General features: G+C 63.1%; 51 protein-coding genes (2 of these 51 cut by a window edge). 35 read left to right on the top strand and 16 right to left on the bottom strand.

Annotated elements, in window-relative coordinates:
- Positions 1-1,023 carry the 5' portion of a glucose-6-phosphate isomerase gene (gene pgi, locus H156_RS0114080; protein ID WP_017365829.1) on the bottom strand. Its footprint begins 618 nt before the window's first position, so the window shows 1,023 of its 1,641 coding nt (coding positions 1-1,023); its start codon is at positions 1,021-1,023; its stop codon lies off the left edge, out of view.
- Positions 1,024-1,163: 140 nt separating this feature from the next.
- Between pgi and argH the strand changes: the two genes are divergently transcribed.
- Entirely contained in the window at positions 1,164-2,561 is a 1,398-nt protein-coding gene (gene argH, locus H156_RS0114075; RefSeq protein WP_017365830.1) for an argininosuccinate lyase, read from the top strand.
- Entirely contained in the window at positions 2,561-3,184 is a 624-nt protein-coding gene (locus tag H156_RS0114070; RefSeq protein ID WP_010960532.1) for a histidine phosphatase family protein, read from the top strand. Before argH ends, H156_RS0114070 begins: the two co-directional genes overlap by 1 nt.
- A gap of 12 nt (positions 3,185-3,196) precedes the next feature.
- On the opposite strand, the gene H156_RS0114065 is transcribed toward H156_RS0114070, so the two are convergent.
- On the bottom strand, positions 3,197-4,495 hold the full coding sequence (locus H156_RS0114065; protein WP_010960533.1) for a hemolysin family protein: 1,299 nt from the start codon (positions 4,493-4,495) through the stop codon (positions 3,197-3,199).
- 410 nt (positions 4,496-4,905) lie between these two features.
- On the opposite strand from H156_RS0114065, the gene H156_RS0114060 reads away from it, so the two are divergent.
- From H156_RS0114060 to H156_RS0113990, 12 genes are all read left to right on the top strand, one after another.
- On the top strand, positions 4,906-6,168 hold the full coding sequence (locus H156_RS0114060) for a 6-phosphofructokinase (RefSeq protein WP_017365831.1): 1,263 nt from the start codon (positions 4,906-4,908) through the stop codon (positions 6,166-6,168).
- A gap of 51 nt (positions 6,169-6,219) precedes the next feature.
- Positions 6,220-8,352 carry a sodium-translocating pyrophosphatase gene (locus H156_RS0114055; RefSeq protein WP_017365832.1) on the top strand — a complete coding sequence of 711 codons (2,133 nt, stop codon included), beginning with the start codon at positions 6,220-6,222 and terminating at the stop codon, positions 8,350-8,352.
- A gap of 237 nt (positions 8,353-8,589) precedes the next feature.
- On the top strand, positions 8,590-10,638 hold the full coding sequence (prlC, locus tag H156_RS0114050) for an oligopeptidase A (RefSeq protein ID WP_017365833.1): 2,049 nt from the start codon (positions 8,590-8,592) through the stop codon (positions 10,636-10,638).
- A 33-nt stretch (positions 10,639-10,671) separates the two neighbouring features.
- The gene (locus H156_RS0114045; RefSeq protein ID WP_010960537.1) at positions 10,672-10,842 is read left to right on the top strand and encodes a rubredoxin; all 171 of its coding nucleotides are present in this window, start codon (positions 10,672-10,674) and stop codon (positions 10,840-10,842) included.
- A 157-nt stretch (positions 10,843-10,999) separates the two neighbouring features.
- The gene (locus H156_RS17800; protein ID WP_017365834.1) at positions 11,000-11,290 is read left to right on the top strand and encodes a hypothetical protein; all 291 of its coding nucleotides are present in this window, start codon (positions 11,000-11,002) and stop codon (positions 11,288-11,290) included.
- A gap of 428 nt (positions 11,291-11,718) precedes the next feature.
- Complete coding sequence (locus tag H156_RS0114020) at positions 11,719-12,645, top strand: Tim44 domain-containing protein (RefSeq protein WP_017365836.1); 927 nt, start codon at positions 11,719-11,721, stop codon at positions 12,643-12,645.
- A gap of 35 nt (positions 12,646-12,680) precedes the next feature.
- Positions 12,681-13,178, top strand: coding sequence for a TlpA disulfide reductase family protein (locus H156_RS0114015; protein WP_017365837.1), 498 nt, complete (start codon positions 12,681-12,683; stop codon positions 13,176-13,178).
- A gap of 4 nt (positions 13,179-13,182) precedes the next feature.
- On the top strand, positions 13,183-13,605 hold the full coding sequence (gene hemJ, locus H156_RS0114010) for a protoporphyrinogen oxidase HemJ (protein WP_010960541.1): 423 nt from the start codon (positions 13,183-13,185) through the stop codon (positions 13,603-13,605).
- Between the two features lie 14 nt (positions 13,606-13,619).
- Positions 13,620-13,832, top strand: a complete 213-nt coding sequence (locus tag H156_RS0114005) for an FmdB family zinc ribbon protein (protein ID WP_017365838.1) — start codon at positions 13,620-13,622, stop codon at positions 13,830-13,832.
- A gap of 66 nt (positions 13,833-13,898) precedes the next feature.
- Complete coding sequence (locus tag H156_RS0114000) at positions 13,899-14,666, top strand: helix-turn-helix domain-containing protein (protein ID WP_026046005.1); 768 nt, start codon at positions 13,899-13,901, stop codon at positions 14,664-14,666.
- A gap of 782 nt (positions 14,667-15,448) precedes the next feature.
- Positions 15,449-18,520 (top strand): hypothetical protein, encoded by a 3,072-nt coding sequence (locus H156_RS0113995; protein WP_036246527.1) that lies wholly within the window; start codon positions 15,449-15,451, stop codon positions 18,518-18,520.
- 161 nt (positions 18,521-18,681) lie between these two features.
- Complete coding sequence (locus tag H156_RS0113990; protein WP_010960545.1) at positions 18,682-19,095, top strand: hypothetical protein; 414 nt, start codon at positions 18,682-18,684, stop codon at positions 19,093-19,095.
- 662 nt (positions 19,096-19,757) lie between these two features.
- On the opposite strand, the gene H156_RS0113980 is transcribed toward H156_RS0113990, so the two are convergent.
- The gene (locus H156_RS0113980) at positions 19,758-20,540 is read right to left on the bottom strand and encodes an enoyl-ACP reductase FabI (RefSeq protein WP_010960546.1); all 783 of its coding nucleotides are present in this window, start codon (positions 20,538-20,540) and stop codon (positions 19,758-19,760) included.
- A gap of 131 nt (positions 20,541-20,671) precedes the next feature.
- Here H156_RS0113980 and H156_RS0113975 point away from each other — a divergent pair, with 131 nt between their 5' ends.
- Genes H156_RS0113975 through H156_RS0113950 form a run of 6 tightly spaced genes read left to right on the top strand, consistent with a single transcriptional unit; the run spans position 20,672 to position 28,086 of the window.
- The gene (locus H156_RS0113975; protein WP_010960547.1) at positions 20,672-22,837 is read left to right on the top strand and encodes an ABC transporter substrate-binding protein; all 2,166 of its coding nucleotides are present in this window, start codon (positions 20,672-20,674) and stop codon (positions 22,835-22,837) included.
- Positions 22,834-23,811: an ABC transporter permease gene (locus H156_RS0113970; protein ID WP_017365842.1), complete on the top strand. Its 978-nt coding sequence runs from the start codon at positions 22,834-22,836 to the stop codon at positions 23,809-23,811. The genes H156_RS0113975 and H156_RS0113970 overlap by 4 nt, the downstream gene beginning before the upstream one ends.
- Positions 23,811-25,199 carry an ABC transporter permease gene (locus H156_RS0113965; protein WP_017365843.1) on the top strand — a complete coding sequence of 463 codons (1,389 nt, stop codon included), beginning with the start codon at positions 23,811-23,813 and terminating at the stop codon, positions 25,197-25,199. The genes H156_RS0113970 and H156_RS0113965 overlap by 1 nt, the downstream gene beginning before the upstream one ends.
- Positions 25,200-25,211: 12 nt before the next feature.
- On the top strand, positions 25,212-26,054 hold the full coding sequence (gene serB, locus H156_RS0113960; protein WP_017365844.1) for a phosphoserine phosphatase SerB: 843 nt from the start codon (positions 25,212-25,214) through the stop codon (positions 26,052-26,054).
- Positions 26,051-27,673, top strand: a complete 1,623-nt coding sequence (locus tag H156_RS0113955) for an ABC transporter ATP-binding protein (RefSeq protein WP_017365845.1) — start codon at positions 26,051-26,053, stop codon at positions 27,671-27,673. Before serB ends, H156_RS0113955 begins: the two co-directional genes overlap by 4 nt.
- A gap of 14 nt (positions 27,674-27,687) precedes the next feature.
- Positions 27,688-28,086, top strand: a complete 399-nt coding sequence (locus tag H156_RS0113950) for a YkvA family protein (protein WP_017365846.1) — start codon at positions 27,688-27,690, stop codon at positions 28,084-28,086.
- 199 nt (positions 28,087-28,285) lie between these two features.
- Here H156_RS0113950 and sufT read toward each other — a convergent pair whose 3' ends face one another.
- Genes sufT through H156_RS0113930 form a run of 4 tightly spaced genes read right to left on the bottom strand, consistent with a single transcriptional unit; the run spans position 28,286 to position 31,628 of the window.
- On the bottom strand, positions 28,286-28,834 hold the full coding sequence (gene sufT, locus H156_RS0113945; RefSeq protein ID WP_017365847.1) for a putative Fe-S cluster assembly protein SufT: 549 nt from the start codon (positions 28,832-28,834) through the stop codon (positions 28,286-28,288).
- Positions 28,821-29,588, bottom strand: coding sequence for an SDR family NAD(P)-dependent oxidoreductase (locus H156_RS0113940; protein WP_026046006.1), 768 nt, complete (start codon positions 29,586-29,588; stop codon positions 28,821-28,823). Before H156_RS0113940 ends, sufT begins: the two co-directional genes overlap by 14 nt.
- A complete protein-coding gene (gene ubiG, locus H156_RS0113935) occupies positions 29,585-30,298 on the bottom strand; it encodes a bifunctional 2-polyprenyl-6-hydroxyphenol methylase/3-demethylubiquinol 3-O-methyltransferase UbiG (protein ID WP_017365849.1) in 714 nt (237 codons plus the stop codon). The genes H156_RS0113940 and ubiG overlap by 4 nt, the downstream gene beginning before the upstream one ends.
- A 13-nt stretch (positions 30,299-30,311) precedes the next feature.
- Positions 30,312-31,628, bottom strand: a complete 1,317-nt coding sequence (locus H156_RS0113930; protein WP_010960556.1) for a TRZ/ATZ family hydrolase — start codon at positions 31,626-31,628, stop codon at positions 30,312-30,314.
- A 159-nt stretch (positions 31,629-31,787) separates the two neighbouring features.
- Here H156_RS0113930 and H156_RS17100 point away from each other — a divergent pair, with 159 nt between their 5' ends.
- From H156_RS17100 to murI, 4 genes are all read left to right on the top strand, one after another.
- On the top strand, positions 31,788-32,009 hold the full coding sequence (locus H156_RS17100) for a hypothetical protein (protein ID WP_154656736.1): 222 nt from the start codon (positions 31,788-31,790) through the stop codon (positions 32,007-32,009).
- Between the two features lie 334 nt (positions 32,010-32,343).
- Complete coding sequence (locus H156_RS17095; RefSeq protein ID WP_154656735.1) at positions 32,344-32,535, top strand: hypothetical protein; 192 nt, start codon at positions 32,344-32,346, stop codon at positions 32,533-32,535.
- A 72-nt stretch (positions 32,536-32,607) separates the two neighbouring features.
- Positions 32,608-33,672, top strand: coding sequence for an AI-2E family transporter (locus H156_RS0113920; protein WP_017365850.1), 1,065 nt, complete (start codon positions 32,608-32,610; stop codon positions 33,670-33,672).
- A 2-nt stretch (positions 33,673-33,674) separates the two neighbouring features.
- Positions 33,675-34,508 (top strand): glutamate racemase, encoded by an 834-nt coding sequence (murI, locus tag H156_RS0113915; protein ID WP_238536886.1) that lies wholly within the window; start codon positions 33,675-33,677, stop codon positions 34,506-34,508.
- Positions 34,509-34,549: 41 nt separating this feature from the next.
- Here the strand turns inward: murI and H156_RS0113910 are convergent, their stop codons facing one another.
- A complete protein-coding gene (locus tag H156_RS0113910) occupies positions 34,550-35,989 on the bottom strand; it encodes a TolC family outer membrane protein (protein ID WP_026046008.1) in 1,440 nt (479 codons plus the stop codon).
- Positions 35,990-36,181: 192 nt separating this feature from the next.
- On the opposite strand from H156_RS0113910, the gene H156_RS0113905 reads away from it, so the two are divergent.
- The 9 genes from H156_RS0113905 to dnaE all read left to right on the top strand — a co-directional run bounded on the left by H156_RS0113905 (position 36,182) and on the right by dnaE (position 47,271).
- On the top strand, positions 36,182-37,444 hold the full coding sequence (locus tag H156_RS0113905; RefSeq protein ID WP_017365853.1) for an ABC transporter substrate-binding protein: 1,263 nt from the start codon (positions 36,182-36,184) through the stop codon (positions 37,442-37,444).
- Positions 37,410-38,399, top strand: coding sequence for a YVTN family beta-propeller repeat protein (locus tag H156_RS0113900; RefSeq protein ID WP_017365854.1), 990 nt, complete (start codon positions 37,410-37,412; stop codon positions 38,397-38,399). Before H156_RS0113905 ends, H156_RS0113900 begins: the two co-directional genes overlap by 35 nt.
- Entirely contained in the window at positions 38,396-39,139 is a 744-nt protein-coding gene (locus H156_RS0113895) for an ABC transporter ATP-binding protein (protein WP_017365855.1), read from the top strand. Before H156_RS0113900 ends, H156_RS0113895 begins: the two co-directional genes overlap by 4 nt.
- The gene (locus H156_RS0113890; RefSeq protein ID WP_017365856.1) at positions 39,136-39,939 is read left to right on the top strand and encodes an ABC transporter permease; all 804 of its coding nucleotides are present in this window, start codon (positions 39,136-39,138) and stop codon (positions 39,937-39,939) included. The genes H156_RS0113895 and H156_RS0113890 overlap by 4 nt, the downstream gene beginning before the upstream one ends.
- Before the next feature lie 5 nt (positions 39,940-39,944).
- The gene (gene rfbB / locus H156_RS0113885) at positions 39,945-41,018 is read left to right on the top strand and encodes a dTDP-glucose 4,6-dehydratase (RefSeq protein WP_017365857.1); all 1,074 of its coding nucleotides are present in this window, start codon (positions 39,945-39,947) and stop codon (positions 41,016-41,018) included.
- On the top strand, positions 41,015-41,902 hold the full coding sequence (rfbA, locus tag H156_RS0113880; protein WP_017365858.1) for a glucose-1-phosphate thymidylyltransferase RfbA: 888 nt from the start codon (positions 41,015-41,017) through the stop codon (positions 41,900-41,902). The genes rfbB and rfbA overlap by 4 nt, the downstream gene beginning before the upstream one ends.
- A complete protein-coding gene (gene rfbC / locus H156_RS0113875) occupies positions 41,899-42,456 on the top strand; it encodes a dTDP-4-dehydrorhamnose 3,5-epimerase (protein WP_017365859.1) in 558 nt (185 codons plus the stop codon). The genes rfbA and rfbC overlap by 4 nt, the downstream gene beginning before the upstream one ends.
- Positions 42,453-43,358, top strand: coding sequence for a dTDP-4-dehydrorhamnose reductase (gene rfbD, locus H156_RS0113870; protein WP_017365860.1), 906 nt, complete (start codon positions 42,453-42,455; stop codon positions 43,356-43,358). The genes rfbC and rfbD overlap by 4 nt, the downstream gene beginning before the upstream one ends.
- A gap of 415 nt (positions 43,359-43,773) precedes the next feature.
- Positions 43,774-47,271, top strand: a complete 3,498-nt coding sequence (gene dnaE / locus H156_RS0113865) for a DNA polymerase III subunit alpha (protein WP_017365861.1) — start codon at positions 43,774-43,776, stop codon at positions 47,269-47,271.
- Between the two features lie 624 nt (positions 47,272-47,895).
- Here dnaE and H156_RS0113860 read toward each other — a convergent pair.
- The 7 genes from H156_RS0113860 to H156_RS0113830 form a co-directional block, all read right to left on the bottom strand.
- Complete coding sequence (locus H156_RS0113860) at positions 47,896-49,749, bottom strand: peptidoglycan recognition protein family protein (protein ID WP_017365862.1); 1,854 nt, start codon at positions 49,747-49,749, stop codon at positions 47,896-47,898.
- Positions 49,750-49,760: 11 nt separating this feature from the next.
- Positions 49,761-51,008 carry a hypothetical protein gene (locus H156_RS0113855; RefSeq protein ID WP_017365863.1) on the bottom strand — a complete coding sequence of 416 codons (1,248 nt, stop codon included), beginning with the start codon at positions 51,006-51,008 and terminating at the stop codon, positions 49,761-49,763.
- 172 nt (positions 51,009-51,180) lie between these two features.
- A complete protein-coding gene (locus H156_RS0113850; protein WP_017365864.1) occupies positions 51,181-51,657 on the bottom strand; it encodes a hypothetical protein in 477 nt (158 codons plus the stop codon).
- Positions 51,658-51,725: 68 nt separating this feature from the next.
- Positions 51,726-52,235 carry a DUF1269 domain-containing protein gene (locus H156_RS0113845; protein WP_010960573.1) on the bottom strand — a complete coding sequence of 170 codons (510 nt, stop codon included), beginning with the start codon at positions 52,233-52,235 and terminating at the stop codon, positions 51,726-51,728.
- Positions 52,236-52,299: 64 nt separating this feature from the next.
- The gene (locus tag H156_RS0113840) at positions 52,300-52,695 is read right to left on the bottom strand and encodes a hypothetical protein (protein WP_017365865.1); all 396 of its coding nucleotides are present in this window, start codon (positions 52,693-52,695) and stop codon (positions 52,300-52,302) included.
- 1 nt (position 52,696) lies between these two features.
- Positions 52,697-53,710: a ribonuclease T2 family protein gene (locus tag H156_RS0113835; RefSeq protein ID WP_017365866.1), complete on the bottom strand. Its 1,014-nt coding sequence runs from the start codon at positions 53,708-53,710 to the stop codon at positions 52,697-52,699.
- A complete protein-coding gene (locus H156_RS0113830) occupies positions 53,707-55,056 on the bottom strand; it encodes a UDP-N-acetylmuramoyl-tripeptide--D-alanyl-D-alanine ligase (RefSeq protein WP_017365867.1) in 1,350 nt (449 codons plus the stop codon). Before H156_RS0113830 ends, H156_RS0113835 begins: the two co-directional genes overlap by 4 nt.
- A gap of 185 nt (positions 55,057-55,241) precedes the next feature.
- Between H156_RS0113830 and H156_RS0113825 the strand changes: the two genes are divergently transcribed.
- Positions 55,242-55,517, top strand: coding sequence for a hypothetical protein (locus tag H156_RS0113825; protein WP_017365868.1), 276 nt, complete (start codon positions 55,242-55,244; stop codon positions 55,515-55,517).
- 7 nt (positions 55,518-55,524) lie between these two features.
- Here H156_RS0113825 and H156_RS0113820 read toward each other — a convergent pair whose 3' ends face one another.
- A complete protein-coding gene (locus H156_RS0113820; protein WP_017365869.1) occupies positions 55,525-56,736 on the bottom strand; it encodes an N-acetylmuramoyl-L-alanine amidase family protein in 1,212 nt (403 codons plus the stop codon).
- 203 nt (positions 56,737-56,939) lie between these two features.
- On the opposite strand from H156_RS0113820, the gene H156_RS0113815 reads away from it, so the two are divergent.
- Positions 56,940-57,671, top strand: the 5' portion of a protein-coding gene (locus H156_RS0113815) for an efflux RND transporter periplasmic adaptor subunit (RefSeq protein ID WP_026046012.1). The gene runs 474 nt beyond the window's last position; 732 of the gene's 1,206 nt are visible here — the first part of the coding sequence; it begins with the start codon at positions 56,940-56,942; its stop codon lies off the right edge, out of view.

Below are 57,671 nucleotides of genomic sequence, written 5' to 3'. Positions count from 1 at the left end.
CTCCAGGTACTGATCATACGGCAGCACGGCATGGCTCTGGGCGCCGAAGAAATTGATGTACCAAATGCCCAGGAGGCCCATCAGCACCGGGATGTTGCGTTCGAACGGGGCGGTGCGGAAATGCTCATCGACGAAATGGGCGCCTTCGAGCAGTTCCTCGAAGCGGTCCATGCCAACGCTCAGTGCGATGGGGAGGCCGATGGCCGACCACAGCGAATAGCGCCCACCTACCCAGTCCCAGAATTCGAACATGTTGCGGGGATCGATGCCGAATTCGGCGACCTTGTTCCGGTTGGTCGAAATAGCGACGAAGTGACGGGCGATGGCGGATTCGTCCGAAATGCGTTCCAGGAACCAGGCGCGGGCCGAACGGCCGTTGGTCATGGTCTCCTGGGTCGTGAAAGTCTTGGAGGCGACGACGAACAGCGTGGTTTCCGGATTCAGCGGCCTGAGGATCTCGACCAGGTCGGATTCGTCGACGTTGGAGACGAAGTGTGCGCGCAGCCGCGGGTCTGCGTAAGGCTGCAGTGCCTTGACCACCATCTTCGGGCCCAGGTCGGACCCGCCGATGCCGATGTTGACCACATCGGTGATGGCCTTGCCGGTCGCGCCGCGCCATTCTCCCGTGCGGACCGACTGAGAGAAGCGGCGCATGCGGTCGAGAACGCGGTTGACCTCCGGCATGACGTCTTTGCCGTCGACCCGAATCGGACGGTTGGAGCGATTGCGCAGGGCGACATGAAGCACCGCACGGTTCTCCGTGACGTTGAGCCGTTCGCCCCGAAACATGGCATCGATCTTTTCACGCAGACCGGCCTCCTCGGCGAGCTGGATCAGCGTCGCGACGGTTTCCCGGGTGATCCGGTTCTTGGAGTAGTCGAACAGCAGATCGCCCAGCTGGACGGAAAAGGCCTCGAAACGCCCCGGATCGTCGGCGAACATGTCGCGCATATGGCGGGGGGCAATGGTCTTGAAGTGTTCGGAAAGAGTCCGCCAGGCGGGAAGGTCGGTCGATTGTGGCATGGTTTCCTTATTATGGTATCAGGCGAGCTCGTGGTTGCCGCTCATGGACATAAATGCTACTACAAGCGGCGGGGATGGGCGAAGCTCCGGCGGCGTTGGGTTTATAATGGGCTGCTTTGAACCTCGCAGTGGAAGATGCAATGAGTATCCAGCAAAAGCTTTGGGGTGGGCGATTCGAGGAGGCGACCGATGCCTTCGTCGAGGCCTTCACTGCATCGGTGGATTTCGACAAGCGGCTGGCTTCCCACGACATCCGGGGTTCGATCGCGCATGCTACGATGCTGGAGCGGCTGGGGCTTCTCACCCGTGAGGAACTGCAGGCGATCGTCAGTGGCCTTGAAGCCATCGGCGCGGAAATCGAGGCCGGCCAGTTTCCGTGGGAGGTGAGCCTGGAAGATGTGCACATGAACATCGAGGCCCGTCTGACCCAGCGGATCGGCGAGGCCGGCAAGAAGCTGCATACCGGGCGTTCCCGCAACGACCAGGTCGCCACCGACGTGCGCCTGTACTTGCGCACCGAGATCGACCGTATCTGCGGAATGATCCTGCGGCTGCAGACCGCGCTGGTGGATCTGGCCGAGCGCGAGGCCGCCACCATCATGCCGGGTTTCACTCATCTCCAGGTGGCGCAGCCGGTCACTTTCGGCCACCACATGATGGCGTGGTACGAAATGCTGTCGCGCGATTACGACCGCCTGCGCGATTGCCGCAAGCGGGTCAACGTCATGCCGCTGGGGGCCGCGGCCCTGGCTGGCTCCAGTTTCCCGCTGGACCGCGATTACACGGCGGCGCTGCTGGACTTCTCCGGGCCGGCGGCGAATTCGCTGGACGCCGTCAGCGATCGCGATTTCGCCATCGAGTTCGCGGCCTGTGCCAGTCTGGTGCTGATGCATCTCTCACGTTTTTCGGAGGAGCTGATCCTCTGGACCTCGGCTCAATTCGGTTTCATCGATCTGCCCGACGCTTTCTGCACCGGCTCCTCGATCATGCCGCAGAAGAAAAACCCCGACGTGCCCGAACTCATCCGCGGCAAGAGCGCACGGGTATTCGGCCATTTATTCGCGCTGCTGACCCTGATGAAGAGCCAGCCGCTCGCCTACAACAAGGACAACCAAGAGGACAAGGAGCCGCTGTTCGATACGGTCGACACCCTGTCCGGCTGCCTTCGCGCCTTTGCCGACATGATGCCGCACGTGCGGCCAAACCGGTCTGCCATGTACGCATCGGCCCGCAAGGGCTATGCGACCGCCACCGACCTGGCCGACTACCTGGTCCGGCGCGGGACGCCCTTCCGCGACGCCCATGAAATCGTGGGCAAGGCCGTCCGCTTGGGGATGGAGAGCAGCCGCGACCTGGCGGATATTCCGCTGGAAGAGCTTCGATCCCTGTCCAGCGTCATCGGGCCGGACGTTTACCAGGTCCTGACGCTGGAGGGTTCGGTGGCGGCGCGTTCGCACCCGGGCGGCACCGCACCGGACTGCGTGAAACGGGCCGTGGCCGAGGCGCGGGTTCGCCTGGCGGCTCTGCAGGGGAGCTGATGGCCGGCGAAAGCTGCAATACCCTGGTTGATCTGATGCGCCACGGCGAGCCGGCCGGCGGCAGCCGCTATCGGGGACAGATCGACGACCCGTTGAGCGCCGTGGGCTGGGAGCAGATGTGGCGAGCGGTGGGGCGGCATTGCCCGTGGGACGTGATCGTCACCTCCCCACTGTTGCGTTGCCAGGCGTTTGCGGAGGCATTCGCCGAACGCCATCGACGACCGCTGGAAATCGAGCCGCGCTTCAAGGAGCTCGGTTTCGGCGCTTGGCAAGGCAAGACCCGGGAAGAAATCACCACTGAATACGATCCCGGCGTGCTGCAGCGCTTTTATCGGGATCCCCTCAACCACCGTCCGGAAAATGCCGAAGGCCTGGGAGATTTCCGCAGCCGCGTCATCTCGGCCTGGAAGGAAATGCTGGAACGGCACCTCGGCAAGCACGTCCTGGTCGTCTGTCATGCCGGCACGATCCGCATGGTGATCGCGCACGTGCTCGACGTGCCGCTCGCCAACCTGTTCCACATCAAGGTGGCCAATGCGGGCATCACCCGCATCGAATGCATCGAACAGGGCGACGAATTCCTGTCGCAACTCGTGTTCCACGGCGGCACGCCGGCCGCCTGAGCGCTGATCGGACTATCCGGCCGCTGGCGGCAACCGCGTGACCAGGATCTTGTCGACCCGGTTGCGATCCATGTCCACGACCTCGAACCGTAGATCCTGGAATTCGAAGCTGTCGGTCACCTTCGGCACGTTGCCCAGTCTCAGCATGACGAAACCGGCCATGGTGTGGAAATTGCCGGTCTCTTCTTCTGGCAGGGCATCGAGGTCGAAGAGCTGTTTGAAGCGCTCGATGTCGAGCATGCCGTCGATCAGCCAGGAGCCGTCTTCGCGCTGCGAGACCTGCGGTTCTTCCTCGGCGGTTTCGGAAGCGATGGCGCCGACGATCGCTTCCAGCACGTCCGTCAGCGTCACCAGGCCGGTCAATTCGCCGTACTCGTCCACCACCAGCGCCGTCTGCAGGTGCGACCGCTTGAAATGTTCGAGCAGCTGCATCAGGGACAGTGAGTTGGGGACGAACAGCGCCCGGGTCACCAGTTCCGCCAGCTCCGGCTTTTCGCCGGCCAGCAGCCGGTTCAGGACGTCCTTGGTTTTCACGAAACCGAGGACATTGTCCACGCCACCCCGGCATAGCGGGATGATCCAGTGCGGATGGTCGGTCAGGATGCCGCGGTTCGCTTCGTAGGACTTGGTGACGTCCAGGTAGACCACGTCCTTGCGCGGGGTCATGATCGCGCCGACCTTGCGGCTGTCCAGTCGCAGAATGTTTTCCACCAGTTTCTGCTCGACTTCCTCGAACACTCCTTCCAGCGTGCCCTGCTGGAGCAGTAGCTTGATTTCCTCTTCCGTGACCGAGGGCTGTCGGACCGGCCGCGCGCCCAGCAGCCGCAGCACGATGTCGGTGGAGACGCTGAGGAGTTTGACCAGGGGGAGGGCGATGAGGGAGAGGAGATGCATAGGCCGTGCCACGGCCGCCGCAATGGCTTCGGCGTGGAGCAGAGCCAGCCGTTTGGGCACCAGTTCACCGATGATCAGGGACAGATAGGTGATTGCGAAAACGGTGACCGTGAGGCTGATCTCATGGGCGTAGGGTGCCAGTTCCGGCAGCGTGAGCAAGATCGGCTCGAGCTGGCTGGACACCGACGCCTCGCCCAGCGCGCCGTTGAGCACCCCGATCGTGGTGATACCGACCTGAACCGTGGAGAGGAACCGCGAGGGCTGCGCCGCCAGTTCGAGGGCCTGGAGTTCGCCGGTGCCTCCCTTGTCGGCTCGCTGCTGCAACCGGGAACGCCGGGCGGAGACGATGGCCATTTCGGACATCGCGAACAGACCGTTGACGAAGATGAGGAACAGGACCAATCCGATCTGGATCACTTTAGGGTAGCGGGTAGTGGAACAATGGCAGAGCCTCCCGGGCGGGTTGGAGAGGAGCGCCCGGGTGGCGCTCCCCGGCAGACCGGCGGAGTGCGTGCGAAGTGACTGGGCTGCGCGGGAGTGAGAAAAGTTCAGGCCAGAGGCATGAACCAGGATATTCGTCGGACACGAGTCAGTCCGTCAATCGGCCGTCCGGCAAAACCGGCGGTCAGGAAAGGTGGATGATTCGAACATGTTGATCGACAAGAGGCCGATATGCCCCAAGCGTTAGCGTAGCCGTGTCGTGGGTTCGATTCAACTGTTTTCGCGCGCATCCGGGCCGAGACGTGCGGGTCGAAACTTGTTGTAACGGAGGGGGCGTTTGTTCTAAGTTAGGCGCCAGCCAACGATACTCAAAGGGGAGGCGGTTCATGGCGGCGCGGAATGCTTTCTATGCCCAGTCCGGCGGTGTGACCGCCGTTATCAATGCATCGGCCTGCGGCGTGCTGGAGACCGCCCGGCAGTATCCCGACCGTATCGGCACGGTTTACGCCGGGCGTAACGGCATCGTCGGTGCACTGACCGAGGACCTGATCGATACCGGGCTGGAGAGCGCCGAAGCCATCGCCGCATTGCGCCATACTCCCTCCGGGGCGTTCGGTTCCTGCCGCTACAAGCTCAAAGGGCTGGAGGAGAACCGGGCCCAGTACGAACGGTTGATCGAGGTCTTCCGCGCCCACGACATTGGCTATTTCTTCTACAACGGCGGCGGGGATTCCGCCGATACCTGCCTGAAGGTCTCCCAGCTTTCCGAGAAATTGGGTTATCCGTTGCAGGCCGTCCATATTCCGAAGACGGTGGACAACGACCTGCCGATCACCGACTGCTGTCCGGGGTTCGGTTCGGTCGCCAAGTACATAGCGGTATCGGTGCGCGAGGCGAGTTTCGACGTGCGCTCCATGGCTGCGACTTCCACCTGCATCTTCGTGCTGGAAGTCATGGGCCGCCACGCGGGCTGGATCGCCGCCGCCGGCGGTCTGGCGAGTGACGAGCGACATGATCTGGCTCTGGTCATCTTGTTTCCCGAACAGGTGTTCGACCCGGAACGGTTTCTCCGGGCGGTGGACGAAAAGGTCCGGACACATGGCTATTGTTCGGTCGTGGTGTCGGAGGGCATTAGGGGCGCGGATGGCAGGTTCGTCGCCGAATCCGGCAGCCGGGACGTGTTCGGGCATGCTCGGCTCGGTGGGGTGGCGCCGGTCATCGCCGACCTGATCAAGGATCGCCTGGGCTACAAATACCACTGGGCCGTCGCCGATTACCTGCAGCGCGCGGCCCGGCACGTCGCCTCCCGCACGGATGCCGAGCAGGCCTATGCGGTGGGGAAGGCCGGCGTCGAGATGGCTCTGAAGGGGCTCAGCGCCGTGATGCCGGCCATCGTGCGTACCTCGGATTCGCCTTACCGTTGGGAAATCACGGCCGCCAGTCTGGCGGAGGTGGCCAACGTCGAAAAGAAAATGCCCCTCGAATTCATCAGCGCCGACGGTTTCGGCATCACCGAGGCCTGCCGCCGGTACCTCCGGCCTCTGATCGAGGGCGAGGACTACCCTCCCTATGCCGGCGGTTTGCCGGATTATGTGACATTGTGCAATGTCGCCGTCCCGAAAAAACTGGCCGCTTCGTTCAGCGTCTGAGTTCCTCACTCAAATCCGTAACACCAACAACAACGTTCGAGGAGTATCGCTATGGCTTGCTCGGTTCTGTCCTGCGCCCGGGAGGGGCTGTGTTGTCTGATGCGCAATCCGCGGACCAAGGCGATCACCTTGGCCGGGCTCGCGGAATTTCTGGCGCTCGGCCTGCTGGTCGACTGGGGAACGGCGTTTGCGTTCACCGCTGCGTTGTCCGCGCTGCTCTACGGCATCCTGTCCATCGGCTGGGTCAATGCCCAGCCCGCTGGCAACGAGCGGATGGTCGACATCGCCACGGCGATCCAGCAGGGTGCCCAGGCCTATCTCAACCGCCAGTACCGTACCATCGGGATCGTCGGCTGGCTGTTGTTCTTCGTCATCGGGGCTTTCCTGGGATGGTCGATCGCCTTCGGTTTTGTGATCGGCGCCGCGCTGTCCGGCGCGGCGGGGTACATCGGCATGAATATCTCGGTGCGTGCCAATTCCCGTACCGCCCAGGCCGCCATCACGGGGATGGACGAGGCGTTTTCGACCGCGTTCCGGGGCGGTGCCATCACCGGCATGCTGGTGGTGGGGCTGGGGCTGCTCGGCGTAGCCGGGTACTACGCGCTCCTCAAATCGGTCGGCGCGACCGATCCCCTCCATGCCCTGGTGGGGCTGGCGTTCGGTGGTTCGCTGATCTCGATTTTCGCCCGCTTGGGCGGCGGCATCTTCACCAAAGGGGCGGACGTGGGGGCCGATCTGGTCGGCAAGGTCGAGGCGGGGATTCCCGAGGACGACCCGCGCAACCCGGCCGTGATCGCCGACAACGTGGGGGACAACGTCGGCGACTGCGCGGGTATGGCGGCCGATCTGTTCGAAACCTACGCCGTGACCATCGTCGCCACCATGCTGCTGGGAGGGCTCCTGACCGGGGGCAGCGAGGCTGCCACCGTGTATCCCTTGGTGCTGGGCGGCATTTCCATCGTCGCCTCCATCATCGGGACCTTCTTCGTCCGGATCACTCCGGGCAAGAAGATCATGAGCGGGCTGTACAAGGGCGTGATCGTATCGGGAGGGCTCGCGGCCGCGGCTTTCCTGCCGATCACCGGCTTCATGTTCGGCGGCGGCGTCAGCCTCGGCGGCATCGACGTGTCCTGGATCGGCATATTCTTCTCTGCCCTGATCGGGCTGGGTCTGACCGGGCTGATGGTGGTGATCACCGAGTATTACACGGCGACGGAATTCGCCCCGGTGCGTCACATCGCCGAAGCCTCCACCACCGGTCACGGCACCAACATCATCGCCGGTCTGGGCGTGTCGATGAAGGCGACTGCGGCGCCGGTGCTGGCAGTCTGTGCCAGCATCTGGGGTGCCTATGAACTGGCTGGCCTGTACGGCATCGCAGTGGCAGCCACCGCGATGCTGTCCTTGACCGGGATGATCGTCGCCCTCGACGCTTACGGCCCGATCACCGACAATGCCGGCGGCATCGCCGAAATGGCGGAACTGCCCGATTCGGTCCGCGCGGTCACCGATCCGCTGGATGCCGTGGGTAACACCACCAAGGCGGTGACCAAGGGTTATGCGATCGGCTCGGCCGGACTGGCGGCACTGGTGCTGTTCGCCGATTACACGCACAACCTCGGCGGCAACGTCAATTTCGATCTGTCGAACCACATGGTCATCATCGGCCTCTTCATCGGTGGTATGGTGCCCTATATGTTCGGGGCGTTGGCCATGGAAGCCGTGGGACGGGCTGCCGGCGGCATCGTCAATGAAGTGCGGCGGCAGTTTCGGGAGATACCGGGCATCATGGAGTACACCGCCAAGCCCGATTACTCGAAGGCGGTTGATATGCTGACTCAGGCGGCGATCAAGGAAATGGTCGTGCCGTCCTTGCTGCCGGTCGCAATTCCGGTCCTCGTGGGGCTGCTGCTCGGCAAGGAAGCGCTGGGCGGCCTGTTGATCGGCACCATCATCACGGGCTTGTTCGTCGCCATCTCGATGACGACCGGCGGCGGCGCCTGGGACAATGCCAAGAAGCACATCGAGGACGGCAACTTCGGGGGCAAGGGATCGGAGGCGCACAAGGCGGCGATCACTGGCGACACCGTCGGCGATCCCTACAAGGATACCGCAGGCCCCGCCGTGAATCCGATGATCAAGATCATCAATATCGTCGCTCTCTTGATCGTGCCCTTGCTCTGAACCGTCCTGCCTCAGGCCCTCCTGCCTCCTCCGCCCGGCGGGAGGGAGCCGGTCCGCGCCTCCTGGAGGGTTCGTGGCAGGGAAGCCTCGAACCATCGCGTGGGCGGCGAGATTCCGGCCAGGTTTCCTGATATATTTTTCCTTTCCTTTTTCCACGAACCCGGCAGGGGTTCGCGGCCGGGGCCTGGCCGCCGTCCTTGCGGTTTGCAGGATACAAACCGGATTCGAGGTAATGCGATGACCAACCCTTTGCTGGAGGACCACGAACTACCGCCGTTCTCGCGCATCGAAGCGAGCCATGTGTTGCCGGCGGTCCGACAAATCCTGGCCGAAAGCCGGGCCGCGGTGGACGCCTTGCTCCAACGCGGTGGGCCCTATACCTGGGCCGGGCTGGTGGAACCCTTGGACGATCTCGACGACCGTCTGAACAAGGCCTGGTCGCCGGTCGCTCATCTGAACGCCGTGATGAACAGCGAGGCGTTGAGGGATGCCTACAACGCCGCTCTGCCGCTCTTGAGCGAATATGCCACCGAGATGGGCCAGAATGCGGGGCTGTACGCCGCTTTCCGGGAAATCGCCGAAGGCATCGAGTACGCCCGGCTGGACACCGCCCAGCGCAAGATCGTCGACAATGCGCTGCGCGACTTCCGCCTATCCGGTGTGGCCCTGGAAGGGGAGCAGAGGGCGCGTTTCAAGGAAATCGCCCAGGAGTTGTCGCGCTTGGGCAGCCGGTTTTCGGACAACGTGCTCGATGCCACCCAGGGCTGGACGCGGCATATCGACGACGAGGCACTCTTGGCAGGACTGCCTGAAACCGACCGGGCGGTGGCCCGCCAGGCCGCGGAAGCCGAAGGCAAGAGCGGCTGGGTGTTTGGTCTCGCTTTCCCTTCCTATGTCGCCGTCATGACTCATGCCGATGACAGGGGGCTGCGGGAGGAATTCTATCGGGCCTATGTGACCCGCGCGTCCGAAACCGGCCCCCACGGCGGGCGTTGGGACAACGGCGAAGTGATGGAGAAGATCCTGGCTCTGCGTCACGAAGAGGCGAGGCTCCTGGGTTTTGCCAATTATGCCGAGCTATCTCTGGCCACCAAGATGGCGGAGAGTCCCGAACAGGTGCTGGGTTTTCTGAATGATCTGGCGGAAAAGGCACTACCCGTCGCCCGCTGCGACCTGGAGGAGTTGAAGGCATTTGCATGCGAGAACCACGGGCTCGACGAGTTGCAGGCCTGGGACGTGGCGTACTATTCCGAAAAGCTCCGCGAGCACAAATACGCGTTTTCGGAGGAGGAGGTAAAGGCCTATTTTCCTGCAGAGCGCGCGGTTTCCGGTCTGTTCGCGGTGGTGCAGCGGCTGTACGGCCTGGAAATCAGGCGGCGCGAAGGCATCGACGTCTGGCATCCGGACGTCCGCTATTACGAGATATTCGACCGGACCGGCGAACGGCGGGGCGGCTTCTATCTGGATCTCTATGCACGCCCCGGCAAGCGCAGCGGCGCCTGGATGGACGAATGCATCAGCCGGCGCCGTGTCGGCGGCGCCATTCAGACGCCGGTCGCCTATCTGACCTGTAATTTCACGCCGCCCGCGGGTGACGAGCCGGCGCTGCTGCGGCACGACGACGTGGTGACGCTGTTCCATGAATTCGGCCACGGCTTGCACCATCTGCTCACCAAGGTCGAACATCTCGGTGTGTCGGGAATCCGCGGGGTGGAATGGGATGCGGTAGAACTGCCGAGCCAGTTCATGGAGAACTTCTGCTGGGAGCGCGAGGCGCTGGCCCTGATCTCCGGCCATTACCGGACCGGCGAGCCTCTGCCGGACGAACTGCTGGCCCGGATGTTGGCGGCGAAAAACTTCCAGGCCGGCATGCAGACGGTCCGTCAACTGGAGTTCGCCCTGCTGGATTTCCGCATTCATCACGAATACGATCCAGCCCGAGGCGGGCGCGTCTATGAAATCCTCGAGGATGTGCGGCGACGAGTATCGGTCATGCCGCCTCCGGCGTACAACCGCTTTCCCCACAGTTTTCAGCACATCTTCGGCGGCGGCTATGCGGCCGGCTATTACAGTTACAAGTGGGCGGAAGTCCTGTCGAGCGATGCCTTTTCGCTGTTCGAGGAGCGTGGCATCTTCGATCCGGAGACCGGCCATGCTTTCCTGAGCAACGTGCTGGAACAGGGCGGACGTCGGAGTGCCCTGGAGTCTTTCATCGCCTTCCGCGGCCGCGAACCGGACATCGAGGCTTTGCTGCGCCACAGTGGGATGCTCGTATCCGCCGGCTGAGTCTTTCGAATTTCAAACCGACAAGGAGATGCCATGGTCGAATATCACAAATACCAATGTTCCGCCTGCGGCTACATCTACGACGAAACCGAAGGCGATCCGGATGCGGGTCTTCCACCCGGTACCCTTTTCGAGGACATTCCGGAAGGCTGGGGTTGTCCGGAGTGCGGCGTGGACAAGAGCTTCTTCGAACCGCTGGATTGAGCAGAAATCGGTGTCTGCCGGCCGCGCGGCCGGCAGAATTCAGGGATGTCGGTGGGCGGTTGTCGCCGCCGCAGCCTCGAAGACCGAAAAGAGGTCATTGACCTGCATATCCCGCTCGGCGAGTGGAGTCAGCCGGTAGCGTTTTTCCGGAGTCGTCATGGGGTCCATGGTCACTGCCGATGGGCTCGCTGGAATGGCCCGGAGGCTCGTTGCCTTCTCCGATGGATTTGACGAAGCTCACCGATTTCAGCTTGCATTCCTTCTTCGAAGTCTGTGCCAGCTTGATGAACTCGATTTCATCACGCAGGTGCTTCTTGCGGTTTTTCAGACCGCTCTTGGTCTGAGTGCCGAAATCAGCGAAGTAGTTGAACGGCTGGTGGTGGAACTGGAGCCCGGTGTCCGGGCAGTTCGGGAAAGTCGAACCCTGGAGGGATGCGGGTCCGCGTAATTCGGTTCGAGTCCGTTGGTCCAGCCGGGCGCCCCGATGTCGCCGGCGGCGTTGGACCAGCCGTCCGCATACCAGGCCCAGCTCCCGCCGGCCGCGGAGAGCCGGCCGCCGTACAGGTCGTCGAAGCTGTGATTCTCCTGATGGATGATGATGAACCGTTTGATCTTCGTGATTTCGTCGCCGGAGGGGGTGTTGGCCGAAACGGTGCCGGACCCGGTCGCAAGGAGGGCGGCGACGAGGGACGGCTTATGTGCGGACTCGCATCGACTCGGCACCTGTGCGCTCGTTGATGTGTCGGCCGCTGGCGGCGGACAGGCTGATCGTGACAGGTTACGCGCGTAGAAAAGTCCGGAGCCGAGATGGGGGAGTTGTAATTGGCCAGTGCTTCCCCTATAACACCAGCGACGAGTTTGAGGCTTGAGGGCCGTATGAAAAAAATTCTTGGATTCGCACTGAACTCCGTGCTCGTAGCGGCGCTGCTGTTCTCCGGCATGCACGAAGCGTTCGCCAAACGACTGGGCGGGGGAAGCTCCTTCGGGAGTCGGCCTTCGTACAGCGAACCGTATCGGCGTTCGACCGATGGCAACACCTTCTCGCAAACACAGCGGCCGGCGTACCAGCCCGGCCAGCCGGCCACTGCCGCGAGCCAGCGCAACCAGGCGGCGCGTGAGGCCTATGCCCGCCGTGGTGGTTTGATGGGTATGCTCGGCGGTTTGGCGCTGGGCGGCCTGCTGGGGGCCATGCTGTTCGGCGGTGCTTTCGAGCATCTGAATGTTCTCGATCTCCTGCTGTTCGCGGGGATCGGCTTTTTCCTCTACCGGCTGCTGGCCGCGCGCGGGAGCCAGCCGCAGCCCGCGGCAGGAGCCGGCTATTACCCGCATTCGGAAAACCCCGGCGGCGCGAACCCTGCTTCGGGACGTCCCGCTTTTGACACCGATTTGCTGTCCCGGCGGGGAGGCGCGCAGCCGGCGCGATCCCAGCCGGCCGATTTCGACGCAACCGGATTTCTGAACGGCGCCAAGGCTGCCTACCGCCAGCTTCAGGCTGCCTGGGACGAGCGCGATCTGGGGACCTTGCGGGCGCTCACGACCGATAAGGTGTTTGCCGAACTGCAAGACCAGTTGCGGGCGTCGGCCGAGCGTCACAGTACCGAGCTGCTGCGGGTCGATGCGGAAATCCTGGAGGTCAGCGACCGGGGCGACGAGCGTGAGGTCGCCGTGCTGTTCGACGTCACGCTGCGCGAGGCGCCGGCCGAAGAAGCGGCCGTGGTTCACGAGGTCTGGCATTTCGTGCGATCGCGTTCGAGCCGCCAGCCTACCTGGTTCCTGGACGGCATCCAGCAGGTCGAGGCCTGAAGACCGACTCCCTCCGCCGAGGCGGGAGCGCACGGGTGCGGTTCGTCCGGTTCCTCGCCGTCGCAGGTCTGCTGGTACCGGTAATCTGGTTCGGCTGCGGGCCTTTCGAGAGGAAAAACCTGTCGCCGGCCCTGGGGTTCACCACCATCGAGGGGCAAAGGGTGAATCTCGAGGAGTGGCGCGGCCGTCCCGTGCTGCTGGCGTTCTGGGCCAGCAATTGCCGAAGTTGCCTGGAAGAAATGCCGGAGCTCGCTGCGCTGTTTCGGGATTACCAAGGGCAAGGGCTGCGGATGGCGGCTGTGGCGATGCCGTATGATGTGCCCAGCCGCGTCGTATCTCTGGCTGGGAAGGAAGGCTGGCCGTTTCCTGTCGCGCTCGATCCCTTGGGCCAACTGGCAGGCGCGCTCGGGGTCGAACTGGTGCCGAACTGCTACCTGCTGGACGGCGATGGTGCGATCGTCGCGACGTACCTCGGCAAACCGGATTTCCGCGAACTGCGGGGAACGATAGACAAGCTGCTCCGGGAGGGATGAGCGCATGTGGCTGAAAGCTTTTCACCTGATCTTCATGGTGACGTGGTTCGCCGGTCTGTTCTATCTGCCGCGCTTGTTCGTCTACCACACCATGACCTCCGATGCGGTGGGTATCGCCCGGTTCAAGATCATGGAAAGAAAACTGTTCTGGGGAATCATGACGCCGGCGATGCTTCTGACCCTCCTGTTCGGTGTCTGGATGTTGGCCGACTATGCCTGGGCAGTTTACGGCGGCAGCGGTTGGCTGCATGTCAAACTGGTCCTGGTGGCACTGCTGGTCGGCTACCACGTCCTGTGCTGGCAATGGCTGCGGTCGTTCGCCGAAGACCGCAACAGGCGCAGCCATTTGTTCTACCGCTGGATCAACGAAGTCCCGGTGCTGTTTCTTTTCGCCATCGTCCTGCTCGCCAGTTTGAAACCCTTCTGAAGGAGAAGCATCGAATGCCTACCTACGACTATGCCTGCCGGTCCTGCAGCCGAGATTTCACCGTGATGCAGAAAATCAGCGATCCCTTGCCCGTCTGTCCGCACTGTGGTTCCGAATCGGTGATCAAGAAGCTTTCAGCACCCGCCGTGCACGGCGGATCGAGCCATTCTTCGCAGCCCGCGACCGGACATGGCTGCGGTGCGGGCGGCTGCGGCTGCCGGCACTGAGTCCGTCAAAATCGTCCCTCCGGCCGGCTCCGAACCGGGGCGGTGGCCCACGACCCGGCGGTCCACATGGCGTCGAAACAACAGCAGATTCACGACCTGTGGGACGGACTCGCCGAATTCGGCCCGACCCGTGTCAATGAGGCGCTCGACCATGCCATGGCTTCATTGTGCGGGATCATCGGCGCCCAGCAGGCATGCTGGTTCGGCGCGGTGCGCCTGGACTGCCGGGACGATCCGATCGACGGCTGGCGGGTCTGCGCCATTCGCTATCTTCACCCCCACCCCGAGCGGGATGCGGCCTATGCGGAGCATCGCCGCCGTCTCGAACGGGGTGACATCGACCCCAGCATCGTTGCCAATTTGCGTCATGCCGGCCGCTTCCGCGTCAGCATCCAGCACGAAATCGTGCCACCCGGCTGGTACGACGGCGAGTTCTATCGCAGCCTGTTCAAGCCTTTCGGTATCCGCGATGTCTGCTACATGGCGACGCCGGTCAACAGCGGTCTGGAATCCTGGTTCGGCTTCGAGCGCGTCAGTCCGGAAGCGCCTCTGTTCGGAGAAGTCGAGCGTGCCCTTCTGGAGCGGGCAGGTCGGGCACTGAAATGGTTCCACCGGCAGCTCGCTCTCCATCATGGTCTCATGATCGCTTCGCAGCCTCTCACCCCCGCCGAGCGGCGGCTGCTCAGTGCGCTGCTCGGCGGCGCCTCCGAGGCTGAGATCGCCGAGCGGCTCGGCCTCACATCCAACACAGTGCATACCTACGCTACCCGCATCTATAGGAAGTTCGGCGTAAAGGGTCGGACTGGCCTCGTGGCGTTGTGGCTGGGGTGCTGACCACGGGATCCGTCTCTGTACAGAGACTGTTCCCATGGTCAACATGTGGTTTATATTCCATTCCTCCTTTTGTTCGGAAGCGTCGTCCGGAAACGGAACCCCCCTCAACAGAACCGTAAGATTCCATACGGTTGACGGAATAGGTTTCGTCGATTCAAGGCGAAATTAAAACTGTTCGGTTTGGTAAAAAGGAACCGAAGTTCGTTTCGCGCTCTAAAAAAAACCAATTCAGTTGTATTTTGGGGAGTTTGGGCCGGCACGATGAACATAACGATCGATAATGACGCTCCCAAATGACCAGGGGCGCAATCCTGTTCTACGGCAAAAGGGCCACGTCAAGCGGACGCGCCCTTCGACATCAATCAAATCTCCCATCCGCCCGCTAACGAACGGATCGGCGTCGCAGTGCCATACACCCCCAGCCGGTTCAGGATCGGATATCAGGGCGAAGACCAGTTTCAACGTCCTTTGCAGATGAATGGAAGGTGCACCAGCCTGAGCGCGGCCGGGCCGTCGAGCCAAGACTCCCGGGCACCTCTGGATAGAGGATGTTCACCGTCCCCGCATTCGGTGTGTCTTCAGGAAATTTCTGGCCTTGGGGCGATAGAGTCTTAGTGGGCGTAAGTGCAGAAGACGGGAACTAATCACGACCCATGGTGCCAAAAAAGTGTCGGGGTGCGTGCCTACAGAATAGGGAGCCCGAAAGGGGCAGGATACGGAAGGTAAAGAGCAGTGGAGTCGGTCAGTTTTACGACGCACTGTCTATTGAGGAGATGAGAACAATGAAGCAGCCAATGAGCTATCTGCGTTTGGCGGTCCCCGCCTTGTGCCTGCTGTCGCTGGCGGTTCCGCCGGCGGAAGCCAAGAAGGCGGACGACAAGTACAATCGCTATATCACGTTCCAGAACGATTTTCCATTTACTGTCTATCCTGTCATCCAGGTCCCGGCAGACATCTGCGACGGCGCCGCGGCCACTGGGGACAGGCGGATCATCATCAACTATGACGTGAAGACAGAAGGGTTGCCTGCGGGCAAGAAAATAACCGTCTGGATTCCGCGTGACCAAAAACAGGTGAATGTCGGCGGGAAGACGGTCGACAAGAATTGCTGGTATCAGAGCGGCCGTGTCTATATTTTTCCAGTGGCTCTAAAAACGTACGAGGCCAATATAGTCAAATTGGACCCTTTGCAGACAAAAGTCATCACCAAATTTGACGATCCGACGCATCCGTCGGAAGTTGTCGATTGTTACAAGGGGGACAATACCGTAGAAAGTGAGGCAGTCAAGGGAAACTGCATGACAGGTGTGTCCGGTGCCAGCTATTCCGTGGATGCGCCGGCGCAGTTGGCCGAATTCACCTTCGATGCGGACAATCCCACGGATCAAAACATGGATACCGGCGATCCGATGGCGGACATCGATGTGTCCATGGTCGACGAATTGTATATTCCCGTGGCCGGCTCCGTCGCCAATCATGGCGCTACGGGCTACATGGGCGGCTCCGCCGCTACCGTCAACGCGAATGGAGTCAACGACCTGGCTCAATTCAAAAAGCGGATAGACGGCTTCCTTACCGATCCGGACGGCCGCGGTGGAAGGAAAAATGTCTGGCCCGTATTCGCTGCTTACACGAGTCAGTATTTCAATTCCCAAAATAAAGAAATAAATACCTTCAGCGATCTGCTGCCCAAGGAATTGGGAAAGAACGCCGGTAACACTATAATTCCGCACTTTCCTGGTGGTTATAATAGTATCGATATGACCCTGACACGTGGTCCTTCGACGAATTACTACACGGGGACCAACTATGTCACTGACAAGGGGACTCTGATTACCGGCGTGCGGTATGACGAGAAAATGAAAAAGCCTGGTAATCCGCTGGTGCAGCCCTATATCGACCGTTGGATGTATTGGGTGAAACAGAAAGACAATCCAGGATTTTGCGCAGATAAGAATAATTTGGAGCAGCTGAAGTGGCCAGATCATGTCTGCAGGTACGACAGCAAGAAGGCCGTTCAGGACTGCACTTTCAGGCATCAGTATTTTTGCGAGAAATTCCAGGAAAGTGTGAAGGTCGTATGGGATCATTTTACCAACGATCCCGTCGATGGATTCAATCCAAATCAAGCGAAGGTCTGGGAGAAGTGCGGGTTCCCGAAAGCGCCATACCCGACGGATGAGAATACTAAGAATTTCTGTATCATCCAGCAAATCGTAGGCTATGATTCGAAAGTGCTGGGAGGAGACCTCCCGGGGCGCGTGCAGGCGCTTCTGCGCGGCGTCGCCTTTGAGGCCAATGATCCATACGATCCTAACCATCCCAGCGTACCCAAGGCGGACGTACAACAGTGGCAGTTCGATCCGTTCCTGACCTTCGCCGCGCCGTACGACAGCCAGTTCAACCTCAATCCCTATACCAGGTTGGTGCACGACAGTGGCAAAGACGGCCTGGGTTCAGTGTCGTACTCCTTCTCGATCGACGACAAATACGGCAACTTCCGTGATGCGGCGTCCGGCTTCACCGTCGATGCCGGCGGCGTTACCGCGCTGGAGAACAAACGCCCTTACGATCCTTACCAGCAATACACGGTGACCTGGGGATATAACCGGGATCAGTTCAGCCTGGCTTGGCTGAATACCGGTACCAGCATCGAGGCCATAAGGGCCAAGCTGGAGCAGGTCGCCGAAAGCCACGGCAAGCGTCCGTTCCTGCTCAGGGAGGGCGATAAGCTGGCCGTGCTCGGACACGACGCCAACGGTACGTGGCAGCTGACCAATCCGCTGACCACGAAGACCGATCTGGAGGCTCTGGCGGCCCAGGAAAAAGAGAACAGCAAGGGTAAGAACCACACCTATCAGGATTTGATCGACCGTGTTTTCCTCAACAAGCCCGCGGACGTTTTCCCTGCGCAGGCGCTCAACGTCGATGCGGTCAGTGAACAGGCGATCAGTGTTCTGAACTTCGACGTGGACACGGGCTGGTCCGCCGGTGAAGCGCGACTGTACGATCAGATCGCCCTGAAGAAAGCCGATGTTCCGCAGGCCAATAACTGGGTCAGCCTGACGACTTGCGGCCATCAGGTCCCGATCCGGGGTCCGGGGGCCCAGACGCTCCCCTTGGTGTACGACACTGCGAAAGGCTATCTGCCGTGCGAAATCGTGGCGAAGGATAAGTTTGGCGACGAACTGAAGCTGAGCATGGCGCCGGAAAAGAAGACCGGTATCATCGATATTTACACCGGTTCGAAGGTGACGGACTGGACCACTCTGTGGGGTTTTCCGACAGGAAAGAAGCACACCGGCGCACCTCCGGTGACCTCAGACCTCAATGCAAAGGATCTGCAGTATTGTATCGATAATTCGAGCCCGTATTTCAGTGTTTCCGGTTTTTGCAACAATGTGAACGTATCGGCCGTATGGGCCGGGGCGCCACTTGCGCGCGACGTGGTATACATGGGACTCGACTATGTGAATATGCCGCGGGTCGGTGTTTCGATCGCTCAACCACCGAAAAACGGGCCTGATCCCGATGCGGTATTCTGGCCGAATGGTGCCAAGGTGACTGGCGAGCTGATGCCGGACGGGGTGACCGTCCATGTTACCTGGCCGAAAGCCATCATCACGTCTGGCAAGCCGCTCAACTATTCGCTGACGTTCGGCGGACAATTTCAGGCATCCTGCAATACGCAACACAATCCGGATATCAATCCCAATACGTATTGTGACGCGAAGATCACGAAAGGTGACAAGACGCCCAAGAAGATGGACGTCGTTGCCATCAACTACACGGGGACGCCGGTAACGCAATCAGTCCTGCTTTCAGGGACCTTCACGTCTGGAGTCCGCCCTTAATATGTGCGCTCATCGGTAAACGCTGGGCAAATAGCAATGGACTGCAGTCCTGTAACTCGGGGCGGGATAGAGTCTTTATCCCGATTTACGGGATCGTTGGTGACCGGTGGTGGAGAAATCCGGATGACGATACTAATAAAGCTCCGTCAGGGGGATAAATTATGAAAACCAAGTTGATGTTATGCGTATGTGTTTCCATGCTGGGCTTTGGCGCTTCTTTCGAAATAGCCAGCAAGGAGTATTGCTCCATCAAAACACTCAAAGGCACATATACGTATTCCAGTCAAGGGTATTATGCGGGTGAGCCGTATGCCGAAAGCGGGATGGAGTCCTATAACGGCGCCGGTAACGTAGTCAACAATTATACCGATAGTCTGGGGCGTGTGAGTGCTGGCGATACCGCGACCTATGTCATTGGTGAGGATTGTCACGGCACTGTTACCTATAATTCAGGCAGCGTCTACAAAATCTATGTCAGCCCCAACGGCGATAGTATGACCTACATTCTGACCTCAGGGGATGGCGTGATTGCAGGCGCCAGTCGCCGCGTTTCCAGCAAACTGATTCTCAAGTAACTTATTTCATTGTGCATGGCATTATTCGTATTGTAACGCGCTTATCCATCTATTTCTGCACTGCTCTTTGATGGCGGAATAGGCGTCCTATAGAAGGACCAATAGGCAAGGATTTAATATTGCTGTCTGTATCGTTTGTGGCAATATTTCAATCTTTTGTTTTTGGAGTCCAATATTGTGGGCTGTGGCCCCATGAAAAGCGTGGCGGATGGTTCGCTGAAGGGTATTGGCTTGGGGAGCGTGGCTGAGTGGAACCTCAAGAAGTTTCGGGAGGTTCTGGTTTCGGATTCAGCCTACATCGGGGCAAATGCGAAGTTTCAAGGCTGTCTGGGGCCCACAAAACCCTTCAAGGGATTCATTCCGCCGGGTCTGCCGAGTTCTCTCGACGCGTGACGGGCAAGAGGGCAGTGTGCTCACTACGCAGATTCAGGCACCGGCTCAGAAATCCGGTTGCCCCAATCGCTGATCAGGAAGTCGCGGCGTTCGGTGGCGAACGTCGAACATGTGGCGACTCCAGTGAGGAGAGACTGCAGCGGTGGTTGCCGGAAAATGAGCCGGCTCGGAGTCCCCAAGAGCGGACGTTCGTCCGGGTTCCCTGCAAGAGTAGACATGCAACGGGATGGTGGATTCGGTGGAGCCGATTTGCGGCTCCACCGCCGGGCTCAAAAACTCGACAAGCCAACGAAGTTGTAGCCGGCATCCACGTAGAGGATTTCGCCGGTGATGCCGGAGGCGAGGTCCGAGCAGAGGAAGGCGGCGGCGTTGCCGACTTCTTCGATGGTGACGTTCTTCCGCAGCGGCGAGGCCTGTTCGGCCTTCGCCAGCATTTCCCTGAAGTTGGCGATGCCTGAGGCGGCCAGCGTCCGGATGGCGCCGGCGGAGACGGCGTTCACCCGGGTACCTTCCGGTCCCAGCGAATAGGCGAGGTAGCGGACGTTGGCTTCCAGGCTGGCCTTGGCGACGCCCATCACGTTGTAGTTGGGGACGGCGCGTTCTGCTCCCAGATAGGACAGGGTGAGCAGGGAGCCGTTGCGGCCGGCCATCATCGTCCGGCCGGCCTTGGCCAGGGCGGCGAAGCTGTAGGAGCTGATGTCGTGGGCGATGCGGAAGTTCTCGCGGGTGACCGAGTCGATGTAGGAGCCTTCCAGGGCTTCGCGGGGGGCGAAGGCCACCGAATGGACGATGCAGTCGAGCCCGTCCCAGTGCTTGCGCAGATCGACGAACACCTGATCGATTTCGGCGTCATTGGAGACGTCGCAGGGCAGGACGATGGAGGAGCCGCATTCGGCGGCCAGTTTTTCCACGCGTTCCTTGAGCTTCTCGTTCTGGTAGGTGAAAGCGATTTCCGCGCCTTGCGCCTTCATCGCTTCGGCGATGCCCCAGGCGATCGAACGGTTGCTGGCTACGCCGACGATGAGTACGCGCTTGTCTTGCATGAAGCCCATGGGATGCTCCTTCGGGATGGGGTCTTGGGGAAAAGGCGCAGAGTATCTGCCAAGGGTCCAAGGGCTGTCCAGCGCTATCGTGTCCGCAGGGTTCGCGTATAATTGCCCACCTTTTTCATGGGCTCGGATTAGTGAGTACCGGATCGAACCAACTCGGGCTTTACCTGACGCTGTTCGCGGCCCTGGGGCTGGCGGGCTGCGAGGGACCGCTCAACAGTCCTTACCCTGCGGCCGATGCCGAGCGCAACATCCTGTATTCCTCGTTTTCCGAACGCCCCAAGCACCTCGATCCGGCCCGCGCCTACAGTTCCGACGAGAGCCTCATCCTCGGCCAGATCTACGAGCCGCTGCTGCAGTATCACTACCTCAAGCGCCCCTATGTCCTGGAGCCGGCGACCGCCGAGGCGCTTCCGGAGATCCGCTATCTCGATGCCGGCGGCCGGGTCCTGCCGCCCGGTACGCCGGATTCGGCCATCGCCTACAGCGAGTATGACTTCCGTCTGAAACGCGGCATCCGCTTCCAGCCGCATCCGGCTTTCGCCCGCGGTGTGGGAGGCGAGTATCTTTATCATCATCTGGGCCCCGAGCAGCTGGCCCGCATCCAAACCCTGGCGGATTTCTCCGAAACCGGCACCCGCGAACTGACGGCGGAGGATTACGCCTACCAGATCAAACGCCTGCTGCATCCGGCGCTGCATTCGCCGATCGCTGAGCTGATGAAGGAGCACATCGTCGGCTTCAAGGCGTTGGGCGACACTCTGGAGCGGGATTATTTCGCGGCTCCCAAGGGGCAATTCTTCGATCTGCGGAGGTATGCCCTGGAGGGCGTCCAGGTTCCCGACCCGCACCGGCTGGTCATCCGTCTGAACGGCAAGTATCCACAGTTCCGCTTCTGGCTGGCGATGAGCTTTTTTGCCCCCATGCCCTGGGAAGCCGATGCGTTTTATGCCCAGCCGGGGTTGATCGAGAAAAACATCACGCTGGACTGGTATCCGGTGGGCTCGGGGCCCTATATGCTGGCGGAGAACAACCCCAATCGCCGCATGGTGCTGGAGCGTAATCCGTACTTTCACGAGGACCGCTACCCGGCCGAGGGCGATCCCGAAGACGCGCCGGCCGGTCTGCTGGCCGACGCGGGTAGGCTGCTGCCGTTGGTGGACCGGGTGGTCATGGTTCTGGAAAAGGAAACGATCCCTTATTGGAACAAATTCCTGCAAGGTTATTACGATTATTCCGGCATTGCTTCGGACAATTTCGACCAGGCGGTGCAGGTCGGCAGCTCGGGCAGTCCGGAGCTGACACCGGAAATGCTGGAGAAGGGCATCCGGCTGGAGACCTCGGTCGCGGCATCGGATTACTACCTCGGATTCAACCTGCGCGACCCGGTGGTCGGCGGGCTGGACGAAGCGCACTGCAAGCTGCGCCAGGCGCTCAGCATCGCCATGGATTACGAGGAATTCATCGCCATCTTCATGAACGGCCGGGGGGTGCCGGCGCAAGGCGTGCTGCCGCCGGGCATCTACGGCTACCGGGAAGGGGAGAAGGGGATCAATCCTTATGTCTACGATTGGGTGGACGGGGCGCCCCGGCGCAAAAGCATCGAAACCGCCCGCCGTCTGCTCGCGGAGGCAGGCTACCCCAACGGCGTCGATGCCGTGACCGGTAAGCCGCTGGTGCTGTACCTCGATCTTTCGACCCATGGGGCGGACGACAAGCCACTGCTGGCCTGGTACCGCAAGCAATTGGAGAAGCTCGGCGTCCAACTGGTGTTTCGTGCCACCGACTACAACCAGTTCCAGCAAAAGATGGCGGCCGGTAACGCCCAGATCTACCAGTGGGGCTGGAATGCCGATTATCCCGATCCGGAGAATTTCTTCTTTCTGCTGTACGGGCGCAATGCCAAGGTACCGAATGGCGGCGAGAATACCTCGAACTATGTGAGTGAAGAATTCGACCGCTTGTTCGAGCGGATGCGCAACCTGGACGACGGTCCGGAGCGTCTGGCGGTGATCGATGCCCTGCAGGAAAAGGTCCGGCACGATGCCCCTTGGATTTTCGGGCTGCATCCCAAGGGTTTCTCGTTGCATCATGCCTGGTACGGTAACCTCAAGCCCAACCTGATGGCCAACAACAAACTCAAGTACCTGAAGATCGACGCGCGGCAGCGCGCGGCGCGTCGCGCCGAGTGGAACCGGCCGGTCTGGTGGCCACTGCTGGCGGGGTTGGCGCTGCTGCTCGCGGCCGTCGTTCCGGCCTATCGCAGCTACCGTCACAGGCTGAGGGCCGCGGCTTTATGACGGCCTATCTCATCCGCCGCGCGTTGTACGCACTGCCGCTCCTGCTCGGTGTCAACGTTCTCACCTTCGTGCTGTTCTTCGTGGTCAACAGTCCCGATGACATGGCGCGCATGCACCTGGGTCAGAAGCACGTGACTCAGGAGGCGATCGATCTGTGGAAGCACGAACGCGGCTATGACCTGCCCAAGCTCTGGAACGCCGGGGCCGAAGGTACCGCCAAACTGACCGAAACCATTTTTTTTCAGAAATCGGTGGGACTGTTCCTGTTCCGCTTCGGACGCTCAGACAGCGGGCGCGACATCGGGGCGGACATCGCGCAGCGGGCCTGGCCTTCGCTGGCTTTCGCCGTGCCTGCTCTGATCTTCGGGCTGCTGGTCCACATCACCCTGGCGGTGGGACTGGTGTTCTTCCGCCTGACTTACCTGGAATTCTGGGGCGTCGCGTTATGCGTGGCACTGTTGTCGATTTCCTCGCTGTTCTACATCATCGGCGGCCAGTACCTCATGGGAAAGCTCCTGTTGCTGGTGCCGATTTCCGGCTATGACGGCGGCTGGAACGCCGTGAAGTTCCTGATCCTGCCGGTGATCATCAGCGTCGTGGCGGGCACCGGTTCCGGCGTGCGCTGGTACCGGACGCTGTTCCTGGAAGAGGTCGAGCGCGACTACGTCCGGACTGCCCGCGCCAAGGGGCTCTCGGAAACCCGGGCGCTGTTCACTCACGTGTTGCGCAACGCGCTGATACCTATCCTCACCGGTGTCGTGGTCATCCTGCCTTCGCTGTTCATCGGCAGCCTCATCACCGAATCGTTCTTCGCCATTCCGGGCTTGGGCAGCTACACCATCGACGCCATCGCCCAGCAGGATTTCGCCATCGTGCGCGCCATGGTGTTCCTGGGGTCGGCGCTCTATATCCTGGGATTGGTGCTGACCGATATCTCCTATACCCTTGCCGATCCGCGTGTGCGTCTGAACTGATGCTGACTCTGTTCTGGACCGACGCCCTGTTTCTGCTGCTGCTCGCCATGCTGGGCGGACTGATCTGGCACAGCCGCCGGCATGAACACCTGCGCCGGCCCTGGCGCAAAGTCGCCCGCAGCCGCAGCGCGATGGTTTCGGCGGTGATCCTGCTGGCCTATCTCTTCATCGCCGTGCTCGATTCGATCCATTTCCTGCCGCCGGACGGCGAGGGCGGCGTCCGGTACAAGACCGAGCCGGTCAGCGTACTGGACTGGTTTTTGACGCCGTTGCGGACGCGGGTGGAGAAGACCTATTCGGCACCGCTGGCGGTACAGGGCTATGCCAAGGAAAACCTGCGTCTGGCTGACGGCAGTAGCCGCTGGGATTATCCCCGCCTCGAGTTCGGCGGCGCTCATTTGAAGGACCCGGCGCGGGGCTGGCTGCGGGACGTGCTGCGGACCGGTTTCAAGGGGGCGGCCGGAGGTCTGGGCCTGGGCGTGATTCTCTGCTTCGGGACGGTGTTCTTGATCGCCAGAGTGCGGGAACTGCCGGTGTCCCTCGTGGGTGGCGAGGTGCTGTCGGGCCAGAGCGAGGTTCCCTGGCGCGCCATCCTGGGCACCGTCGTCGTGCTGTGCATCGTCGGTGGGGTCTTGGGGGAGCTGGCACTCAAATACCACGTGTTCGGTACCGACAAGGTGGGTGAGGACGTGCTCTACCAGGCGCTCAAGAGTATTCGCACCGGCATCCTGATCGGTACTCTCACCACCTTCGTGACCCTGCCGCTGTCGCTGCTCCTCGGCATTCTCGCCGGTTATTTCCGCGGCTGGGTCGACGACCTGATCCAGTACCTCTATACCACTCTGAACTCGATTCCCGGCGTCTTGCTGATCGCGGCGGTGATCCTGCTTACCCAGGTTTACATGGCCAAGCACGAGGAGGAATTCGCCAGCTTGGCCCTGCGCGCCGACCTGCGCCTGCTGTTTCTATGCCTGATCCTGGGCATCACGAGCTGGACCGGGCTGTGCCGGCTGTTGCGCGCAGAGACCCTGAAGCTGCGCGAGATGGAATACGTCCAGGCCGCGCGCGCGCTGGGGGTGCGGCAGGGGACGATCCTCCTGCGTCACATCCTGCCCAATGTGTTCCACATCGTGTTGATCTCGGTGGCGCTCGATTTCAGCTCGCTGGTGCTGGCCGAGGCCGTCCTGTCCTACGTCAATATAGGCGTCGATCCGACCACCGATTCCTGGGGCAACATGATCAACAGCGCCCGCCTGGAAATGGCCCGCGAGCCGCCGGTGTGGTGGTCTCTCACGGCGGCCTTCGTTTTCATGTTCGCCCTGGTGCTGGCGGCCAATCTGTTCGCCGACGCGGTGCGCGACGCCTTCGATCCGCGCCGTGCCGACTGAAGGAGCCTCTCGGTGTACCGAACCCTGATCCATACTGCGCGCCTTGCCGATGCCGACGCGGCAAGCATCCAGGCAGCGATTCCCGGCCGTCTCGAGCCGCGGGGTGGCCACTGGCTGCTCCGGCATGAGCGGCCGGCCGAACGCGAAACCGTCGAGGTGCTGCGGCGCTCGCTGCGCCTGGACATCAATCCGCTGCCGCCAGGCTTCGTCGGCGCTGCCGTGGGCTTGCTGGTCACCGACATGGATTCCACCCTGATCGCCATCGAGTGCATCGACGAGCTCGCCGACCGCGCCGGCCAGCGCCAGGCTGTGATGGCGATCACCGAGGCGGCGATGAACGGCAAACTGGATTTCGTCCAGGCACTGCAGCGCCGGGTTGCCCTGCTGAGGGGGCTGCCCGTCTCGGTGCTCCAAGCGGTCTACGCCGAAAAGGTCGTGCTCAACCCCGGAGCGGAGTCGCTGGTCGCCGCCTGCCGCCGGCATGGAGTCCGCATCGGCCTGGTATCGGGCGGCTTCGATTTCTTCGTCGATCGGCTGAAGGACAGGCTCGGGCTGGACTTCGCCCTCGCCAACCGGCTGGAATCGCGCGGCGGCTTCTTGACCGGGCGCATCGAAGGGCCGATCTGCGGCGGGGCGGAGAAGGCCGGCTTTCTGCTCGCTCTGTGCGGGCAGCTGGGGCTCGTTCCGCAAAACTCCATTGGCCTGGGCGATGGCGCCAACGACGCCAAACTCCTCGGTGTCGCGGGATTGGGTGTCGGTTACCGCCCAAAGCCGGCCCTGCGGGCCGTCGCCGACGCGGTGATCGAATACGCCGATCTGGCCGCCATCGCCGACTTTCTGGAAGATGCGCGATGAGCGGTCCCTTGCTACAGGTCGAGAATCTCAAGGCGGGCTTCGTCCAGGGCGGGCAGATGACCAAGGCCGTCGGCGGTGTGTCCTTCACCATCGATCGGGGTGAAACCTTTGCCCTGGTCGGCGAATCCGGTTCCGGCAAGTCGGTAACGGCGCTCTCCGTGCTGCGCCTGCTGCCGCAGAACGGCAGGATCATCGACGGCAAGGTGATCCTCAGGGGTCGTAATCTGTTCGCCCTGCCCGAGGTGTCGATGAGCTCGATCCGGGGCCGGCGCATCGGGGCCGTCTTCCAGGACCCGCAGAGCTCGCTCAATCCGGTCATGAGCATAGGCCAGCAGGTCGGCGAAGTGTTGCGACTGCACAAACGGCTCAACGGTGGTGCGCTCGAGGCACGGGTGATCGAATTGCTGGGGCTGGTCGGTCTGCCCCGGCCCGAACGGCATTTCACCGAATATCCGCACCAGCTTTCCGGCGGCATGCGCCAGCGCGTGATGATCGCCATCGCCCTGGCGGGCGAGCCGGACCTTCTGATCGCCGACGAACCGACCACGGCGCTGGACGTCACGGTACAGGCGCAGATCCTCGGGCTGCTCAAGCGCCTGCAGCGGGAGACCGGCATGGCGCTGTGGCTGATCACCCACGATCTCGGCATCGTCCACGACCTGGCAGACCGCATCGCAGTGATGCGCAACGGCCTGATCGTCGAAGAGGCCCGCCGGGACGAATTCTTCAGACAGCCCAGTCATCCTTACAGCCGCCAGTTGCTCGATGCCCTGCCCAGGCTGAGCGATTGCATCGGGCGCGAGCCGGTGGCGCAAGCGGGACGTCCCTTGCTGGAGGTCAGCGATTTCAAGGTGCACTACCCGGTCCGGAAGGGACTGTTCCGGCGTGTGGTCGATCATGTGCGGGCGGTGGACGGCGTGTCCTTCAGCCTGTGGGCGGGGGAAACTCTGGCCCTGGTGGGCGAATCCGGTTGCGGCAAGACCACGCTGGGCAAGGGCATCCTCAACCTGGTCGAGTCCTCCGGCGGCCGGGTGACATTCGACGGCGCCGACGTCACCGCCGCCCGCGGCGGGCAGCGCCGGGCGCTGTGTCGGGCCATGCAGATCGTGTTCCAGGATCCGCATGCCGCGATGAATCCGCGCATGATCGTGGGCGACATCATCGAAGAAGGAATGAAGGCAGTGATGCCAGAAATGAGTGCCGTTCAGCGCCGCAAGCGGATGGAGTTCCTGCTGGAATCGGTCGGTTTGAGCCCGGAAAGCCGGCTGCGCTATCCCCACGAATTTTCCGGCGGCCAGCGCCAGCGCATCTGCATTGCCAGAGCGCTGGCGGTCGAGCCGCGCCTCATCGTTTGCGATGAGCCGACCAGCGCGCTGGACGTTTCGGTCCAGGTGCAGATCCTGGGCTTGCTCAAGGAACTGCAGAAGAGGGAGAAGCTCGGTTTTCTGTTCATCACTCACGACCTCGGCGTCGTTGCCGATATCGCCCACCGGGTTGCCGTCATGTGCAGCGGCCGGATCGTCGAAACCGGGCCGACCGAACAGGTGTTGCTGCGGCCACAGCACCCCTACACCCGGACTTTGCTCGAGGCATTACCCGGGCTGCGGAAAGCCTCTTAGCGCGGTTCTCATCCATGTTGGCCAGCCTCAAATCCCGAGCCCGCCGTCTCAAGGCGGAAACCCTTGCGCTCTTTCTGGCCGCGCGCCATCCGGCGACTCCGTGGTACGCGAAGCTGCTGGTCGCGGGTATCGTAGCCTATGCCTTCAGCCCGATCGACCTGATCCCGGACTTCGTCCCCGTCCTCGGCTATCTGGACGACCTGGTGCTGATCCCTTTGGGCATCCTGCTGGCCCTCAGGCTCATACCGCCGCTGGTGCTGGCGGAATGCCGGGCCAAGGCGGCGGAGATGGCGGCGACCGGCCGCCCGGTGAGCCGGGCCGCCGGCTTCGTGATCGTGGGCATCTGGGTGGCGCTCGTGGTGTTGGGGCTGCTGTGGGCGTACGAGACGGTTTCGTCGCTTTCGGACCGGTGAATCGGTACGAGATTTGCGCCCCCGTTCGTGGCATCGATGGGACGGTTTCACCCGCCGTCAGCATAAGGGGGTCGCCGTGGCGGACGTTCCCTTGGATTCTGCCCGGAGAACGGCTGTCACTTGTTCCAGCGCTTTTCCTGCCAGGGCGCAGTCCTTACGGGGGGAGGAAAGGCAAGCCCGTCCGGAGTGCGCTGAACGCTCACAGCATCCCAAGCTGCAGCTTCGCGGCTTCGGACATCATGTCGCGGCCCCAGGGCGGGTCGAACACGACGCTGACTTCGACGGCGGTCACGGCGGGGAGGTTCTTCACCAGGTATTCCACGTCGCTTTGCAACACGGGCCCCATGCCGCAGCCGGGCGCGGTGAGGGTCATGACGATTTCGACCTTGAAGCCGTCCGCGCCGTCCGGGATGACGCGGCAGGCATAGACCAGCCCCAGATCGACGATGTTGACCGGAATCTCCGGGTCGTACACGGTACGCAGGACTTCCCATACGTTCTTTTCCACCGACTCGGCATCCGCGTCAGGGCTGATGCCGGGCATGACGGGCGGTTCCTTGCCCAGCGCGTCGGCATCGGCGCCGGCGATCCGGGCCATGTAGCCGCGCTCGGTGGTGACCGTGAAGTTGCCGCCCAGGGATTGGAACAGGCTGACGACCTGGCCTTGCGGCAGCACACAAGGGGTGCCGTCGGGAATCTGGACAGCATTGACATCCCGCCGCAGGACGATGTCTTCACGTCCGTACATGCTGAATTTCCTCCTCGATGACGGATGGGGTGACCGCGGCGGCAATCCGTTCGCCGTTGGCGTAGGGGCTGTCGCTGCGCATCAGGTCGACGAAACGGGCGGCGAGCGCCCCGGGTTCCGGCGCGGTTTCCGTGGGAAATGCCTTGCGCCGCAGGCGGGTGCGGATCGCGCCGGGCGTGAGCAGGTTGACCCTGAGCGTGCCGGCGCTTTCGTATTCATCCGCGAGAATCCGGGCGAAGGCTTCCAGTCCGGCCTTGGCGACGGCATAGGGTCCCCAGTAGCTGCGCCGCCGCTCGGCTTCGCTGTCACTGACGAAGACCGCGGCGGCGGCTTCCGAGCGCGTCAGCAGGGGCAACAGAGTCCGTGTCAGGCGGAACGCGCCGGTCAGGTTGACGTCGAGCGTATCGCGCCACTGGGCGTCGCCGACATCCCGCAAAGGGCCCAGGTAATCCATGTGCGCGGCGCAATGGATCAGCCCATGCAATGCGCCGAGCCGGGATTCGATCGAGCCGGCGATGGCCGACAATTCTTCGAGCGTGGCGGTGGCCAGGTCCAGCGGCGCCAGGAGTGGTTCGGAGCCGCCCTGCCGGACGATGCGGTCGTAAGTGGCTTCCAGCCGTCCGAGGGTACGGCCCAGGAGGATCACCGTGGCGCCGGCACCGGCACAGGCCTCGGCGGCGACGGCGCCGAGATCGCCCCCGGCGCCGGTGATCAAGACGGTGCGGCCGTGGAGTGCAGGGTTTGCAGGGCTCATCCGGCAGCGGCGGGTTTGCGGAACGCGGCCAGGTAATTGACGCCGATGTCGGACGTCAAGTGGAACTGGCCGGTGAGGGGGTTGTAGCCGATGCCTTCCATGCCGGCGAGGTCGAGGCCACCGTCGCGCGCCCAGCGGCTGAGCTCGGAGGGACGGATGAAGCTGGCGAAGTCATGGGTACCGCGGGGGATCATGCGCAGCAGGTACTCCGCGCCGACGATGGCCAGGAGATAGGCCTTGAGGCTGCGGTTCAGGGTCGAAAAGAACACGGTGCCGCCGGGTTTGGCCAACCGCGTGCAGGCGGCGACGACCGACGCCGGGTCCGGCACGTGCTCCAGCATTTCCATGCAGGTCACCACGTCGAATTCACCGGGCTGCGAGTCCGCCAGCGCTTCGGCGCTGATCTGCCGGTAGGCCACGGTCAGGCCGGATTCCCGGCAGTGTTCTTCTGCGGTACCCAGAAGGTCTTCGCTGAGGTCGATGCCCAAGGCGTCGGCGCCAGCCTTGGCGAGGGCTTCGGTGAGGATTCCGCCGCCGCATCCCACGTCGACCGCCTTGCGGCCGGCCAGTGGAGTGTGCGCCTGGATGAACTGCATCCGCAGGGGATTGACGGCGTGCAGGGTCTTCAGTTCGCCGTCCGGGTCCCACCAGCGGTGGGCGTGGGAGCCGAATTTCTCGATTTCGCCGATGTGGACGTTGTCGGTTGCCATGGGTCTCGACCGGTCAGGAATGATGGATCAGTTTGTCGCGCCAGATCAGGGTCTTTTCGCGGATTTCCGTGGCATCCAGTGTCAGCAGCTCGCGCTTTTTCAGCAGTTGACGCCCTGCCACCCAGACGTCGGTGACCTGCTGGCGGCCAGCCGCATAGACCAGGTCGGACACCGGGTTGTAGATCGGCAGCGATTCGATGTGCTCCAGCCCGATGGCGACCACGTCGGCGGATTTGCCGACTACAAGCGAGCCGGTTTCCGCTCCCAGTCCCAAGGCCGCCGCGCCGTTCAGGGTCGCCATCCGCAGCGCCTGGTGGGCGGGGAGGGCGGCGGCGTCGTTGGCTACCGCCTTGGCCAGCAGGGCCGCGGTGCGGGTTTCACCGAGCAGGTCCAGGTCGTTGTTGCTGGCCGCGCCATCGGTGCCGAGCGCGACGTTGACGCCCGCCGCCAGCAGCTTGACGGCGGGGCAGAAGCCGCTGGCCAGTTTCAGGTTGGATTCGGGGCAGTGCACCACGCTGGCGCCGGTTTCGGCCAGGCGTGCGATCTCGCCGTCTTCCAGTTGTGTCATGTGAACGCCGATCAGGTGCGGTCCGACCAGGCCGAGCTGGTCCAGGCGTTTGAGCGGACGCATGCCGTACTGCCGTCCGCTCCGGTGGATTTCGTCGGCGGTCTCGTGGAGATGGATGTGCACGGGGCAGTCCAGCTCTTCCGACCAGGTGCGGATGCGGACCAGCGGCTCGTCGCTCACGGTGTAGGGTGCGTGCGGTGCGAATACCGTGGCGATCAGCGGTTCGTGGCGGTAGTCGTCGCGGAGGGCCAGGCCTTTGCGGAGATAGTCATCCGCGTCGGTGGCCCAGGCGGTGGGGAAGTCCACCACGATCATGCCCACCGCCGCCCGCATGCCGGCCCGCACCGCTTCGCGCGCCACCACTTCGGGAAAGAAGTACATGTCGTTGAAGCAGGTGACGCCGCCCCGGATCATTTCCGCCATGGCCAGCTGCACGCCGTCGCGGACGAATGCTTCGCCGATCCATTTCTGCTCCAGCGGCCAGATGTGTTCCTGCAGCCACTGCATCAGCGGCAGGTCGTCGGCGACGCCGCGCAGCAGCGTCATGGCGGCATGGGTGTGGGCGTTGACCAGGCCGGGGATCAGGGCGTGGTGCTCCAGCCGTTCGATCCGCCGCGGCTGGTATCTGACCAGCGCTTCGGTGGTGGGGAGGAGGTCGGTGATGCGGCCGCGGTCGATGGCCAGGGCATGGTGTTCGAGCGTCACCCCGTCGGGCTCGACCGGGATGATCCAGCGCGCGGTGATCAAAGTGTCGATAATCATCGGATAATTCTGACCATTTCGCTTGGCTTTGTCACGTCGTATCGCCGGCGGAGTGGCGTGCCGCCAAGGCGTGGGGAGACGTCAGTGGCTCACGGCGTGAGCGTAAATATGCCGCGGGGCGCTAAAATGGGAAGGTTTTTTCGGTTCGACGGTCGTTCCATGACGAAAACCCGTAAGCGGGCGGGGACCTGCGGTGCAGGCGCCGATCGTTCCGGTCATCGCCGCGAAGATCCGTGCGCACCCGGGCTCGTTTCGGCGGGGCAGGACGTGGCCTGGCAGGTGCCGCCGCAGCGGGTGCTGGAGCGGATGCAGGCATTCGGCGAGAGGCCGCAACAGCGTCGCTATGATCCGGTGGAAGGGCTTCCGGGTTTGGGGGGCTGATGCCGGAAAGCTCGAACGGGCGAACGGCATTTCCCTCGTCGGCCGGTCGGTACTGGTGACGGCGGGCGCCGACACGGGATTTTTGAACGCGCCGTTTGCCATCGCCGATGCGGGCGACGAGATCATCCTGCCGAGTTCCTGCTGTTTCAACCAGAGAAATGGCCGTGCTCGAGGTTCGGGACACCAACCTGATCCGCGCGCCGCTGGTTTGCCGACACGCGGCGGTCGGGGTCTTGGAAACCGACTCGGCCCACTGCCGGGAAAAGCCGGCGGCGACTGCCCGGGTGCTGCTTATCGTGCCCGACGCGCGTCCGGACCGGGGGAATGCTGCCATGTGCGGGATGCCCGAGGCGCTTTCCACGTCCTCGTCCGTGTCGAAGGGGGCGGCGATGCCTCGGCTCTGGCCGGACGGCCGAACCGCGAATTCGGCGCGGCGGTGATCCCCGGAACCGTCTTCGGCCTCGATGGCGGATGTTGCCGCCGGCTCGCCCACGGCGCGCTCGGACCCACGACCGCGGAGGAATGAATAGGCCGCCTGGTGCACGGCCTGCGGACGATCATGGACGGTCGATGACAATACATAATAAATCTGACCACGATGAGTGCTTCCCATTTCCTGACGATCATCAAACCGGCCAGTCTGGCGGTGCTGCTGCTCCTGGCGGCGGGCTTTTGGGTGCTTCACGGTTTCATCATGCCCATCGCCTGGGCGGTGGTGCTGGCTTTTACCGTCTGGCCGTGGTACGAGCATGTATACCAGAGGGCGCCTTGCTGGATGCGCGGGGGCTGGCTGCCGCTGGCCATGACCCTGCTGATGATGGTCTTGCTGATGGTACCTGCGACCTTCGGTGTCTTGGTGCTCGGCCATGAGGTGCAGATGCTCCACCGGCTGCTGATCAAGGTGCAGAGTTCCGGCATCGGTGCGCCGGACTGGCTGATTCAGTTACCCTGGGTCGGAGGTTGGATAAAGGAAACCTGGAGCGAGACTTTCGGCAACCCGGAAACGATCAAGAATGCGCTCAACGCGCTGGGGATGGGTACGGTGTTCAGCTATACCCGCGATCTGGCGGCGCAGGTGTTGCACCGCTTCATGTCCGGCTTCGTCACGCTGCTCGCGCTGTTTTTCATATTCCGCGACGGACACGGGCTGGGGCGGCAGATCCTCGACCGGTCCGTGAGGCTGTTCGGTTCCGCCGGCGCCCGCTATGCACGGCACGCCGTCACCGCGGTGCGTGGTACGGTCAACGGCATGCTGTTGGTCGGGATTGGCAAGGGGGTCGTGCTGGGCCTCGGCTACTGGGCGGTCGGTCTGAGCCAGCCGGTCCTGCTCGGCACGCTGACGGCGGTCGTCGCGTTGGTGCCTTTCGCCGCCAAGCTGGTGTTCGGCGCCGCCTCGATCTACCTGATCGTGCAAGGCCACGCCGTGGCCGGCATCGTGCTAGTGGTGTATGGCTTCATCATCACCCTCATCGCGGACAACTACGTGCGTCCGACGCTGATCGGCGGTGCCGCCAACATTCCCTTCCTGCCCACCCTGCTGGGCATCTTCGGCGGCGTCGAGGCCATGGGGTTCGTCGGCCTGTTCATTGGACCGACCGTGATGGCCATCCTCATTTCACTGTGGCGCGACTGGAACGACGAGACGCGCCTGCCATCGGCCTGACTGTGAAGCGTGTCCCAGGCTTGACCGGCAACGAGCATCCCATCGGTGTCTTCGACTCGGGCGTGGGCGGACTCTCCGTCCTGCGGGAAATACGTGCCGTCCTTCCGCATGAAAACTTGCTGTATGTCGCCGATTCGGGCCATTTGCCCTACGGCAACAAGCCTGCGGAATACATCGAGCAGCGGGCGCTGACGGTCGGACGTTTTCTGTTGAGCCGCGGCGCGAAAGCCATCGTCGTGGCCTGCAACACCGCCACGGCGGCGGCGATCACGGTAATGCGTGCGGAATTCCGCGTCCCCGTCATCGGCATGGAGCCCGGTCTCAAGCCTGCGGTCGCGTTGTCGAAATCGCTCGTCGTCGGCGTGCTGGCGACCGAGGGTACTTTGAAGAGCGCCAAGTTCCGCGACCTGGTGGGGCGTACCACCGAAAAGGTGGAAGTGATCGCCCAGGCGTGTCCCGGCTGGGTCGAGCAGGTGGAGCTTGGAGACCTGGGAAGTCCGGCGACGCGCGACCTCGTCCGCCGTTACACCGAGCCGGCATTGGAACGCGGGGCCGATACCCTGGTGTTGGGCTGCACCCACTATCCCTTCCTGGCCGGCCTCATCGCCGACGTCGCCGGGCCCGATGTGCATATCGTCGAAACCGGTTCTGCGGTGGCGCGCCATCTCAGGCGTCGTCTCGAAGCCGATGGGCTGCTGACACGGCGGATGGCGCCGGGTGTGGAACTGTTCTGGAGCAGTGGTCCGGCGGAGGTCACGGGTCGTTCCCTGGCGGTATTGTGGCCAGGCGTGCATCGGGTGCAGCCGCTGCCGGCCGGTTTCGCCGCCGGGGATTAGAGCGGCGCGTGTCCGGCCGCGACTCATTACGGAAGGCCTGTTCAGCGGTGAAGATTCGGAGCGCTTGACGCCGGGGTGCCTCGGCCGGCCTTGCGGACCCGCCCGGGTCCCGGTTGCATGGGCGCGGCTCCGGTCCCGTCCTTCGCCGGCGCTGCGGGCGGGGCCTGTAGCCAGCCGTTGATCCGGTCCAGGTCCTCGCGCTGCATCACGCTGGCGGCTTCCTTCAGCGCGACGCTGTTGACGATGTAGTCGCGCAGGGCCAGGGCGAAGTCGCGTTTGTTCTGGTAATACTGGCGCTGTACGAACAGCACGTCCGTCATGGTGCGGGTGCCGACCTCCATGCCGGCGATGGCGGCCTCCAGTGCGCTTTCCGACGATTTGATCGCGGTTTTGAAGGCCTTGGCCTGGCCGATGGCGGAGCGGATGGCCCGATAGGCGTTCTTCACCCTGGTGCGTACCGCGCGGCGCTCCTGGTCCAGCTGCTGGATGGCGGCTTCGAAGCCGAAGCGCGCCTGCCGGACCCGGGAATTGACCCCGCCGCCCGCGAACAGCGGCACGTTGATCTGCATGCCCACGTCCTGCTGCTGGTAGCGGTTGGGGCGGGGTGGTCGGTCATTGTCATAGAACTGGGCATCGGCGATCAGGTTGATCGAAGGATAGTGCCCGGCGAACTGCACCTCGATTTCCTGTTTGGCCCGGTCTGCCCGGTTGGTCGCGGCGATGATGGTCAGCGCACTCTGCTGGGCGGTGTCGTTCCAGCGCTCGATGTCGTCCGGCATTGGATCTTCCAACGGCACTTCGAGCTTCAGGGGTTCCAGGTCGCCCGGATCGTCACCCACGATCTGGCGCAGATACTCCCGGGCGTTGTTCAGCTCGTTTTCGGCGATGATGACGCCCGCCCGCGCCCTGTCCGCCGCCGCCTGCGCCTCGTTCACGTCGGTCACCGCCGACAGGCCGACCTCGAAGCGGGCATTGGCCTGCTCCAGCTCCCGATTGATCGACTCCAGTTCGGCCCTGGCGAAGTCCAGCGATGCTTCCTTGTACAGGACCTCGAAATAGGTCTGGGTCACCCGTAGCATCACGTTCTGCAGTTCCGCCGCGTAGAGGGCCTCGGCTTCGGCCACCGCATTGTCGGCCTGGGCCAGCCGCACCCACAGGTCGTGCTGGTAGATAGGCTGCACCAGCTGCACGATGCCGGTCGCCAGCCAGAAACCGACGTTCTTTTTGGCGTTGAACACGAGGATGGGCGAGTCACCGGTCTGGACCATCTGTCGGGTCAGTCCGGTGGTGGCGGACACCGTCGGCAGCAGCCGGGCCACGGCCTGCGGTTTGTTCTCGAGCGCCGCGTCGCGCTGGGCCTGCGCCGCATGCAGACGGGGATCGTATTGCAGGGCGAGATCGAATACGCCGAGCAGATCGACGGCGGAAGCGGCCGGAGCCGACAGTGACAGCAATAAAGCGGCAAACGCGGGCTTATTCATGCAGCGTGAGTAAAGGCGACGGGAGGGCGCGGCCTGTGACCGGACGGGCGGGTCATCGGGCCGGCACGATCTGCGAGTGTCCAGCGATTATCCATCATCTCGCCGCCTCATGGTGCGTTCCTTACAAATCCCATAAAATTCCGCCCTTACCCCGGTTTGGGGAGCTGCTCGGCTTTGACACCGGCCTTGGCATTGAAACTTTTGATCCGCTTCAACCGACTCAGTGCCTGCGCGGGTCGGATCCTGCTCAGCTCCGGCATCGTCGCACTGGCACTTTTTCAGGCCGCTGCGCTCGGAGGTCCTGCGCCCGTTCGGCGACAGACCCCGGCGCCGGTGGCGGCACCGCAGGCGGTGGAACGGTTGACGCTGGCCTATCTGGGCCAGCTGGCGGAAGCGGCTGCGGTCCGGCCGTATTTCGAACCCGTGGTGGCCGACCGCGGCGTTCAGGGGGCGCGGCTCGGGCTGGTGGATGACAATACCACCGGGCGCTTCACCCGCCAGGAATTCGCCCTTGCCGAAACCCGGCTCGCCCCGGGGGACGATGCGGAGGCGGCGTTTAAGCGGCTGGTCGCGGACGGCCGCCGTTTCATCCTGGTCGATCTGAAACCGGAGGTGCTGCGGCGACTGGCCGCCTTGCCACAGGCGCATGACGTCCTGCTGCTGGACGTTTCCAGCCGCGACGATGCCCTGCGGGGCGGGGACTGCGCGTCCAACGTGCTGCATCTGCTGCCGAGCCGGGCCATGCGGGCGGACGCCTTGTCCCAGTACCTGGCGAAGAAGAAGTGGACGCGCTGGTTCCTTGCCGTGGGGCCGGCGCCGGAGGACCGTTTGTTCGCCGACGCGCTGAAGCGCTCGGCCAAGCGCTTCGGCATGAAGATCGTCGCCGAGAAGACCTGGACGCACAGCTTTGACGACCGGAAGACACCGGAATCGGAAGTGCCGGTGTTCACTCAGGGCAGCGATTACGACCTCGTCCTCGTGGCCGACGAGGCCGGTTCGTTCGGAGACATTCTGTCATACCGGACCTGGCTGCCGCGGCCGGTCGCCGGTACCCAGGGGTTGGTACCCAGCGCCTGGCATCACACCCTGGAGGCCTGGGGGGCGATTCAATTGCAGAACCGTTTCCGGCAGCAGGCGGGGCGGTGGATGACCGAGGCCGATTACGGCGCATGGCTGGCGGTGCGGGCGATCGGCGAGGCCGCGACCCGGACCCGGTCGCTGGAGTTCGAGGCGATCCGGTCCTATCTGCTGAGTGACGGCTTCGCATTGGCTGGATTCAAGGGCGTACCGCTGTCGTTCCGCCGCTGGGACGGCCAGTTGCGGCAGCCGGTACTGCTGGTACAGGAGCGCTCCCTGGTCGCCGTGGCTCCGGTGGAGGGCTTCGCCCATCCGAAGAATGAACTGGACAGTCTGGGATACGATGAACCGGAGACTTCGTGCCGTGCCAAGCCATGACCGCCGCCTGATCGGCGCCGCCCTCGTCCTGCTCTGCGGCGTCGCGGCCGCGGACACCGTCTACGTCACCTTGGAGAAGGACGACGCCATCGCCGTCATCGACGGCGCCACCGGCATTCGGACCAGGACGGCCAGAATCGGCAAGCGCCCGCGTGGTATCGCGCTGGCGAAGGATGGCAAAAATCTCTATGTTGCCGCCAGCGACAGTGACGCCATCCAGGTGATCGATGCCGGGACGCTGAACGTCACCGGGACGCTGCCTGCCGGCAAGGATCCGGAGACCTTCGCCATGGATCCGGACGACCGGTTCCTGTACGTCTCCAACGAGGACGACGGCCGGGTGACGGTGATCGACATCGCCGCCCGCAAAGCGGTCAAAGAGATCCCCGTGGGCATCGAGCCGGAAGGCATCGCGGTCAGCCCGGACGGGCGCTGGGTGGTGAGTACCAGCGAGACCACCAACATGGCGCACTGGATCGACCGGGCCAAGCTGGAAGTCGTGGACAACACCCTCGTCGACCCGCGCCCACGCGCCGCGACTTTCACCGCCGACAGCCGGCAGCTGTGGGTCAGTTCCGAGATCGCCGGCACCGTCACGGTGATCGATACGGAAACCCGCCAGCCTCTCAAGACGATTTCTTTCAAGATCGCCGGAGTGACCCCGGAGAAGGTCCAGCCGGTCGGCATCCGCATCGATCCCGCCCGGCGCTACGCCTATGTGGCGCTGGGGCCGGCCAACCGCGTCGCGGTGGTCGACGCGCAGAAGCTGGAAGTGAAGGATTACCTGCTGGTCGGCCAGCGGGTGTGGAATCTGGAGTTTTCGCCGGACTTCGGGCGGCTGTATACCACCAACGGTCTGAGCAACGATGTTTCCATCATCGACCTGGCATCACACAAGGTGACCAAATCGGTGGCGGTGGGCTCCCACCCCTGGGGGGTCGCCGTTCGGCCATGAGCGTCACGGTTCCAGTGCTCGAGGTCGAACGTCTGTCGTTCGCCTACGGGCCGTGCAAGGCGCTGGACGACGTGGCCTTCCAGGTCCAGCCGGGCGAGTGTGCGATCCTGCTGGGCCCGAACGGGGCGGGCAAGAGTACACTGTTCTCGCTGGTCACCCGGCTTTACGAAGCCCCCGCCGGGCAGATCCGCATCGCCGGCCGTTCTTTGCGCCAGGACTCCTGTGCCGCGCTGTCCCGGCTTGGTGTCGTGTTCCAGCAGCCGACCTTGGACCTGGATCTGAGCGTCGCCCAGAACCTGCGCTACCACGCGGCCTTGCACGGTCTGAGCCGCAGGGAGGCAGAGCTTCGTATCCGGGAAGAGCTGGAGCGGCAGGGCATGTACGGCCGGCGCGACGAGAAGGTCCGCCAGCTCAATGGCGGCCACCGTCGGCGGGTGGAGATCGCCCGCGCTCTCCTGCACCGGCCGGCCCTGCTGCTGCTGGACGAGCCCAGCGTGGGGCTGGACGTACCCAGCCGTAGAGCATTGGTCGACCACATTCATGCGCTGTGTCGCTCCCAAGGTCTGGCAGTGCTATGGGCGACCCATCTGATCGACGAGATCGGCGCGGACGACAGCCTGATCGTACTGCACAAGGGGCGGGTCCGGGCATGGGGCCCCGTGCGCGAGGTGCTGGCCAGTCAGGGTGCGGCAACCGTGAGCGCGGCGTTCCACCGTCTGACGGCGGAGGGCGAGGGATGAGGCCGCTGCACTATCTGCGAGCGTTGCGCGGCATCGTCGCGCGCGAGCTGTACCGTTTCGTTCATCAGCGGGAGCGCTTCATCTCCGCCCTGGTGCGGCCCCTGGTCTGGCTGTTCGTGTTCGCCGCGGGATTCCGCTCGACCTTGGGTTTGGCGATCAGTCCGCCGTATGAGACATACATCCTCTATGAGGTCTACATCACACCGGGACTCCTGGGGATGATCCAGTTGTTCAACGGCATGCAAAGTTCGCTGTCAATGGTGTACGACCGTGAAATGGGCAGCATGCGGACCTTGCTGGTCAGTCCCCTGCCGCGCTGGTTTCTGCTGACCGCCAAGCTGGTCGCGGGCGTCGCCGTGTCGATCCTGCAGGCGTATGTATTCCTGGGTGTCGCCTGGGCTTACGGTATCGAGGCACCGGTCCAGGGGTATTTGGCGGTGCTGCCGGCGCTCTTGCTCTCCGGTGTGATGCTGGGGGCGCTCGGCCTGCTATTATCATCGTTCATCCGCCAGTTGGAGAATTTCGCCGGCGTGATGAATTTCGTAATATTCCCCATGTTTTTCATGTCCACGGCGCTGTACCCGCTCTGGAAGATCCAGGAGTCCAGCGAGCTGCTGTATTGGCTGGCCCAATGGAACCCTTTCTCACAGGCGGTGGAACTGATCCGCTTCGCGTTGTATGGACGGTTCAACGGGGTGGCATGCGGCTACACGGCCGGGGCCACGGCGCTGTTTCTCGCCGCGGCGATCGTCGGCTACAACCCTTCCAAAGGCATGATGCAGCGTAAAGGCGGCGCTTGAACCCAGTGAAAACTCTACTCGTCACCGGCGGAGCCGGATTCATCGGCGGCAATTTCGTACTCAGACAGCTGCGGCGGGGCGGCGTCGAGATCGTCAACCTGGATGCCCTGACCTATTCCGGTAATCTGCGGACCCTGGCTGAAGTCGAGGACAATCCGAACCACGACTTCGTACTGGGCTCGATCGGCGACCGCGAACTGGTCGAATACCTGCTGGAACGCTACCAGCCCGATGCGATCGTCAATTTCGCCGCGGAGACCCATGTCGACCGTTCGATCGATGGCCCCGACGCTTTCGTTCATACCAACGTCATTGGCACTTTCGAGCTGCTGGAAGCCACCCGTTGGTACTGGCGCCAGTTGGACGGTGAGCGTCGTAAGGCGTTCCGGTTTCTGCACGTCTCGACCGACGAGGTGTACGGAACGCTGGGTGCGACCGGCAAATTCACCGAAGAGACACCGTACCGGCCCAATTCGCCGTATTCGGCGTCCAAAGCCGGTTCCGACCACCTGGTGAGGGCGTATTTCCATACTTACGGTCTGCCGGTGCTGACCACCAACTGCTCTAACAATTACGGGCCGTACCAGTTTCCGGAGAAATTGATTCCGTTGATGATCGACCATGCGCTACAGGGCCTGCCGCTGCCGGTGTACGGCGCGGGTACCAACGTCCGTGACTGGCTCTACGTGGAGGACCACTGCCGCGCCATCGAAACCGTTTTGGCCGGAGGCAGGCCGGGCGAGGTTTACAACGTCGGCGGCAACAACGAAAAGACCAACATCGAGGTGGTCGAGACGATCTGCGCTCTGCTCGATGAATTTCTACCCGATTCGCCCCACCGGCCGCACCGCCAGCTGATCCGGTTCGTACAGGATCGGCCGGGCCACGATCTGCGCTACGCCATCGATGCGGGCAAGATCGGCCGGGAGCTGGGCTGGCAACCGGAGGAAACTTTCGAAACCGGCCTGCGCAAGACGGTGCGCTGGTATCTCGCCAACCGCGACTGGGTGGAGCACGTCAAGTCCGGCAACTACGGCGGCGAGCGCCTCGGCGTCGGCGGCATCGAGGCGCAGGCATGAGCGGAATCCGAGGCATCATCCTGGCCGGCGGTTCCGGTACCCGGCTGTATCCTTTGACACACGTGGTCAGCAAGCAACTGCTGCCGGTCTATGACAAGCCGATGATCTACTATCCCTTGTCGGTGCTGATGCTGGCCGGCATCCGGGACATCCTGGTCATAACGACGCCGCACGACGCCGCGCTGTTCCAGGCCTTGCTCGGCGACGGCGGGCAGTGGGGCATCAGCATCAGTTACGCCGCCCAGCCGAAGCCGGAAGGTCTCGCCCAGGCCTTTGTCATCGGCCGTCATTTCGTGGAAGGCCGACGCAGTTGCCTGATCCTCGGCGACAACATTTTTTACGGTCACGATTTCCAGGCATTTTTGGCCGGCGCCACGGCGCGCGAAAATGGGGCTACGGTGTTCGGGTACTGGGTGCGTGATCCGGAACGCTACGGTGTCGCCGAATTCGACGAGGCCGGCCGAGTGATCGGAGTCGAGGAAAAGCCCGTCCGCCCCAGGTCGAACTATGCCATCACCGGACTTTACTTCTACGACGAACAGGTCGTGGACATGGCGGTCACGCTCAAACCCTCGGCGCGGGGGGAACTGGAAATCACCGACATCAACAGGCTTTATCTGGATCAGGGTCAGTTGCACATCCAAAAGATGGGGCGCGGGGTGGCCTGGCTGGATACCGGTACCCACGACTCGCTTTTGCAGGCGTCCAATTTCATCCAGACCATCGAAGAGCGGCAGGGCCTCAAAATCTGCTGTCCAGAGGAAATCGCGTTGAACAAGGGCTGGATCGACGCGGAAGAAGTTGCACGGTTGGCCGACGGTCTGGGCAAGAGCGGCTACGGCGCCTATCTGCGCCGGCTGATCGAAGGAGGGATGCCGGTATGAACGTCGAACAGACGGATTTGCCCGGTGTACTGCTGATCTCGCCCAAGGTGTTCGGCGATGCCCGTGGGTATTTCAAAGAGACCTGGAGCCGGCAGCGCTACCAGGACGCCGGGTTGCCCGGCGACTTCGTGCAGGACAATCTGTCCTATTCGCGTAAGGGCATCCTGCGCGGCCTGCATTTCCAGAATCCCCGTCCCCAGGGCAAGCTGGTGCAGGTGCTGCAGGGCGAGGTGTTCGACGTAGCGGTGGACATCCGGTACGGGTCGCCGCACTTCGGCCGTTGGTTCGGTACCGTGTTGTCGGCGGAGAACCATCTGCAGATGTACGTGCCGGAAGGTTTCGCCCACGGTTTCTGCGTGCTGAGTGAGGCCGCCCTGTTTGCCTACAAGTGCACCGAGTATTACGAGCCTTCCTCTGAATTCTCGCTGCGCTGGGACGATCCGGACATCGGGATCGCCTGGCCGCTGGATTCCGCGCCCGAACTCTCGGCCAAAGACAGGGATGCCCCACGGCTCCGGGATTTGCCGCAACACCGGCTGCCGGTCTATCCATGAAGATCCTCGTCGTCGGCAGGAGCGGGCAACTGGCCTGGGAACTGCGGCGCACGCTGGCCTGTTTCGGCGAGGTCGTCGCGCTCGATCGCCAGTCGGAACCGGCGATCGATCTGGCCGAGCCCGGTGCCGTTGCCGCATCGGTGCGCGCCGTCCGGCCCGATCTGATCGTCAACGCGGCAGCCTATACCGCGGTCGATCGGGCCGAGCAGGAGCCGGATTTGGCCTGGAAGGTGAACGCCGAGGCGCCGGCTGTGCTGGCAGCGGAAGCGACGCGTCTGGGCATAGGCCTGATCCATTATTCGACCGACTACGTTTTTCCCGGTGACGGCGCTGTGCCGTACCGGGAGGACGACCCGGTTGGTCCGCGGAACGTGTACGGCCGCAGCAAACTGGCCGGGGAGCAGGCCATCGCTGCATCCGGCGCCGCTCACCTCGTTCTCCGCACCGCCTGGGTCTATGGGGTGCGCGGCCAGAACTTCCTGAGGACCATGTTGCGGCTCATGGCCGAGCGCGAGGTGGTGCGGGTCATCGACGATCAGTTCGGAGCTCCCACCTGGGTTCGGATGATCGCCGAGGCGACGGCGATTCTGGTGGCGAGCTCACTGCGTTCCGGCACGGCCGATCTGGCGGGGGCGAGCGGTGTCTACCATCTCACCTGCAGCGGCCAGACCAGCTGGTACGGCTTCGCCTGCGCCATCCGGGAGCAGGCCGTGGCCGCCGGATTGCTCCCCGACACTGCGGCCCGGGTCGAGGCCATCCCGACTTCGGAATATCCCACTCCGGCCGAGCGGCCGGCTCATTCGGTGCTGGATTTGGGCAAGCTCGAGGCGCGCTTCGGCATCGTGCCCCCCGTTTGGGACCAGGCGCTGGAGCTTTGTTTGGCCGATCTGGCCGGTCGGTGAGAGCTGTCTTCAGGCGGGCGCTGTGCCTGGATTGATCGGTTTTGCAGGGAGCGAACGGGGCCATACGTAGTGCGCCCGTAGGGTTGGCGGCAGGAAAGTCACGAAACAGCGTAACCAAAGAAAAACCGTCCGGAGGCCGCGAGATCCCTTGCGCAATTACGAAAACTGTCCCCGGTTTTCGTCTCATGGGCCAGTCTTCGGCTGCTCAACTTTGCTCCCGGCAAAGTTGTCGCTTTCGGCGAAGGTCCATCGAGGGGCTCCTGCTTCTCGATCGATGGGTGGCATCCCAGCGGCTTCCCTTCGGGCTGGTCTCGGCGAAAGCTCCGATGGCGCAGCCTGACGGGGAAGAGATCAAGAGCGGAAACGGCCTCGCTGTGCGCGGCCTTTGACTATGAATTGGCATTAGCGGGCGCTCATGGAGCCTAAGTTCGTCCATCTCCGGATTCACACCGAATATTCCCTGGTCGACGGGATAGTCCGGATCAAGCCGCTGGTCAAGCGGCTGTCCGAATTTGGCATGCCGGCGGTCGCGGTCACTGACCAGTGCAACTTGTTTGCATTGGTCAAGTTTTACAAAGCGGCCATGGGTGCCGGTATCAAGCCGATCGCGGGGGCCGACGTCTGGCTGCAGAACCCGCAGGACGTAAGTTCCCCTCACCGGCTCACCCTGCTGGTCCAGAACCAGGAGGGTTATCTCGCGCTGACCGAACTGATTTCGCGTAGCTACCAGGAAAACCAGCACCAGGGTGTTCCCATGCTGATGCCGGAATGGCTGGCGGACTGTAACGCCGGCCTGATCGCCCTCTCGGGCGGCCGCGATGGTGCCATCGGCCATGCCCTGCTCGCCGGCAGCGGTGCGGAAGCGACGCGGTTGGCCGAGTACTGGGGAGGGATGTTCCGGGATCGTTTCTATCTCGAAGTGTGCCGGACGGGGCGCGCCAACGAGGAGCGTTACATCGATGCGGCGGTGGAATTGGCCGCCCGTCTGGATCTGCCGGTGGTCGCCACCAATGACGTCCGCTTCCTGTCCGCGAAGGAGTTCGAGGCCCACGAAGCGCGGGTCTGCATCCACCAGGGGCGGGTGCTGGACGACCCGCGCCGGCCGCGGGACTACAGCGAGCAGCAGTATCTACGCAGCGAGGAGGAGATGCTGTCGCTGTTCGCCGATTTGCCGGAGGCGCTGGAGAACAGCGTCGAGATCGCCCGCCGCTGCAACCTCGGCCTGACGCTGGGCAAGAATTTCCTGCCGGATTTTCCGGTACCGGCGGGCATGACGCCCGACGATTTCTTCTCGGAGCAGTCGCGCCAAGGGCTGAAGGAACGTCTGGCCGTACGACCGCCTTCCGGAGCCGGGACCCTGGAAGAGCGGACCCAGCGTTACTGGTGTCGGCTCGAATTGGAGTTGTCGGTGATCCGGGAGATGGGCTTTCCAGGCTACTTCCTCATCGTCGCCGACTTCATTCAGTGGGCCAAGAGCCAGGGTATCCCGGTGGGGCCGGGACGCGGCTCCGGTGCCGGTTCTCTGGTGGCCTATGCGCTCAAGATCACTGACCTCGATCCGATCGAATTCGATCTGCTGTTCGAGCGCTTCCTCAATCCCGAACGCGTCTCCATGCCCGACTTCGACGTCGACTTCTGCATGGAACGGCGCGACGAGGTGATCGACTACGTCGCCCGCAAATACGGCCGCGACAAGGTGTCCCAGATCATCACCTACGGCAGCATGGCCGCCAAGGCCGTGGTGCGCGATGTCGGCCGGGTGCTGGGCCACCCTTACGGTTTTGTCGACCGTATCGCCAAGCTGATTCCGTTCGAGCTCGGTATCACCTTGAGCAAGGCGCTGGAGGACAGCGAAGAGCTGCGCAAGTCGTACGAGGAAGACGAGGAGGTCAGGGCGCTTCTCGATCTGGCCCAGTCGCTCGAAGGCATCACCCGCAATCCGGGCAAACATGCCGGGGGGGTGGTGATCGCGCCTTCGCGGCTGATCGATTTCAGTCCGTTGTACTGCGAGCCCGGCGGTGGCAACCTGGTGACCCAGTTCGACAAAGACGACGTGGAAGCGGTCGGCCTGGTCAAGTTCGACTTTCTGGGACTCAGGACTCTGACGATCATCGACTGGGCGTTGGCCGACATCAACGCCAAACGCCGGGCGGCGGGGGAGGAGCCGGTCGACATCAACCGGATTCCCCTGGACGATCCCAAGACCTATGAGCTGCTCGGGAGGTGCGCGACCACCGCGGTGTTCCAGCTCGAATCGCGCGGCATGAAGGACCTGATCAAGCGCCTCAAGCCGGACTGCTTCGAGGACATCATCGCCCTGGTCGCATTGTTCCGCCCCGGCCCGCTGCAGTCCGGGATGGTGGATGATTACATCAACGTCAAGCACGGCCGGACCAAGGCGGAATATCCCCATCCGGTGCTGGAGCCCATCCTCAAACCGACCAATGGCGTCATCCTGTACCAGGAACAGGTGATGCAGATCGCCCGTGACATGGCCGGCTATACCCTGGGCGGAGCCGACCTGCTGCGGCGCGCCATGGGCAAGAAGAAGCCGGAGGAGATGGCGAAGCAAAGGGAAATCTTCATTGCCGGTGCCACCAGACAAGGCATAGATCCGAGCATCTCCTCCCACATCTTCGATTTGATGGAGAAGTTCGCCGGCTATGGGTTCAACAAGTCGCACTCCGCCGCCTATGCCCTGGTGTCGTACCAGACCGCCTGGCTCAAGGCTCACTATCCGGCCGAGTTCATGGCGGCGGTGCTGTCGGCCGACATGGACAATACCGACAAGGTCGTCGTGCTGATCGACGAGTGCCGTGAGATGAAGCTGTCCATCCTGCCGCCCGACATCAATCTCTCGGAATACCGGTTTACCGTCCGGGGCCGGCGGGAAATCCTCTACGGCTTGGGGGCGGTCAAGGGCGTGGGCCAGACCGCGATCGACGACATTCTGCAGGAGCGGAAGAACAATGGACCGTTCACCGACCTGCTCGACCTGTGCCGGCGCATCGACCTCCGCAAGGCCAACCGGCGGGTGCTGGAGGCGATGATCCGGGCGGGCGTGTTCGATTGTTTCGACCGGAACCGGGCCGCCTTGTTCGCCGCCCTGCCGGACGTGGTGAAGGCGGCGGAGCAGCAGGGTGCCATGAGCGCCGCCGGTCAGGACGACCTGTTCGGCGGCTTTACCGCTGAGAGCCCCGCGGCCTCCAGCGCAGGTCTGGTGGCGACGGAGGTCGAACCCTGGGCCGAAGCGGAACGGCTGGCCCAGGAAAAAGCCACGCTGGGCTTGTATCTCACCGGCCATCCGATCACACCGCACGAGCGCGAACTCGAGCAGATCGTCACGAGCCGGCTCGGTCCTCTCATGGGAGAGGGTGAAGGTGGCAGGGGAGACACGCGGGTGGTGGTGGCGGGCCTCATCGTCGACATCCGCACTCGGCTCACTCGCAGCGGCCAGAAAATGGGCTTCCTGTCGCTGGACGACCGTACCGGGCGCATGGAGATCGCGGTCTATACGGAGACCTTCCAGCGTGACGGCCACCATCTTGCCAAGGATGGCCTCATCGTGGTCGAGGGAACGTTGGGATACGACGAATATGCCGGCCAAACCCGCATCACCGCCGAAAGAATATTGAGCATCGAGGATGCGAGGGCGCACTTCGCCCGCTGTCTCCGGATCGAATGGCCCGGTGCCGTGGCCGACGGCGTTCCCCCGTCATTTCTGGCGGAATTCAAGAAACTGCTCGACCGGTTCGCGGGAGGGGGGTGTCCGGTCCATGTCGCCTACCGGGGACGGAGAGCGCAGACCGTGCTCCGTCTGGGTGATGGCTGGCGGGTCCATCCACGGGACGAGTTGCTCGGGTGTCTGCGGAAATGGATAGGCAGTTCCCGGGTTCAGGTAGTGTACCGCTGATCCGGCGGGAAAAATCCTCGAGTCACCCGATTTGCCGGCTCGTCTTCCTCCGATGCCGGTACAAGACTTAACCTATTGAATTATAAAAGTAAAGTTGAAAGGTAAAGAGGTTGTTTCAAGTTTGTAAAAAACTCTGGACACCGGGAACTTTTCCGCTATACTTTGCCCAGCCGTCAGGGATGGGGCCTCAGAGAGAGTCGTCAATGAGGAGGAGAGCCCCTCGGGGCAATTGATAATTACAACAATAACGCGACTACCGATGCGCTTCGCAGGTAAACTCGGCGATAGCGTTGAAACAAAAATAATAACAAAAAACGCTAAAAAAGCCCGCCTCTGGCGGGCTTTCTTGTGTCCGCCAGGGAGGGAGAATGAGGCGACCTCCAAAAGCCGCCCAGGAGGAGAACAAAAACCGCGCAACAACCGTCACATCACTGGTTGGACCGCACCGCATCGTCCCTTCGAATTTGGATAAATTATACCGTATTCAACGCGCGCGAGTATCAGAGTTTTTTATGATGTCCATGCTTGACGTTTATTACTGGTAAACAAAACTGTGCTCACCACCCTTTCTGTATCGCAGGAAGCACGAACCGACGGTTCGGGCGTCTTGGGGCGGGTTCGGGATCAAGATCCATCCCGTTGTAAAACTCGTCCGACGGACGGAGTTTCGGTCGAGCTCCAGTCATCCATGTCGATGGCCTCGTCCGACAGTCTGGCTGTGTGGAGGAAGTCGTCGCGTCTGGACCGCACGCCCTGTTTGAATTTGTCCGGCATGCGTTCCACACTCTCATCGGCGATGGCTTCGAGAAGCTCCATTTCGGCCATACCCTCCCGGTGAACCGCCAGATAGAGCTTTTTGAGGCCGCCGTCACCGAATTGGTTGGCCACATCCAGCATGAAGGCGATGCCACGTTCCGTGTGGAGGTCCTGCGCGTAGCTCCGTATCTTTCCGAGAGAGTGACAGAACGCGGCAGCGGCGGTCTGTACCTGGGCCCGTTGAAAGGGTAAGTGGAGGGTGGCTTTTTCGAAGCGGCCGGTCCAGGGAGCACGGACGAGGTCGAATGCCGGGTCGAGCGCGACACCGGTTCGGGCGTCGACACCGCCGTTGGGCCTGCTCGTACAGGTGATGAGACCGTCGGCGATGCGAGCGTCTCCGCCACCGAAGATTTCGATGTAATGCTCCCGGTCGGCGACGGAAAACGCCCGCAGCAGTTCCGGCAGGCGGCCTGGACGCTGTGCCCACTGGATGATGCCGTAGGACAGTCCGGCGGCATCGGTGTTGAGATTGATCGCCCCGAATTTACCGACCCCCTCCATCTGCGCAACGATGCTCAGAATCTTGTACAGTCCTCGATAGGGCAAACCCAGGACCAGCTCCAGATAGACCTGGGAGATCCGGGGTTTGGCGGCGGGCGTTCTCACCAGTGCCCGCAGGGTCGCGACATCGACTTCGCCCGAAGCGGAAAGCCCCTGTCCGGTCTGGAAGTCTTGCACCGCCGCTGCGGTCTTGCTTCCAAACCGGCCATAGGCGGCGGAGAGGAGGCAGGGCAGGCCGATGTGGCCGTGTCCCGAAAGCAGGTCCTGGATGGCGCCGACCGCATCGCCCATCGGCTCGCGGACGCCGATGGCAGCGCCGCCGTGCCCCCGGAACAGGGCGTCGATCCTGGGTATCCCGCACTCCACGGCGGTTTCCGGTAAGGAGACCACCGCTGCGGCCGGTGTCCATGGCGCCGGGGCCAGTGGCTGCGGCGCATCGGTGGCACCCGCCCAGAGAAAGGCGTTTTCTGGAGTTTCGTACCAGATGGCGTTTCCTTCGATCCGCTCGCCGCGGTCGGTGAAGCCCGTGACCGCCACGTCGGTACCCGCCGGCAGGGTGCAAAGGATGCGGGCGCGGGTGTTGGGTCTGTCTTCGCGGAGATGGGCCGCACCGAGGAGCCGTACGAAGCGTCGTTCCAGATCCTTGACGAATGGTGCCGAACCGGGCGCAGGCCTGGATGCCATCCGCTTCAGCAGTTCCGCGCGCTCGAACCCACGACCGGTACAGTCGCGCGAAGCCCGTATCTCGGCGTGCAGCACGATATGTTCCGCGTCCGGCGGGAATCCCCAGTACGCTGCTATTTCCCCTATCAGCTCCGCCGCGGCATCGTACATTTCTCCGGACCAGTGTTCGCCCGGTCCGACGGCGGCGGCGACACCTATCGTCATCAGGTTGGGATTGATGCCCCGGCGATACAGTCCCCAGCTCGGGTTGATGACCAGGCCGGCGTGATAGGCCGTGTCCGTTTCGTCGACGTACTGGCGGATCCGGCCGCCGGCGGCTATGAGGTAGTGGCAGGATTCGCTGGACCTGGGGTTGGCGAACACTGTCTCGGCGGTTTCCAGGCTCGGGTAGGCGTGGATGACGACCGCCAGCGGCTTGAGGCCGCGTCGGCCTTGGGTGAAGTTGGTGGCGGGGCAGCCGATCCACTGTTTGAGCATGGCAGGTTTTTCTATCCCAGTATGCCGCGCTCACCGGTGACTGGCAGTCCGGCCGGAGTACCGCCGGCTGGCCGTTCCGCTGACGTTTGCGGGCTCTGCCGCTCTCGCCGCTGCGCATCATCCTTGACCGCCAGGACGCCGCGCAGTTTGAGCAGATTCTGCAGCGCCGCGTACCAGAAAGGCGCGCCGAGGCTGAGGAGAAACACCGAGAGAATGAGGCCGATCGGATTGACCTCATGCCATCGCTTCAGCCATCCCTTGCTGCTGCCCAGGAGGTTGATGAGACCGAGGTCTTGCAGGTATTCCAGGTCGGTTCCGACATCAGACCGCCCTTTGTCGGCGGGCGAGATGGAAGCCAGGGGCGGTGCCGCCGCCGCTGCCAGTACGCCCGGCGCGGCCGCCGGTTTGCCTTTGGGTTCGTCAGATCGGCCTGGCATCGCTGTCGTACCATCGGAAGCTTTCATGTGCAGAGGGGCATCGATAGACGGCGGCGGAGTTTTCGGCCGGGAGACCGCACTGGCCTTTTCGGGAGCGCCGGTGTCGCGCGGTCGCAGGTCCAGCGCGAAAGCCTTTTGGACCAGCGCGTTTCTGAGCCCTTCGTCGACGGACAGCCGGTTGATGATGTCGATGGTGTCGAGCTGGACCGCGACGACCACGACGGTCGAGCAGGTCACCGTGATCAGCCGGGTGGTGGCGGTAAAACGTTCGGAAACCCGGTCGATGGTCTGGTCGAACCAGCCGTTGATCTTGGCCACCAGACGGCTGTTGGCCTCCTGTAACAGCGCGATGTTGTGGCGCACGTTGGTCGCGAGTTCCGGATGGCTCAACTCGAGCTGCAAGGCGTAGGCACGGACGTTTTCGAGCGTTGTCGCCGGGTCCTCGATGCCGTTTTTTTCCAGCATCTTGGCGAGAATTTGTCTGGCGGAGTCGGACAGGCGGTTCTTGTCGTCTCTCGGTGTCTGGCCGCTAGCGATGTCCAGCAGCAGCTTGGTGAATTCCTCCCGGTGTATCGTGGCGCCGAGTCGCTGTCCCACGTGGCTGATCATGGGATGGGTGAGCAGGGCGCGGGATACTTGCTCCGCCATTTCGCGGCTCAGGCTGGGATCGATCTGCCGCAGCAGGTCGCCCAGTCCGCGTGCGAGATGTTTTCCCCGGGTGTTCGCCACATCGGTGATGAGCTGCGTCAATACGGTCACCGCCATGCTGGCGATGAGCATGACGACGGAAATCCCCAGCAGGATGTCGATGGTTTTCAGCATTGCCGAATCCTCCGATGGGCGGAAACCGCGGAAACCGGCGGCAAGGCCGGACCGTCCCTGGTTGTCGAACCGCTTTCCGAACGGATGGCATCGCAGTTTAGCCGAAAATGCGTTCGCGGCGGCATTCCGATGCGTTTACTTCGCTCGAGCCCGATGCGAGGAGGCAGGAGGGCTAACCTCCCCGAAACTCGCGAAAGAAACGCTTGACGGTCTCCTTGAAGGCCAGTACCGCCCGGTAGAGCCGCGACTCCCGGACCAGCGCGTGCGCCCAGCGCAACAGCCGCATGATCCATTCGTAAAGCAGGGCGAACCAAGCGAACGACATGAGGGCCGGCCGCGTCAGTCTGAAGACCCGGGCGACCAGTAGCGTGCCCAGCAGCTTGGCGGCAAGTTCCAGCAGGATGCCGGCAGTCACGGCGCCGTGCACCATCAGTACCACCGCGCCGACGTTGAGGGGGGTGACCAGGGCCAGCGGGAGGACGAGGGCGACCAGTGCCGATTTCGGCGGGGCCTGCGAAAGCCAGGCATCGAAACGTTCCAGATGCAACAGGCGGGAGATCCATTGGCCGAAGACGGTCAGGAGATCCCAAAGCCATTCTTCGAACAGGACCAAAATGGCCAGAACGGACAGAAAAAACTGCTTTATCAAGGTCGGTCGATGATTGCGGTATGGACAGAAGGGGGCGGGCGGGCACGGATCCGCCCGCCCCCGTCGGTTCAGGCGGACAGGTTGGCCGAGCGGTGTTCGGCGAGGAGCTTCTGCAATGCTTCCTCGCTTTCCTTCGGCAGGCTGGTATAGAGGATCTCGCCACCGAACCGGGCCAGTTCGGGCTCGACCTTGTCCCGCGTGATGTTACGCAGCGCCATGAAGATGGCGGAGGTACCGGGCCGCATTTTCTCACTGATGTTCTTGATGAAACCGTCGTCGATCCCATAGTCGCTCAAGGAGCCGCCGATCGCGCCCGCCGCGGCCCCTACCGCCATGCCCGCCAGCGGCGACAGGAAAATGAGTCCGATCAGCGCCCCCCACAGCGCGCCGGAAGTGGCGCCGATGGCGGTGAGATCCACCGCCTGATGGAGCTTGATCTTGCCGGATTCCTTGTCGCGCACCACGACGCAGGCGTCTTCGAGATCGACCAGGTAGCCGCGCTGCAGGCGTTTGAGCGTGGCCATGACTTCGGCGGCACGGAATTCGTCAGGGTAGACAATCGAGATCAGTTCAGCCATTCGTGGACTCCTTGATGGTTGATGGTCGTAGGGATGGAGCGAAGCCTCGGGACCTGCATCGCCGCTATCGTAGCCCGATCGGCCCAGTCAGCGTGGCGGAAACGAGAAAGATTCCGAAGGCGAGGGCGATGAGCCCCCACAGACGGATGACGATGTCCGGCTGCCGGCCCCACCATTCGATGATCTTCGCGAGCCGGACGTGGCCGAGAAGGACGACGATCACGGCACCGGCCAGGGACAGGTAGCCGAACGCTGCGAGCGCCCGGGGGTAGGCCGAATCGGCGGCGGCCAGGAGCAGGGCGGCGCCGAGTGCCAGACGCAGGGCGGCAGCGTAGTGCACGCCTTTCGGCGTGGCCCAGAAATTCCTGGCGAGCTTGACGAAATCGGAGGGCCTGATCAACCCGAAAGCCCCGAAGGAGGCGATCAACAGGCCGAACATTGCAACGACCAGATGCATCATGTCACTCTCCTGTGCCGGTTCGGGTGGAAGGCGGTTGTCCCATCGGATCCAGTCGGAAACGGCTGCCGCAGTTCGAACCGCCGCTCTTGCCGGCCAGCGGCAACAGGGATCCAAGTCTGGCACCGGGTTCGAGTCCCGGAGGCAGGTTGACCCGGATTTCGACCAGCATGCCGTGCTCGCAGTCCAGCGAAATACGGTCACGGGCCCCTTTGCCCAAGGCTGCATCCAGTCTGGCGAGAAACTCTTCCGTGCGTATCGTCCGTCCGATTCGGTCTGCGATGAAATCCGCGATGTCGGAGCCGTTGAACTGGCGGGTCAGGTCGGCGGCCAGGGCGAAATAGGCATCGCTCGACATCGCGGTCTGGCAGGTGCCGTGCTTGTGCCATTCGTGACGTTCCAGGCACGAAGCGGTTCCCGGCATGACCTCGGCCAGAGCGGTTTTTCCGGCCGGATCGAGAGTGATCGGGGGGTAGTCGCAGAAATCGCGTCTGGGCCGTTTCACCTCTCCGCAGAAGCCGTAATCCGTGCCACAGCCGGACTTGTTCGGCCACAGGCCGTGGAGGCTGAAGTGGCGAGCGGGATAGGCCGCCGGATCGGTATGGCGGCATTCCGCCTTGTCGGGTTTGAGTTCGCAGAAAGCCGGCTCCCAGCTCAGCGCCAGCACGTAGGCGTCCACCGGGCCGGCAACATCGCATCGTTCAGCGGGCGGTTCGGCTGCCGCGCCCGGTTCCAGCCGGCCGCAGTCCCGGCTCACCCAGCGTTCGGGCGGATTGGCCGCGGGCAGCCGGAGCCGGTACCAGCGGGCGTCCTCCGGTCTGTCGGCCTCGAACACGGGATAGGCCTCACCTGCCGTGATACGGGCAGCGTCCGGGTTGGTCTGTTTGTTTTTCGAGACATAGGCCGGACAGTCCCGCAGAGCGGTGAACGTGCCCCCGGCCGGCACGGCCATCGCTGCGGACGGGTTTCCCATCCACAGAAGCAGGCACAGGAACGCCTTGAAACCGGACGGCGTCATTCCGGTTTCGCCAGAGCCTTGACGGCGCGCTCCATCTGCATGAAGCGCGAGCCCTTGACCAGCAGCGTGGCCTCCGGACGGTCGGCGGACGCCAGCGCCGCGATGAGCTCGTCCATGGTGCCAAAGTGGTGGCCGCTGGTGCCGAAGGTCCGGACCGTTTCGGAGGACAGTTCGCCCAGAGCGAGCAGGGTGTCGATGTCGCGCTCGCGCGCATAGCGGCCGATTTCACGGTGAAATTCCGGGCCATGGACACCGACTTCCCCCATGTCGCCCAGCGCCAGGATGCGCGGCTGCGGAAAGCCGGCGAGCACGTCGATCGCCGCCCGGACGGAATCGGGGTTGGCATTGTAGGTGTCGTCGATCAGTCTCGCGCCGGTTCGCGTGCGCAGCTGGACGCCGCGGCCGGCGACGGGGCGAAAGGATTCCAGACCTCGCCGTATGGCCTCGGGAGGCACGCCAGCCGCCAGCGCAGCCGCCGTTGCAGCCAGCGCGTTGTGGACGTTGTGTTCACCGGCAAGCGGGAGATTGGCTTGCCAGCAGCCGGCGGGAGTCGTGATCGAAACTTCGGCGAAACCTGCGCTGGTCCGGAATGTCCCGCTGACCGTCGCTGTTCCGCGGCGTGCGAAATCGATTACCCGGCGCGTTCCCGCCAGTTTCCGCCAGATGCCGGCACAGGGGTCATCCGCGGGGAACACGGCGGTACCATCGGTCGGCAATGCCGCGATCACCGATCCGTTCTCGTGGGCCGTGGCTTCCACGCTGGCCATGAATTCCTGGTGTTCGCGCTGGGCGTTGGTCACCAGCGCCACGGTGGGTCGGGCAAGATTCGCGAGGTAGGCGATTTCGCCCGGATGATTCATGCCGAGTTCGAGTACGGCGATGCGGTGGCCGGCTTTCAGTTCGAACAGCATCAAGGGCAGCCCGACGTCATTGTTGAGATTGCCGCGGGTCGCCAGGCGGCGCTCCTCGCCGAATGCGGCCGCCAGAATGGCGGCGATCATCTGGGTGACGGTGGTCTTGCCGTTGCTGCCGGCGACCGCGATCAGCGGCACGTCGAACTGAGCGCGCCAGGCGGCTGCGGCGGCACCCAGCGCTCTGCGACCATCGGGGACGATGATCTGCGGCAGGAGAGTGTCGATCCGCCGCTCCACGACCAGCGCCGCAGCCCCTCCACCCACTGCATCGGCGATGAAGTCATGGGCATCGAAGCGGTCTCCCCGCAGGGCAAAGAACAGCGAGCCGGGGCGGATGGCACGGGTGTCGGTCGAGACGCCGTCGAAGCTGGTTTCGGCATCGCCGCTCAGTTTGGCGCCGGGAACATGCTTTGCGAGTTCGCCTAAATTCATCGGAAGGTTTCATCCAGGGCGGAAAAAAATGGCTTACCTCGTCGTGGCGGGTATTTTCACGACGTGGCGATTATCGCACGGCGTCGGGGCGGATATTGGCGGGCGAGGGAGACCCGCAGGATTCAAACCGATGCAATATAGTGCCGATAGACTGGCCGGCACAACAACATCGGAGGGGGTGTGTCATGCTCAGTCTCTTGGTTGCGCTCGGCATCGGTGCATGGTTCTTTCACCGGGCCATGGTCCGCGGGCGGAATCCCGCCACGGCGGCGATCAGCGGGATCGCGGCTTACTATTCCATCTATATGTTCGTCGACTGGAGTGTCCGCCTGATTTACGGGGGTACGGTACACCCTTACGAGCGCCATGCCGATGGGACGGTCGAAGCGGTCGCCATAGTCGCGGGTGCGGTGGCCGCGATCGCGCTGGGGCTGGTCGTCGTCCAGGCCGAGGAGACCTGAACCCGGGCTATTTGACCACCTTGTCGGTCACCGATGCCGCCACCTCCTGGCGGACCGGCGGGCTGATGGGTGCGACCGTGGCCGGACGGGTCCGCTTCAAGTAGCTGCGAATCCCTTCGGCGAGCGCCGCGGCGATTTGGTCCTGGTAAGCGGGAGAACGCAGTTTCAGCTCTTCCTCCGGGTTCGAGATGAAGGCGGTTTCCACCAGGACCGAGGGCACGTCCGGCGACTTCAGCACCACGAACCCCGCTTTCTGTATACCCGGCTGATGGATCGCATGGCTTTTCTGCAGCGCCTGGAGAATGCTGGCCGCGGCGCGGTCGCTGGCCTCCAGCGTGGCATTCTGAGTCAGGTCGAGCAGCACCGAGGCCAGAACTTCGTCCTTGTCTTGCAGCGCCACACCGCCGATCCGGTCCGCGGCGTTTTCACGGTCGGCCAGGCGGCGGGCGGCTTCGCTGGTGGCGCCGTGCTCGGAAAGCGTGAATACCGAAGCACCCTTGGCGTGCGGATCGTTGTAGGCATCGGCATGCAGTGACACGAACAGATCGGCGTGTTCTTTGCGGGCACGTTCCATGCGCTGCCGCAGGTCGATGAACTCGTCGTTCTGGCGGATCATGACGGGACGGATGCCGGGTTCGGCGTTCAACAGGGCTTCCAGCTTGCGGGCGATGGCCAGGACGATGTCTTTTTCCTGGCTGCCTCCGGCCCCCAGCGCTCCGGTGTCCTTTCCGCCGTGACCAGCGTCCAGGGCGACCACGAAGCGTTTGCGATGCGGTCCGTCTGCTGCTTTGGCCACGGGGGCCTGTGGCGGCCGGGACGCCGTTGCCCTGGCTGCCGTCACGTCCACGGTCAGGCTGGGGTTCCCCGCGTCGGTCACCGACAGCAGGGTCCGGTACTCTGCGGCGGGCCGCAGCTCCACGATCAGATCGAGTCTGCCGTTGGCCTTGCTGCGGGTATGCAGGGCGGCGATATGACGGTCCCCCGCCGGGTTGGGCAGTCCCGGCAGCGCTTCTACACCCTCCATCGCGACGATCAGTTGATCTGCCCGTCCAGCCTGCGGTTTCAAGCTGGCTCCTTTGGGTACCGTGAGCAGCAAGCGTGTTACGTTTGTCCCGGATTTCAGACTCACCGTGGCCTTCGCCGCCGGGTCCGCCGATCCGGCCGGCGACAGCAGCATGAGGAGGACGAACAGGAAAGCAGCCGGAAAAGGATGTCGCATGGGTGGAAGGCGTCGGAACGGGCGCGGTAACGATACTCCGCGCGCCTGGGCTCCGCAACAACAGGTTCGGTATGGGGTGAACCGCGGGATCGAAGCGCGTATCGCGGCCCGCTGCCGGGACACCCTCGCCGGCACGGATATAATGGGTCATGGCACGCTGGCTGCAATTCATTTTTTCCCGGATTTCTTGAGGAGTTGGCGATATGAGGTTGGCGTCGGTCGGGGGGGTGCGGATGGCGCAGCTTGCCGGGACCGCGGTTTTTCTGTGGGCCTGTCAAGGCGAACCCGAACCGGAACGTTCCGAACGGGTGCAGACAGACATCGCGGCCACGGCGGCTCCGCGGGAAGCCGCGGAACCGGACGGGACGGTGGTGACGGCTCCTCCGGATCTGATGAAGCAGTTGCGGATCGCCGTGGTGTCCGAAGGTGAACTGCACGAGCCATTGCGGGTGCCGGGGCGGGTCGGGATCGAAGAATTCAGGCGCCTGGCCCGTATCGGGGCGACGGTGACCGGACGCATCACCCATATCGATGCCTCCGTGGGCCAGCGGGTGACGCGGGGGCAGAAGCTCGCAGTGTTGAACAGTACCGAGTTTTCCGATACCCAGCGGGCCTTCCTGAAGGCGCTTGCCCAGAAACAGTTGCACAGTGTGATCGTCGAGCGGGCACGCAAGCTCTACGAATCCGGCGTGATCAGCGAGATGGAATTCCAGCGCCGCGCCAGCGAGCTGTCACAGGCCGAAACCGAGTACAACGCCATGGCCGATCAGTTGCAGGTGCTCGGCATGTCGAGCGAGTCTCTGGCATTGCTGGAAAAGACCCGGGTGATCCAGCCGCTGGTGCCGGTCGTCTCCTCCATCGACGGTATCGTGATGGAGCGTCATGTCAGTCAGGGCCTGGTGGTCCAGCCGGCGGACGTCCTCTTCGTGGTCGCC

This window comes from Methylococcus capsulatus str. Texas = ATCC 19069, from assembly GCF_000424685.1.
GTDB classification, from domain to species: domain Bacteria; phylum Pseudomonadota; class Gammaproteobacteria; order Methylococcales; family Methylococcaceae; genus Methylococcus; species Methylococcus capsulatus.
Note: the sequence above shows the minus strand (reverse complement) of the source record. Positions and strands in the feature narration are given on the sequence as shown.

Coding starts and splice junctions, on each gene's coding strand:
- rfbA (WP_017365858.1), top strand. CDS start 41,015: ATGAGCGGAATCCGAGGCATCATCCTGGCCGGCGGTTCCGGTACCCGG.
- H156_RS0114000 (WP_026046005.1), top strand. CDS start 13,899: ATGGCGTCGAAACAACAGCAGATTCACGACCTGTGGGACGGACTCGCC.
- H156_RS0113995 (WP_036246527.1), top strand. CDS start 15,449: ATGAAGCAGCCAATGAGCTATCTGCGTTTGGCGGTCCCCGCCTTGTGC.
- H156_RS0113910 (WP_026046008.1), bottom strand. CDS start 35,989: ATGAATAAGCCCGCGTTTGCCGCTTTATTGCTGTCACTGTCGGCTCCG.
- H156_RS0114005 (WP_017365838.1), top strand. CDS start 13,620: ATGCCTACCTACGACTATGCCTGCCGGTCCTGCAGCCGAGATTTCACC.
- H156_RS0113990 (WP_010960545.1), top strand. CDS start 18,682: ATGAAAACCAAGTTGATGTTATGCGTATGTGTTTCCATGCTGGGCTTT.
- H156_RS0113855 (WP_017365863.1), bottom strand. CDS start 51,008: ATGCTGAAAACCATCGACATCCTGCTGGGGATTTCCGTCGTCATGCTC.
- H156_RS0113900 (WP_017365854.1), top strand. CDS start 37,410: ATGAACCGGAGACTTCGTGCCGTGCCAAGCCATGACCGCCGCCTGATC.
- rfbD (WP_017365860.1), top strand. CDS start 42,453: ATGAAGATCCTCGTCGTCGGCAGGAGCGGGCAACTGGCCTGGGAACTG.
- argH (WP_017365830.1), top strand. CDS start 1,164: ATGAGTATCCAGCAAAAGCTTTGGGGTGGGCGATTCGAGGAGGCGACC.
- H156_RS0114070 (WP_010960532.1), top strand. CDS start 2,561: ATGGCCGGCGAAAGCTGCAATACCCTGGTTGATCTGATGCGCCACGGC.
- H156_RS0113920 (WP_017365850.1), top strand. CDS start 32,608: ATGAGTGCTTCCCATTTCCTGACGATCATCAAACCGGCCAGTCTGGCG.
- H156_RS0113820 (WP_017365869.1), bottom strand. CDS start 56,736: ATGCGACATCCTTTTCCGGCTGCTTTCCTGTTCGTCCTCCTCATGCTG.
- prlC (WP_017365833.1), top strand. CDS start 8,590: ATGACCAACCCTTTGCTGGAGGACCACGAACTACCGCCGTTCTCGCGC.
- ubiG (WP_017365849.1), bottom strand. CDS start 30,298: ATGGCAACCGACAACGTCCACATCGGCGAAATCGAGAAATTCGGCTCC.
- H156_RS0113825 (WP_017365868.1), top strand. CDS start 55,242: ATGCTCAGTCTCTTGGTTGCGCTCGGCATCGGTGCATGGTTCTTTCAC.
- H156_RS0114060 (WP_017365831.1), top strand. CDS start 4,906: ATGGCGGCGCGGAATGCTTTCTATGCCCAGTCCGGCGGTGTGACCGCC.
- H156_RS0113940 (WP_026046006.1), bottom strand. CDS start 29,588: ATGAGCCCTGCAAACCCTGCACTCCACGGCCGCACCGTCTTGATCACC.
- H156_RS0113930 (WP_010960556.1), bottom strand. CDS start 31,628: ATGATTATCGACACTTTGATCACCGCGCGCTGGATCATCCCGGTCGAG.
- sufT (WP_017365847.1), bottom strand. CDS start 28,834: ATGTACGGACGTGAAGACATCGTCCTGCGGCGGGATGTCAATGCTGTC.
- H156_RS0113840 (WP_017365865.1), bottom strand. CDS start 52,695: ATGATGCATCTGGTCGTTGCAATGTTCGGCCTGTTGATCGCCTCCTTC.
- H156_RS0113830 (WP_017365867.1), bottom strand. CDS start 55,056: ATGAATTTAGGCGAACTCGCAAAGCATGTTCCCGGCGCCAAACTGAGC.
- H156_RS0113950 (WP_017365846.1), top strand. CDS start 27,688: ATGTTGGCCAGCCTCAAATCCCGAGCCCGCCGTCTCAAGGCGGAAACC.
- H156_RS0113970 (WP_017365842.1), top strand. CDS start 22,834: ATGACGGCCTATCTCATCCGCCGCGCGTTGTACGCACTGCCGCTCCTG.
- rfbC (WP_017365859.1), top strand. CDS start 41,899: ATGAACGTCGAACAGACGGATTTGCCCGGTGTACTGCTGATCTCGCCC.
- H156_RS0113965 (WP_017365843.1), top strand. CDS start 23,811: ATGCTGACTCTGTTCTGGACCGACGCCCTGTTTCTGCTGCTGCTCGCC.
- H156_RS0113845 (WP_010960573.1), bottom strand. CDS start 52,235: ATGGCTGAACTGATCTCGATTGTCTACCCTGACGAATTCCGTGCCGCC.
- H156_RS0114045 (WP_010960537.1), top strand. CDS start 10,672: ATGGTCGAATATCACAAATACCAATGTTCCGCCTGCGGCTACATCTAC.
- H156_RS0113895 (WP_017365855.1), top strand. CDS start 38,396: ATGAGCGTCACGGTTCCAGTGCTCGAGGTCGAACGTCTGTCGTTCGCC.
- H156_RS0114020 (WP_017365836.1), top strand. CDS start 11,719: ATGAAAAAAATTCTTGGATTCGCACTGAACTCCGTGCTCGTAGCGGCG.
- hemJ (WP_010960541.1), top strand. CDS start 13,183: ATGTGGCTGAAAGCTTTTCACCTGATCTTCATGGTGACGTGGTTCGCC.
- H156_RS0113835 (WP_017365866.1), bottom strand. CDS start 53,710: ATGACGCCGTCCGGTTTCAAGGCGTTCCTGTGCCTGCTTCTGTGGATG.
- dnaE (WP_017365861.1), top strand. CDS start 43,774: ATGGAGCCTAAGTTCGTCCATCTCCGGATTCACACCGAATATTCCCTG.
- H156_RS0114055 (WP_017365832.1), top strand. CDS start 6,220: ATGGCTTGCTCGGTTCTGTCCTGCGCCCGGGAGGGGCTGTGTTGTCTG.
- H156_RS17800 (WP_017365834.1), top strand. CDS start 11,000: ATGGGGTCCATGGTCACTGCCGATGGGCTCGCTGGAATGGCCCGGAGG.
- H156_RS0113980 (WP_010960546.1), bottom strand. CDS start 20,540: ATGGGCTTCATGCAAGACAAGCGCGTACTCATCGTCGGCGTAGCCAGC.
- H156_RS0113860 (WP_017365862.1), bottom strand. CDS start 49,749: ATGCTCAAACAGTGGATCGGCTGCCCCGCCACCAACTTCACCCAAGGC.
- H156_RS0113955 (WP_017365845.1), top strand. CDS start 26,051: ATGAGCGGTCCCTTGCTACAGGTCGAGAATCTCAAGGCGGGCTTCGTC.
- H156_RS17100 (WP_154656736.1), top strand. CDS start 31,788: ATGACGAAAACCCGTAAGCGGGCGGGGACCTGCGGTGCAGGCGCCGAT.
- H156_RS0113890 (WP_017365856.1), top strand. CDS start 39,136: ATGAGGCCGCTGCACTATCTGCGAGCGTTGCGCGGCATCGTCGCGCGC.